The 44894-nt window shown below is 58.1% G+C and carries 43 protein-coding genes; 16 read left to right on the top strand and 27 right to left on the bottom strand.

What is annotated here, in order from left to right; all coding sequences use genetic code 11:
* Positions 1-52: 52 nt before the first annotated feature.
* Positions 53-1015, bottom strand: a complete 963-nt coding sequence (locus NTD86_RS22970) for an NAD(P)H-quinone oxidoreductase (protein ID WP_262205679.1) — start codon at positions 1013-1015, stop codon at positions 53-55.
* A gap of 138 nt (positions 1016-1153) precedes the next feature.
* On the opposite strand from NTD86_RS22970, the gene NTD86_RS22965 reads away from it, so the two are divergent.
* Positions 1154-3235 carry a carboxy terminal-processing peptidase gene (locus NTD86_RS22965; RefSeq protein WP_262205678.1) on the top strand — a complete coding sequence of 694 codons (2082 nt, stop codon included), beginning with the start codon at positions 1154-1156 and terminating at the stop codon, positions 3233-3235.
* A 179-nt stretch (positions 3236-3414) separates the two neighbouring features.
* On the opposite strand, the gene NTD86_RS22960 is transcribed toward NTD86_RS22965, so the two are convergent.
* The 3 genes from NTD86_RS22960 to NTD86_RS22950 form a co-directional block, all read right to left on the bottom strand.
* Complete coding sequence (locus NTD86_RS22960; protein WP_262205677.1) at positions 3415-3783, bottom strand: hypothetical protein; 369 nt, start codon at positions 3781-3783, stop codon at positions 3415-3417.
* Positions 3780-4127: a multiprotein-bridging factor 1 family protein gene (locus tag NTD86_RS22955; RefSeq protein ID WP_262205676.1), complete on the bottom strand. Its 348-nt coding sequence runs from the start codon at positions 4125-4127 to the stop codon at positions 3780-3782. Before NTD86_RS22955 ends, NTD86_RS22960 begins: the two co-directional genes overlap by 4 nt.
* A 414-nt stretch (positions 4128-4541) precedes the next feature.
* A complete protein-coding gene (locus NTD86_RS22950) occupies positions 4542-5261 on the bottom strand; it encodes an FKBP-type peptidyl-prolyl cis-trans isomerase (RefSeq protein WP_262205675.1) in 720 nt (239 codons plus the stop codon).
* Positions 5262-5517: 256 nt separating this feature from the next.
* Between NTD86_RS22950 and NTD86_RS22945 the strand changes: the two genes are divergently transcribed.
* Both NTD86_RS22945 and NTD86_RS22940 read left to right on the top strand, forming a co-directional pair.
* Complete coding sequence (locus NTD86_RS22945; RefSeq protein ID WP_262205674.1) at positions 5518-7332, top strand: di-heme-cytochrome C peroxidase; 1815 nt, start codon at positions 5518-5520, stop codon at positions 7330-7332.
* 19 nt (positions 7333-7351) lie between these two features.
* Positions 7352-8488 carry a catalase family protein gene (locus NTD86_RS22940; protein WP_262205673.1) on the top strand — a complete coding sequence of 379 codons (1137 nt, stop codon included), beginning with the start codon at positions 7352-7354 and terminating at the stop codon, positions 8486-8488.
* Between the two features lie 199 nt (positions 8489-8687).
* Here NTD86_RS22940 and NTD86_RS22935 read toward each other — a convergent pair whose 3' ends face one another.
* The 4 genes from NTD86_RS22935 to NTD86_RS22920 form a co-directional block, all read right to left on the bottom strand.
* Complete coding sequence (locus tag NTD86_RS22935; protein WP_262205672.1) at positions 8688-10076, bottom strand: DUF4329 domain-containing protein; 1389 nt, start codon at positions 10074-10076, stop codon at positions 8688-8690.
* Positions 10077-10254: 178 nt separating this feature from the next.
* Positions 10255-11229: an HTH-type transcriptional regulator CysB gene (gene cysB, locus NTD86_RS22930; RefSeq protein ID WP_048368621.1), complete on the bottom strand. Its 975-nt coding sequence runs from the start codon at positions 11227-11229 to the stop codon at positions 10255-10257.
* Positions 11230-11343: 114 nt separating this feature from the next.
* Positions 11344-11844 carry a universal stress protein gene (locus NTD86_RS22925; protein ID WP_262205671.1) on the bottom strand — a complete coding sequence of 167 codons (501 nt, stop codon included), beginning with the start codon at positions 11842-11844 and terminating at the stop codon, positions 11344-11346.
* A 120-nt stretch (positions 11845-11964) separates the two neighbouring features.
* On the bottom strand, positions 11965-12351 hold the full coding sequence (locus NTD86_RS22920) for a thioredoxin family protein (protein WP_262205670.1): 387 nt from the start codon (positions 12349-12351) through the stop codon (positions 11965-11967).
* On the opposite strand from NTD86_RS22920, the gene NTD86_RS22915 reads away from it, so the two are divergent.
* Together NTD86_RS22915 and NTD86_RS22910 are read left to right on the top strand one after the other, a co-directional pair.
* Entirely contained in the window at positions 12350-12796 is a 447-nt protein-coding gene (locus NTD86_RS22915) for a PilZ domain-containing protein (RefSeq protein ID WP_262205669.1), read from the top strand. The genes NTD86_RS22920 and NTD86_RS22915 overlap by 2 nt on opposite strands.
* A gap of 131 nt (positions 12797-12927) precedes the next feature.
* Positions 12928-14004, top strand: coding sequence for a 3-deoxy-7-phosphoheptulonate synthase (locus NTD86_RS22910; protein WP_262205668.1), 1077 nt, complete (start codon positions 12928-12930; stop codon positions 14002-14004).
* A gap of 56 nt (positions 14005-14060) precedes the next feature.
* Here the strand turns inward: NTD86_RS22910 and NTD86_RS22905 are convergent, their stop codons facing one another.
* Positions 14061-14342, bottom strand: a complete 282-nt coding sequence (locus NTD86_RS22905; protein ID WP_262205667.1) for a GNAT family N-acetyltransferase — start codon at positions 14340-14342, stop codon at positions 14061-14063.
* A 508-nt stretch (positions 14343-14850) separates the two neighbouring features.
* On the opposite strand from NTD86_RS22905, the gene oprI reads away from it, so the two are divergent.
* Positions 14851-15102 (top strand): outer membrane lipoprotei OprI, encoded by a 252-nt coding sequence (gene oprI / locus NTD86_RS22900; protein ID WP_003172710.1) that lies wholly within the window; start codon positions 14851-14853, stop codon positions 15100-15102.
* 132 nt (positions 15103-15234) lie between these two features.
* On the opposite strand, the gene NTD86_RS22895 is transcribed toward oprI, so the two are convergent.
* The 3 genes from NTD86_RS22895 to NTD86_RS22885 all read right to left on the bottom strand — a co-directional run bounded on the left by NTD86_RS22895 (position 15235) and on the right by NTD86_RS22885 (position 17327).
* Positions 15235-16263: a L,D-transpeptidase family protein gene (locus tag NTD86_RS22895; RefSeq protein WP_262205666.1), complete on the bottom strand. Its 1029-nt coding sequence runs from the start codon at positions 16261-16263 to the stop codon at positions 15235-15237.
* A gap of 106 nt (positions 16264-16369) precedes the next feature.
* Positions 16370-16663, bottom strand: coding sequence for a hypothetical protein (locus tag NTD86_RS22890; RefSeq protein ID WP_003446817.1), 294 nt, complete (start codon positions 16661-16663; stop codon positions 16370-16372).
* A gap of 58 nt (positions 16664-16721) precedes the next feature.
* A complete protein-coding gene (locus tag NTD86_RS22885; RefSeq protein ID WP_262205665.1) occupies positions 16722-17327 on the bottom strand; it encodes an arylesterase in 606 nt (201 codons plus the stop codon).
* A 10-nt stretch (positions 17328-17337) separates the two neighbouring features.
* Between NTD86_RS22885 and NTD86_RS22880 the strand changes: the two genes are divergently transcribed.
* The 4 genes from NTD86_RS22880 to NTD86_RS22865 all read left to right on the top strand — a co-directional run bounded on the left by NTD86_RS22880 (position 17338) and on the right by NTD86_RS22865 (position 22024).
* Positions 17338-18021 (top strand): ABC transporter ATP-binding protein, encoded by a 684-nt coding sequence (locus tag NTD86_RS22880; protein ID WP_262205664.1) that lies wholly within the window; start codon positions 17338-17340, stop codon positions 18019-18021.
* Complete coding sequence (locus NTD86_RS22875; protein WP_262205663.1) at positions 18021-20525, top strand: ABC transporter permease; 2505 nt, start codon at positions 18021-18023, stop codon at positions 20523-20525. Before NTD86_RS22880 ends, NTD86_RS22875 begins: the two co-directional genes overlap by 1 nt.
* A gap of 34 nt (positions 20526-20559) precedes the next feature.
* On the top strand, positions 20560-21057 hold the full coding sequence (gene greB / locus NTD86_RS22870; RefSeq protein ID WP_262205662.1) for a transcription elongation factor GreB: 498 nt from the start codon (positions 20560-20562) through the stop codon (positions 21055-21057).
* A gap of 109 nt (positions 21058-21166) precedes the next feature.
* Positions 21167-22024 carry a hypothetical protein gene (locus NTD86_RS22865; RefSeq protein WP_262205661.1) on the top strand — a complete coding sequence of 286 codons (858 nt, stop codon included), beginning with the start codon at positions 21167-21169 and terminating at the stop codon, positions 22022-22024.
* Positions 22025-22088: 64 nt separating this feature from the next.
* Here NTD86_RS22865 and NTD86_RS22860 read toward each other — a convergent pair whose 3' ends face one another.
* Positions 22089-22397 carry a class I SAM-dependent methyltransferase gene (locus tag NTD86_RS22860; RefSeq protein ID WP_262205660.1) on the bottom strand — a complete coding sequence of 103 codons (309 nt, stop codon included), beginning with the start codon at positions 22395-22397 and terminating at the stop codon, positions 22089-22091.
* 332 nt (positions 22398-22729) lie between these two features.
* Between NTD86_RS22860 and NTD86_RS22855 the strand changes: the two genes are divergently transcribed.
* Positions 22730-24412: an acid phosphatase gene (locus tag NTD86_RS22855; protein ID WP_262205659.1), complete on the top strand. Its 1683-nt coding sequence runs from the start codon at positions 22730-22732 to the stop codon at positions 24410-24412.
* A gap of 132 nt (positions 24413-24544) precedes the next feature.
* On the opposite strand, the gene NTD86_RS22850 is transcribed toward NTD86_RS22855, so the two are convergent.
* The gene (locus NTD86_RS22850; RefSeq protein ID WP_262205658.1) at positions 24545-24979 is read right to left on the bottom strand and encodes a DoxX family protein; all 435 of its coding nucleotides are present in this window, start codon (positions 24977-24979) and stop codon (positions 24545-24547) included.
* Positions 24980-25079: 100 nt separating this feature from the next.
* Complete coding sequence (locus tag NTD86_RS22845) at positions 25080-26498, bottom strand: transglycosylase SLT domain-containing protein (protein ID WP_262205657.1); 1419 nt, start codon at positions 26496-26498, stop codon at positions 25080-25082.
* A gap of 237 nt (positions 26499-26735) precedes the next feature.
* Here NTD86_RS22845 and NTD86_RS22840 point away from each other — a divergent pair, with 237 nt between their 5' ends.
* The 3 genes from NTD86_RS22840 (at position 26736) to NTD86_RS22830 (ending at position 29563) form a co-directional block, all read left to right on the top strand.
* Complete coding sequence (locus NTD86_RS22840) at positions 26736-27545, top strand: TatD family hydrolase (protein WP_262205656.1); 810 nt, start codon at positions 26736-26738, stop codon at positions 27543-27545.
* Positions 27546-27715: 170 nt separating this feature from the next.
* Positions 27716-29197: a methyl-accepting chemotaxis protein gene (locus NTD86_RS22835; RefSeq protein WP_262205655.1), complete on the top strand. Its 1482-nt coding sequence runs from the start codon at positions 27716-27718 to the stop codon at positions 29195-29197.
* Between the two features lie 99 nt (positions 29198-29296).
* The gene (locus NTD86_RS22830; protein WP_262205654.1) at positions 29297-29563 is read left to right on the top strand and encodes a terminase; all 267 of its coding nucleotides are present in this window, start codon (positions 29297-29299) and stop codon (positions 29561-29563) included.
* Here NTD86_RS22830 and NTD86_RS22825 read toward each other — a convergent pair whose 3' ends face one another.
* The 3 genes from NTD86_RS22825 to NTD86_RS22815 form a co-directional block, all read right to left on the bottom strand.
* Positions 29564-30361 (bottom strand): acyl-CoA thioesterase, encoded by a 798-nt coding sequence (locus NTD86_RS22825; RefSeq protein ID WP_262205653.1) that lies wholly within the window; start codon positions 30359-30361, stop codon positions 29564-29566. It abuts the gene before it with no gap.
* Positions 30362-30528: 167 nt separating this feature from the next.
* Entirely contained in the window at positions 30529-31278 is a 750-nt protein-coding gene (locus NTD86_RS22820; protein ID WP_262205652.1) for a CHAD domain-containing protein, read from the bottom strand.
* Between the two features lie 28 nt (positions 31279-31306).
* Positions 31307-31585 (bottom strand): hypothetical protein, encoded by a 279-nt coding sequence (locus NTD86_RS22815; protein ID WP_262205651.1) that lies wholly within the window; start codon positions 31583-31585, stop codon positions 31307-31309.
* 168 nt (positions 31586-31753) lie between these two features.
* On the opposite strand from NTD86_RS22815, the gene NTD86_RS22810 reads away from it, so the two are divergent.
* Positions 31754-32809, top strand: coding sequence for a patatin-like phospholipase family protein (locus NTD86_RS22810; protein ID WP_262205650.1), 1056 nt, complete (start codon positions 31754-31756; stop codon positions 32807-32809).
* Between the two features lie 4 nt (positions 32810-32813).
* Here the strand turns inward: NTD86_RS22810 and NTD86_RS22805 are convergent, their stop codons facing one another.
* The 9 genes from NTD86_RS22805 to NTD86_RS22765 all read right to left on the bottom strand — a co-directional run bounded on the left by NTD86_RS22805 (position 32814) and on the right by NTD86_RS22765 (position 43855).
* The gene (locus NTD86_RS22805; protein ID WP_262205649.1) at positions 32814-33500 is read right to left on the bottom strand and encodes a response regulator; all 687 of its coding nucleotides are present in this window, start codon (positions 33498-33500) and stop codon (positions 32814-32816) included.
* A 36-nt stretch (positions 33501-33536) separates the two neighbouring features.
* On the bottom strand, positions 33537-36203 hold the full coding sequence (locus NTD86_RS22800; RefSeq protein WP_262205648.1) for a sensor histidine kinase: 2667 nt from the start codon (positions 36201-36203) through the stop codon (positions 33537-33539).
* Positions 36204-36308: 105 nt separating this feature from the next.
* Positions 36309-36857, bottom strand: a complete 549-nt coding sequence (gene kdpC, locus NTD86_RS22795; RefSeq protein ID WP_262205647.1) for a potassium-transporting ATPase subunit KdpC — start codon at positions 36855-36857, stop codon at positions 36309-36311.
* A gap of 21 nt (positions 36858-36878) precedes the next feature.
* Positions 36879-38951 carry a potassium-transporting ATPase subunit KdpB gene (gene kdpB, locus NTD86_RS22790; protein WP_262205646.1) on the bottom strand — a complete coding sequence of 691 codons (2073 nt, stop codon included), beginning with the start codon at positions 38949-38951 and terminating at the stop codon, positions 36879-36881.
* Between the two features lie 10 nt (positions 38952-38961).
* Positions 38962-40656, bottom strand: coding sequence for a potassium-transporting ATPase subunit KdpA (gene kdpA / locus NTD86_RS22785; RefSeq protein WP_262205645.1), 1695 nt, complete (start codon positions 40654-40656; stop codon positions 38962-38964).
* Between the two features lie 8 nt (positions 40657-40664).
* On the bottom strand, positions 40665-40754 hold the full coding sequence (gene kdpF / locus NTD86_RS22780) for a K(+)-transporting ATPase subunit F (protein ID WP_048368646.1): 90 nt from the start codon (positions 40752-40754) through the stop codon (positions 40665-40667).
* A 267-nt stretch (positions 40755-41021) separates the two neighbouring features.
* Positions 41022-42026 (bottom strand): RHS repeat-associated core domain-containing protein, encoded by a 1005-nt coding sequence (locus NTD86_RS22775; RefSeq protein ID WP_262205644.1) that lies wholly within the window; start codon positions 42024-42026, stop codon positions 41022-41024.
* Between the two features lie 119 nt (positions 42027-42145).
* Positions 42146-43378, bottom strand: coding sequence for a hypothetical protein (locus tag NTD86_RS22770; protein ID WP_262205643.1), 1233 nt, complete (start codon positions 43376-43378; stop codon positions 42146-42148).
* 27 nt (positions 43379-43405) lie between these two features.
* Entirely contained in the window at positions 43406-43855 is a 450-nt protein-coding gene (locus tag NTD86_RS22765) for a YcgN family cysteine cluster protein (protein WP_262205641.1), read from the bottom strand.
* A gap of 156 nt (positions 43856-44011) precedes the next feature.
* On the opposite strand from NTD86_RS22765, the gene NTD86_RS22760 reads away from it, so the two are divergent.
* The gene (locus NTD86_RS22760) at positions 44012-44605 is read left to right on the top strand and encodes a nitroreductase family protein (RefSeq protein WP_262205639.1); all 594 of its coding nucleotides are present in this window, start codon (positions 44012-44014) and stop codon (positions 44603-44605) included.
* Positions 44606-44894: the final 289 nt, after the last annotated feature.

Genomic DNA, 44894 nt, shown 5'->3' with positions numbered 1-44894 from the left:
TAAAAGAACAAACCGCCCCCCCCCCCCCCGCGCTCCTACAGTTATGCGTCAACTACACCAGGCTCGCGTCGATCACCAGCACCAGCTTGCCCGACACCTGATTGCCGGCCAGTTCGGTAAACGCCGCTTGCGCCTCTGCAATCGGAAAGGTCTTGGCCAACTGCGGGCTGAGTCGGCCCTCGGTAAACAACGGCCATACCTGCTGGTACAAGTCACTCAGCAAATCGGCCTTGAACTGGTCGTTGCGGCTACGCAACGTCGAGCCCAGCAACTGAATGCGCTTACCCAGTACCAACGCCAGGTCCAGCTCAGCCTTGCGCCCGCCCATCAGGCCAATCAAGACCCAACGCCCATCCAGCGCGAGCAATTTGAGATTGGATTCCACATAGTTGGCACCCACCGGGTCCAGCACCACATCAAATGGCCCTAACGCCTTGAGGCTGTCCAGGCTTTGGGTACGTACAGCCCCGCCCTGAGCACCCAGCGCCTCGCAGTAGGCTAAACGCTCGGCCGAACCGACCGTCACCCAGCACGGGCTGCCAAACGCTTTGCACAGCTGAATAGCGGCTGAACCAACTCCACTTGCTCCGGCATGCAGCAAGACTTTTTCACCCGGTTTAAGGGCCGCCAACTGGAACAAGTTCAACCATGCCGTGCTGTACACCTCAGGCAAGGCCGCGGCTTCAATCAGCGACAAACCTTCAGGCACTGGCAAGGCATGACGCGCATCGACCACCACTTCTTCGGCCATGCCACCGCCCGCCAACAGCGCGCACACGCGGTCTCCCACCTGCCAGGACGAACCTGGCCCCACTTCGCTGACCACGCCGGAGCACTCCAGGCCCAGCATCTGGCTGGCGCCTGGCGGTGGCGGATACAAGCCCTGGCTTTGCAAAAGATCGGCGCGATTTAGGCCTGCAGCCGCCACGCGAATTCGGATTTGTCCTACATCACAGCGTGGGCTTGGTTCTTCTACCCACTTCACTTGTCCCTCAACGCCTTGCAATGCTTTCACAGTGCCTCCATAGTGAGTCTGGACTGAGCCCGGTGCTGCTGCATCGGGCTTCTTGCATTATGCGGCCGGTTCTTAGGGAACCGGCGACTTCAAAGACGGCCTAATATGCGTTATCAATTGCCCCCGCGTCGACTCAGCATGAAGCAAATATTCCCTAGCACCGCACTCGCTCTCTTCATCGGCTTAGGCGTAATGCCGTTTTCGGCCACTACGTTCGCCGCTAACAGTTGGGATAACCTTCAGCCCGATCGTGATGAGGTAATTGCCAGCCTTAACGTTGTTGAGCTGCTCAAACGCCATCATTACAGCAAGCCGCCACTGGATGACGCACGTTCAGCGATCATCTATGACAGCTACCTGAAGCTGCTCGACCCATCGCGCAGTTACTTTCTGGCCAGTGATATCGCCGAATTCGACAAATGGAAATTCCAGTTTGACGATTTCCTCAAGAGCGGCGATCTCAATCCCGGCTTCACCATCTACAAGCGCTACCTGGACCGCGTCAAGGAGCGTCTGGATTTCGCTCTTGCCCAACTGGACAAGGGCGTTGATTCGTTCGACTTCAACACCAAAGAGACCTTGCAGATCGATCGCAAGGACGCTCCGTGGCTCAAGACCGAAGCCGAACTCAATGACTTGTGGCGCAAACGCCTGAAAGACGAAGTCCTGCGCCTGAAAATCGCCGGCAAAGAGCCGTCGAAAATTCAGGAACTGCTGACCAAGCGCTACAAGAATCAATTGAGCCGCCTTGATCAGACCCGCAGCGAAGACATCTTCCAGGCGTATATCAATACCTTCGCCATGTCTTACGACCCGCACACCAACTATCTGTCGCCAGATAACGCGGAAAACTTCGACATCAACATGAGCCTGTCGCTGGAAGGCATCGGCGCCGTGTTGCAGAGCGATAACGATCAAGTGAAGATCGTGCGCCTGGTACCGGCAGGTCCCGCCGACAAGACCAAGCAGGTCGCCCCGGCTGACAAGATCATCGGTGTCGCCCAAGGCGACAAAGAGATGGTCGATGTGATCGGCTGGCGCCTGGACGAAGTGGTCAAGTTGATTCGTGGCCCTAAAGGCTCTGTCGTGCGCCTGGAAGTGATTCCGGCGAGCAACGCGCCTAATGACCAGACCAGTAAGATTGTGTCCATCACCCGTGAAGCGGTGAAGCTTGAAGAACAGGCGGCGAAAAAGTCGATCCTCAACCTCAAGCAGGATGGCAAGGACTACAAACTGGGCGTGATTGAGATCCCGGCGTTCTACCTGGACTTCAAGGCCTACCGTGCCGGCGATCCGAACTACAAGAGCACAACCCGCGACGTTAAAAAACTGCTGACCGAGTTGCAGAACGACAAAGTCGATGGCGTGATCATCGACCTGCGCAACAACGGTGGCGGTTCGTTGCAGGAAGCGACCGAACTGACCAGCCTGTTTATCGACAAGGGCCCGACGGTTCTGGTGCGAAACGCTGACGGTAAAGTCGACGTGCTTGAAGACGAAAACCCGGGGGCGTTCTACAAAGGCCCGATGGCGCTGCTGGTCAACCGCTTGTCGGCATCGGCGTCGGAGATTTTTGCCGGTGCCATGCAGGACTACCACCGCGCGCTGATTATCGGCGGCCAGACGTTCGGCAAAGGCACGGTGCAAACCATTCAGCCGCTCAACCACGGCGAACTGAAGCTGACCCTGGCCAAGTTCTACCGGGTTTCCGGCCAGAGCACCCAGCATCAGGGCGTACTGCCTGACGTGGCGTTCCCGTCGATTATCGACACCAAGGAAATCGGTGAAAGTGCACTGCCCGAGGCCATGCCATGGGACACCATCCGGCCTGCGATCAAGCCGGCGGCTGACCCGTTCAAGCCGTATCTGTCGGAGCTCAAGGCCGATCACGATGCGCGCGTGGCCAAAGATGCCGAGTTCATCTTCATTCGCGACAAGCTGGCGTTGGCCGACAAGCTGATGGCCGAGAAAACCGTGAGCCTGAACGAAGCAGAACGTCGTGCTCAACACGCTGACATCGACGCCCAGCAACTGGCCATGGAAAACGCCCGTCGCAAGGCCAAGGGTGAAGCACCGCTCAAGGAAATGAAGAAAGAAGACGAAGATGCACTGCCGGTCGAGCCTGAAAAGACCAAGCCAGAAGATGACGCCTACCTGAGTGAAACCGGGCGCATCCTGCTGGACTACCTCAAGCTCAATCCACAGGCTGGCAAGAAGTAACCTAAACCCAGCCAGGAGCTGCGCTGGCCGCGATCTTTTGATGCAGTAGAAGATCAAAAGATCGCAGCCTTCGTGCCTCGCCAGCGGCTACAGGTGTGCTGCGCGACAGCGCGGGGACTGGACAGTGGGTTTGGGCGTAAAAAAGGGCGGGTCGCATCATGCGGCCCGCCCTTTTGTCTTTATGCTTGCTCGTGTTCGTAGCTGTGTTCAAACACCCGAACCACTTCAGAAGCATGCCAGGAGGCGGCTGCAACGCCATCCGGCGGCCCGGAAAAACGGCCAAGGCGCTCCACGCACTCAAAAAAACCGGTTCGCGGCAAGCGGCTCGCACCCTGGCTGATCACCAGCGAACTGCGTAGCGGCTGCTCCGCCCGCACATCCATGGCCGCCAGGTGCTCCAGCGCCGACGTAAGGGTCAGCATGGCAGGGCTGGGCAGTTGCAAACGCTCCAGCAGCGCGCGATACGTGACTAGATGGCGCTGTCGACGCGCCTGATCCAGTTCAGCCAGTAACCCATCCCAATGTTGACGACTGATGCGCACGTTCATGAGGCTTCCCTCCAGCCCGCAACGCCCAGCTCCCAAGCCAAGCTACGGCGAATGGCCAGATCCGGCAGACGCTCACCGGCTTCGATCATCCCAAGGTATGAAGGGCTGATGCCTACCGTGCGCGCCAGCGCCTCCAGAGCCAACCCTTTGTCTTCGCGCAAGCCACGTAACTGATCGAGCCCTGGCAACGCGTGCGCGGGCTCGGATGGCTGTCGTTCAGCCTCAGTTGCCAAAGGTGCTACCGAATCATTGATGCCTGCAGCCTTGAGTAGCGCCTGGTAGCTCGCCCACGAAAGAACCGCGTATTCGGGCTCTCCATTGCGTTTGATGATTTGAAGATCCATTGCTAACCCCGTCAGACTTATATACATATCGAGTCGGAATTTTCCCTAGAAGCATAATCCTATCAGCCGCCAAGGTCTCTGGGGTTTTTGATCTGCATTTCAGTGTTCATCTTCAGCACGGGAGTGAAACCGGAATACGGGAAATGTTATCCACACAAATTGTGGATAACCTTGTGAACAGAGCTGATTTTCACCTCTGAAAGCCACGTGCCATAAGGCCTGCGCTTAGATCGGGCATTTTTTACACACATAAAAAAACCCATAAATTCATTGACTTGGTAGTCAGCAACTACTAGCCGGCAGAAATTATGGGATAAACAACCGTTGGTCGGGTCCGTGTTTAAAAAGCGCCTTCGGCCCCCGAAAACAACAACGCCCCGTCGAGACGGGGCGTTGCATCAACACAAAAGCTGCTTACTTGGCAGCGTCTGCTTCTGGCTTGGCCGGGTCTTTGATACCTAGCAGTTCCAGATCGAATACCAGCACCGAGTTGGCCGGAATCGCCGGGCTCGGGCTCTGTGCACCGTAAGCCAGCTCGCTTGGAATATACAGCTTGTACTTCTCGCCAACGTGCATCAGTTGCAGGCCTTCAACCCAACCCGGGATCACGCCGCTCACTGGCAGATCAATCGGGCTACCGCGCTCGATCGAGCTGTCGAATACCTTGCCGTCAATCAGCTTGCCTTCGTAGTGAACAGTCACCACGTCTGTTGGCTTAGGCTGAGGACCATCGGCTTTCTTGATGACTTCGTATTGCAGGCCAGAAGCGGTTGTCACAACACCAGGCTTCTTGGCGTTTTCTTCGAGGAATTTTTTACCGGCTGCAGAGGCTTCGTCACTCATTTTGGCCAGACGCTCTTCAGAGCGCTTTTGCAGGGCGGCGAAGGCTTCAATCAGCTCGTCATCCTTAAGCTTTTGCTCTTTCTTGCCAACGGCGTCTTCGATGCCCAAGGCTACGGCTTTGGAATCCAGATCATCCATGCCTTCTTGAGCCAGGCTTTTGCCCATGTTCAGGCCAATGCCGTAAGAGGCTTTTTGCGCCGGGGTTTTCAGCTCTACGCTGGTCTGCGAATCGCAACCCGCCAGTACCAGGCTTACCAGAGCCACAGCTGCCGCCAACCGATGCTGTTTCATGCTATTTCCTTGTTCATGCGCCAAATGGGCAATCGAATAAAGCCGCGAGCTTATCAGGCGGCCGCAACCAATGGCTACCGGCATGAGAGGGGCAATTCGCGGATAAGTTCATGTCTAAAACACAATTCATAATTACCGCAACTTTTGCTAACACATCAAGCAGGCTTGCAAACCTGCACCTCACTTTACCTAGCCACTTGATGCTGGCCCTTCGCTCAGGCATAAGACTGAAAAAATTCCTACAAGGAGCGTTACTTTGCGAGTGTTTTACCGTGTGGTGCTAGGGTTTGTCGCAGCCTTGGCACTAGGGCTCTGTGTTGTTGTTTACTTCATCGCCAACCCTAAACTGCCCTCTTACACCCCGGCGCAGCAGGTGCACTATCAAGACCAGTGGAGCGAGGCTGACCGGCAAACTTATTACTACACGCCCCAGGGCACGCAAGTTAAAGGGTTGCATTACGACTGGTTTACAGCTCTGGAGCTGCCTTTTTCAACACAGCGCTTCGCCGCGCCCGAGTACATGGCACGTTTTGGCTTTTTGGTGGACCCCAAGCAGCAACCCAGCGCTGCCAATCCGGGCAACTTGCCAGTAGGTTTCACCCGTCATCAAAACCCAGGCAATAACGTCGAGTACCTGGATATCACGTGTGCGGCGTGCCATACCGGCGAACTGCGTTACAAAGGCCAGGCTCTGCGCATTGACGGCGGCCCGGCGCAACACGTGCTGCCTTCCAGCGTGCCGACCCTGCGCGGCGGCAGCTTTGGCCAGGCGCTGGTCGCCAGCCTGGCAGCGACCTACTACAACCCGTGGAAGTTTGAACGTTTTGCCCGTACGGTCCTGGGCGACAACTATGAAACCGGGCACGAACAACTGCGCAAAGACTTCAAGACAACGCTGGACACGTTTTTGGCCGTGGCCTGGAACGACACCCATCGCGGCCTTTATCCCACGCAGGAAGGGCCTGGCCGCACCGACGCCTTTGGCCGTATTGCCAACGCCAGCTTCGGCGACGCGATCTCCCCCGACAACTATCGGGTGGCCAACGCGCCAGTGGACTACCCGCATCTGTGGGACATGTGGACGTTTGATTGGGTGCAATGGAACGGCTCGGCCCAGCAGCCCATGGCGCGTAACATCGGCGAGGCGCTGGGGGTAGGCGCTACCCTGAACTTCTTCGACAGCCACGGCCAGCCGCTGCAAGGCGATGACCGCTACCCGTCCAGTGTGCGGGTCAATGACTTGCACCTGATCGAAGAAACCCTGCAAAAACTCAAGCCTCCGGTATGGCCCGAAGATCTGTTTGGCAAGATTGACCGCCCGCTGGCCGCCAAGGGCCGTGCGCTGTTTGCCGAGAACTGTGCCGCCTGCCACGTGCCGCCTGTGGTTGAGCAAGATGGGCGCGGGGTCAAGCAGCTCAAAATGTTGCCAGTTGAGGTCATCGGCACCGATCCCAACACAGCCACGAACATCGCTGATAACCGCTACGACCTGAGCGCCCTGCAATGGGACCCAGTGGAGTTGGCCAGCATGAACGTCAACCTGCTCCCCAAGTCTGACGAGCCATTGGACTTGAAGCACATGTCTGTCGCCAAGGGGCTGGCGTATGTCACTGCCTTTGTCGAGAAGCGCGCCTATAAAGACGACCAAATCAGCACTGAGGAGCAAGTGCGGCTCAACGGTTTTGGCCTGCCGATTGGCGTGCTGGAGTTACGCGCTTACAAGGCACGCCCGCTGGACGGCATCTGGGCCACTGCGCCCTACTTGCACAACGGCTCTGTGCCGACGGTGTATCAACTGCTTTCACCGCAATCAGAACGCGATCAGACCTTCTATCGTGGCAATTTTGAGTATGACCCGCGCCACTTGGGCTACAGCACGCAGGCCTTTGACGGTGGCTTTGTGCTGGACACGCGCATCAGCGGCAACCACAACAGCGGTCACGAGTTCCGCGCCGGGCCTCTTGGCAATGGCGTGATTGGTCGCCTGCTGCAAACCGAAGAGCGCTGGGCCTTGATCGAGTACCTGAAAGTGCTTGGCGGCCCGCTCGAACAACAGTTGCCCAACCCATAACGATTAAAAGGATGTTTGCATGCTGATCACTTTATGGCTTCGACTCGGCACCTGGCTGGGCAAGCTACTGCTCGCCCTGATCGTGCTGGGGCTGTTGGGCTGGGCGCTGACAACCGGCTGGTATGCCTGGAAATATCGCGGCCCGGTATCCGCCCAGGAACAGATCCCGGCCGATGAAGCCGCGATGACGCAAGACACGATCCAGACGGCGATCAAAATCGTCGATCAGCATCGTGACAACACGCGCTACCTGCGTGATGCCCATGCCAAAGCGCATGGCTGTGTCAAAGCCGAAGTCAAGGTGCTGGATGACCTCGACCCGGCCTTGCGTCAGGGCGTATTCGCGACACCCGGCAAAACCTGGCAGGCGGTAATGCGCCTGTCCAACGGCAACGCTTACCCGCAATTTGACAGCATCCGCGACGCGCGCGGCATGGCGATCAAATTGCAGGACGTACCGGGGACGCAACTGATGGCCAGCCAGCAAGGGCGCGCCGAGCAAGACTTCGTGATGTTCAACCATCCCAACTTTTTCGTCAGCGATGTCGCGGAATATCGGCAAAACATCGCGGCCCAGGCCGACGGTAAAAAAGTGCTGGCGTTTTTCCCGTCCTGGGACCCGCGCACTTGGCAGGTACGGCATTTGTTTATCGCGCTGGCCACCTTGGCTCCCGCGCCCGCCAGCCCGACACAGACCACCTACTACTCGGTTTCGCCGTACAAGTTCGGTCTGGCCAATGCCAAGTTTCGAGTGGAACCCGATGCGCATAATTGCCCGGCATACACCTTGCCCAAACAAAATCAGGACCTGCCGAACTTCTTGCGCAGCGCCTTGACGCAGCAGCTCACCACCGACCGCACGCCCGCGTGCTTTGTGTTGCAGGTTCAACGCCAGAACGCCAATCACTACATGCCGATTGAGGACACCAGCATTGAGTGGAAAGAATCTGACGCACCGTTTGAGACCGTGGCGCGCATTACCGTAGCGCCACAAGACTTTGATACCCCGAGCCAGAATCTGGCGTGCGACAACCTGTCGTTCAGCCCTTGGCATGGGATCGAAGAGCATCGACCAATCGGCGGCATCAATCGCCTGCGTAAAGCCGTATATGACTCGGTCAGCCAATACCGTCACACTCGCAACGCCGAACAGTAACAACGCGTGACGTTGTCTCTCGCCGGCGCGCCCGCAGGCTGCGATCTTCTGGATTTATAAGATCGCAGCCCTGGCGGCTCTCCAGCCCCTACGAGCCATTCTTCACCCATAAAAAAGTGTTGAGGCCTATGCCCTGCAAAGGGGGAGGTATCCCGTAGTCATTTGCCCGCCAGATATCTGCCAGCAAACCTTGGGCAAATCATTCACTGCTTGGCAGTCCTGCATAGGCAAATCGCTTTTTCTTGCCCGGAGTATTGGCCACTGCTTGCCCACCGGACACGACGAAGGGCGCCCAATCCGGGCCGACGCGTCCAACCTGCGCCCAGACCTCATCGGCGATGATCACATCCAGCTTGCCTGCCTGAGCGACGCAGTGGACGTAGGCCACGGTGCTGCTGTCGTAAGGGAATAGGTTTGCTTCTATGTCAGCCAAGGTGTTGTGCACCCGATTCAGTCGCGCCAGTAACTGTGCTTCCGCCTCTGAGGCTTCAACCTGATAACGCAGCAACCCACCCTCGCGTGCGCAGAAAAACACCTCGCATCCCGGCGTCGCACGCACCAGCAACAAACTGGTTAGCAGTGCACGTGGCGAGAAAAAATCTCCAAACAACTCATTGGTACTTTCATGCAAAAGTACATCCGGTTCTTCACCCGACAAGTAGACTCCGACAATGCTGTATCCCTCAGGCAGTACTGGAACTCCGCTGGAGTCCTTGGGGAAGAGCACATCGCGGTCAAACTCAAAGTACGGCGTCTCCAATGGTCGGGTGCACACGTAATCTTGTGTGTCGGCATGTTTGAGGACATAACCCGCAAACTGCACATGCTTGCGCAACCGCAGGTGCCGCTGAACAGCCTTTACCGCGTCAAGCACATCGCTGAACACGCTTTCACACAATGGAGGCATGTCGACTGACGTACGACCGTTCTGCTGATCGATCTTCCAGTTGGCCCCCAAACGGGTTCGACGAGCCCAGCGCGCACCCGGCAACACGATGCTGAGTGTCCCCGCCAGGCAGATCAGGCCGATCAAGTGTGAGGGCATCAACGAGCCCACGTCATAGGCTCTTTCAAACGTTCCGGGGTATTGCGGCCGCGTGCGCGAGAGCAGAGGTAGCAGCGCCTGCTCAAGAGCCGACCCGCTGGCGATGTAACTCAACACGCATTTGTCCGGGCAGGACAAATAGAAACGCGGGTAGTTGTGTCTGTAGCGAATGGCCAGGTTCAGGTCTTGAATCGAAAAAAAATTGTCCTGCAACTGGCTTTCCTCGTGCACCTGCCAAGGCACTCGATAAAGAGAGGTATTGGAGTGATACATCGCTTCGATGGTGTATCCCTCAATCGGCAGAAACAGACCGTCGTCGGAGAGGGTCAGCACATTGGCAGGGTCGAAGGACAATGCGGACCCGGCCTTCGGCAAAGTGGCGTAATAGCGGTTTTGCCGAGCGAGGATGAAACCGCCATAGACAACGCCATTTTTGATGGTCGTGATTAACTCATGGGCATACACGGCCGCATCATCGGCACTGATGAAAGCCGGGCTTAAAGGTGGAATCAGAACTGAAGCAGTCTGGGAGCGGTTACTCATGAACGGATCCTTGTCAGGGTATGGCCGGGCGGCAGGCCCAGCGTGAAGTCACACCGTGAGTTTCAAGGTCTTCATGGCAATCTGTGCGTTAGTGGGATAGGTGCATTCATGGGCGGTATTGGCACGCACGCCACTACCGCCATGGATTCGACAGGCCACTTCGGGCCTGTCAGTTCACTCAGTGAACAGGCAATTCAACCCCTTCAAAGAGATCTTCAAGCTCTTGCTTGTTGTGGCAGGCAATCGCCTTGGCCATCACTTCGCGGGTCAGGTGCGGTGCAAACTTTTCAATGAAGTCGCACATGAAACCACGCAGGAAGGTCCCGCGACGGAAGCCGATCTTGGTGATACTGGACTCGAACAATTCGCTGGCATCCAGGACCACGAGGTCTTTGTCGAGGTTGGTGTCCACGGCCATCTTGGCCACGATACCGACGCCCAGGCCCAGACGCACATAGGTCTTGATAACGTCAGCGTCGGCCGCGGTAAAGACTACTTTCGGGGTCAGGCCACGATGGCTGAAGGCTTCGTCCAGTTTTGAACGGCCCGTAAAGCCAAAGACGTAAGTCACAATCGGGTATTCGGCCAGGGCTTCGAGGGTCAGCTTCGGCAGTTTGGTCAGCGGGTGACCTTGAGGGACCACCACGCAACGGTTCCAGCGATAGCACGGCATCATCACCAGGTCGCCGAACAGTTCCAGCGCTTCGGTGGCAATTGCAAAATCGACAGTGCCGTCAGCGGCCATTTCAGCAATTTGCATCGGTGAGCCCTGATGCATGTGCAGGGCGACATCCGGGTACTGCTTGATGAAGTTGCTGATCACCGGTGGCAAGGCATAACGTGCCTGCGTGTGAGTGGTGGCAATCGACAACGTGCCTTTCTTCTCGTTGGAGAATTCCTGGGCGATCTGCTTGATGCTCTCGACCTTACGCAAAATCTCACCGGCAGTGGTGATGATGCGCTCGCCCGCTGGGGTGACACGGGTCAAGTGTTTACCACTGCGCGCAAATACTTCCACGCCCAGCTCGTCTTCCAACAAGCGGATCTGTTTACTGATCCCCGGCTGCGAGGTGTAAAGACTCTGAGCTGTAGCTGAAACGTTGAGGTCGTGGTGCGCCACTTCCCAGATGTAGCGCAGTTGTTGAAGCTTCATATGCATCCCTCAGAGCAAATAGGCGCCATGAGTATCGGCGGCGATATATAACTATATGGAAGGTAAGAAGAATAAATCTAGAACTTTTTTATCGTTTTTAGCAGTTCGTCACCCTCACACATCGGTGCGACGCCGACGTTGCAACAAAGGCACCAGGTACACCGGCATCTGCGCCTGCTCTACGACGCGGGCTGCGTTGTGCCCCAAATGGGTATTTGCCCCGATAGACTGGCCGTGACTGCCAAGGATCAGCAGATCGACACCCAGCTTTCGCGACTGCTCCAGAATCACCTGGGCAGGTTCGCCCTGAATCACCTTGACCGAACGGATCAAGTCAAGTTCTTGGGCCCCTTCGGACAGTTCATCTCGAAGGCTGTCGAAAACACGCTGTTCAATATTGGACAGCATGGTGTCCATGCCCTGCTGTTGCAGTTCATTCAAGGCTTGTTCATCGAGATAACTTTGCAAAACCGACTCGGCAAATAGCCCCATGGGCTCCACGACGTGAAGCACATACAAATCAGCCTTGAAGCTTCGGGCCAGTTCCAAGGCGTGCTGCATCACAACCGGTGCATAAATACCGAGGTCTGTGGCGTACAGTATCGAGCGAATCATGCGACCTCCTTGACAGGGTGTTGTGGCCGAGATCAACTCATCTTAGCAGCGCCCGGACAACTACGATGGACCAGGCGATAACGTGCTCATACCGTACAGGCAGCGTGTATTTCTGGAAGCTTACGGCAACTCGTCGGGCTCGAGCAGCAGAGCCATCCTGATATGATGCGCCAGCTCCCCTTCGCTCAGGCGTGACTTCAATTCGCCATAAAATGCACCGTCACGCACGACAAACAACGCAGGAAGGTGGAAGATCCCATAGCGCTCGACCAGTCCGCCGTTGTCACCCGCATCAATCCAGCACAACTGGTCGATGGGCAACTGCATATCAGGCAACATCTTGCGCGCGGTGCGGCAACTCGAACATCCAGGGCTGGTGAACACCACCAGCGTGGTGCCGGGCTGCGTCAGCAGGTGCTGATCCGCATCAAAATCAGTCAGTTCCATTTCAATCACTATACTCAGCAAAACAACACTAAATTGCTGGCACTTGGAGTGTGCGTACATGGGTCGTTTTTTACCTCACCCAGACGATGTTCCTGTTCAGATCACCCTTCGCAAGCACCCTGCCCTTTCGCGCCAGAAGCTGCACTCTATCAGCCTTGGCGGTGTGGCATGCAACACTGACAGAGGCTGGAGACGCGGTGCAGCGGTCGACATGTACATGCCTACTCTGGGTGAAACCGCGCACTACCCCGGCTATATAGCCTGGTGTGAAAAGCATGCCGGCGGGTATCGCGTTGGCGTAGCCTTTACCGACGACCAGACGCTATTTGGTGCGCGCATGGGGGAACAGGTATGCCAAATTGAACATTATTGCCGACAGCGGCATCAACAAAGCCTCACCTTCGAAAACAAGGATGCGCTGGCACTCGAATGGGTCAACCTGCACGCCGTGGAATTTTCACAAGAGACCCTGGATAAGGCCCTGGCACAACCTGCGCTGGATTAAACAGCTGTCAGCCCATTGTCGAATTACCGGTTAACGCGTTAAGGTTCCGCTCCCCGATGCGCTCAATCAAGCTGTGCTCCGCCGCACGGGGATCGCTGGCGGCCGGCACCCGTGACCTGACGAGTAACACGATGGCTGATTTACCGATCGACGACCTTAACGTTGCCTCCAACGAAACCCTGATCACCCCTGCACAGCTCAAGCGCGAGATTCCTCTCAGCGATACAGCGTTGCAGACCGTGAACAAAGGGCGCGAGGTCATTCGCAATATTCTGGATGGCAAGGACCATCGCCTGTTCGTTGTCATCGGGCCCTGCTCGATCCACGACCTCAAGGCTGCTCACGAGTACGCTGAGCGTCTGAAGGTGCTGGCGGCTGAAGTCAGCGACACCCTGTATCTGGTCATGCGCGTTTATTTTGAAAAACCACGGACCACCGTGGGCTGGAAAGGCCTGATCAACGACCCTTACCTGGACGACTCGTTCAAGATCGAAGATGGCCTGCACATCGGCCGTAAACTGCTGCTGGACCTGGCCGAAATGGGCCTGCCAACAGCCACCGAAGCCCTTGATCCGATTTCCCCACAGTACCTGCAAGACCTCATCAGTTGGTCGGCCATTGGTGCTCGTACCACCGAATCGCAGACTCACCGCGAAATGGCCTCTGGCCTGTCTTCAGCCGTGGGCTTCAAAAACGGTACCGATGGCGGCCTGACCGTTGCGATCAACGCCTTGCAGTCCGTGTCCAATCCGCACCGTTTCCTGGGCATCAACCAGGAAGGCGGCGTGTCCATCGTGACCACCAAGGGTAACGCCTATGGCCACGTGGTATTGCGCGGCGGCAACGGCAAACCTAACTATGACTCGGTCAGCGTGGCCCTCTGTGAGCAAGCCCTGGCCAAGGCAAAAATCACCCCGAACATCATGGTCGACTGCAGCCATGCCAACTCCAACAAAGACCCGGCGCTGCAACCGCTGGTGATGGAGAACGTGGCCAACCAGATCCTTGAGGGCAACCAGTCGATTATCGGCCTGATGGTTGAAAGCCATCTGAACTGGGGATGCCAGGCGATCCCGAAAAATCTCGAAGACTTGAAGTACGGTGTTTCGATCACTGATGCCTGCATTGATTGGGCCAGCACTGAAAGTACCTTGCGCAGCATGCATGCCAAGCTCAAGGACGTACTGCCCAAACGCGCGCGCGGCTGATTGTTCAGCGCACACAAAAACGCCGGGCTAGCCCGGCGTTTTTTATGAGTGCAGCTTCAGGTCTTGGCCTGGGCGCGCTTGTGACGCTCCATGTAGCGCTCAACGTAGGAGCACGAGGGAATCACCTCGTAGCCCATTTTCTCGGCATAATCGAGCGCCCGCTCGGTCAATGCGGCCGCAATGCCTCGCCCGCGCAGGGCGTTGGGCACGAATGTGCGGTAAATATCCAGAGTCTGCTTACCCAAATCCATGTAGGTCAGGTAGGCACGGTGACCGTCGACAGTGGTCTCAAACTGGTGACCTGCCTGGTCATGGTGGATGGACAGCGCCTCGCTCATCATTACTCCTCGCGGGTCTTGGACTGTGACCTCTACCTTACTCATGTTTGTGTGCCGAGGGAACCCGAGGATTCCCCAGAAGGGTGCCGCACAACGGCATACGGGGGTACCCTCAGAAACAGACACATCGACACCAGCAGGCGCGCCGACAGGCAAAATTTAGAATAGTCGCTCTCGCAATTGATGCTCAGTGTGTGCTCGCACGCAGAGACAGACGGATCACACCCAACACGTTTTCACGAGGTTGCATTTAAGACGCAGACGCCCTCTTGAAGTCACTTTGGACTGTCTTTATATTTGCTCGCCGCTTGCTCAAGTCCACCAAAGACGGGCCATTTTTCGGACACAATCTGTTAAATCTAGCCCAATGGCATTTCTTGCCAATTATTTTTTTTGGTTCTTGCGCTAGGTCAGTTTACTTACTACAAGTAATGGGTAGTATGTACGCCGGCTGTTTCCTCATGTCGAAGGAGCAGCTTTAATTAGAAAGTCCTTGAAGGGGAACACGATGAACAACGTTCTGAAATTCTCTGCTCTGGCATTGGCCGCAGTTCTGGCTACCGGTTGCAGCAGCGTATCTAAAGAAACTGAAGCCCGTCTGACTGCAACTGAAGACGCAGCAGCTCGTTCCCAGGCTCGTGCTGACGAAGCCTACCGTAAAGCTGACGAAGCTCTGGCTGCTGCTCAAAAAGCACAACAGACTGCTGATGAAGCTAACGAACGTGCTCTGCGCATGCTTGAAAAAGCTAGCCGCAAGTAATAGTCCTTCGGGATTATTATCGAAGCCGACCCATTTCATGGGTCGGCTTTTTTTATGCCCGATCGCCAACTAAGCGGGCAATAAAAAACCGCCAGGGCGTTAACCGTGGCGGCTGTTTTAATGCCTGAACGCTTACTGAACGTAGTCCAGTGACTGCCCCTGTTGAACGGCGGTATTGGCCACGCCGATTTCTTCAGGTATGCCGGTCTCGGCACCGACCACAGGGAATGCCTTGTCCTTGTCGATCTGGATGAGGTTTTCCAGGTCTTTATGGTTCAACAAGAAGTTGATGAACCCTGCGTACTTGTTCTGCAGGTCTTCTTGGGTCAAGTGCGACTTATCGCCTTTAGCTATCAAAGAGCCATCTTTGACATTCAATGGTTCGTGCACTTCAAGGAAGACCTTGCCGCCACTCACGCCAATCTTGTACGGCTCGTTGATGATGCGAACAGGCGTGCCCACCGGCACCATGTTGGCCATCTCAAGTACGTTCTTGTTCAGCATGCGGAAACAGCCATGGCTGGTGCCGGTGCCGATACCAAACTTCGCGTTCGAACCATGAATCAGGTAACCCGGCATGCCGAGCGTGAACTTGAACGGCCCCAGCGGGTTATCAGGGCCGGCTGGCACCACGTTAGGCAGCGGGTCACCATTGGCGGCATGCTCGGCCTTGATCGAGGCTGGCGGCGTCCAGGTCGGGTTTGGCGTTTTGGCGGTGACTTTGGTCAGCCCCAAAGGCGAGCCCCAGCCTTCACGACCGATCCCCAGCGGAAAGGTGTAGACCTTGTTCTGATCCTTTGGGAAATAATACAAACGATACTCGGCAAGGTTGATCACGATGCCTTCACGCTTGCCCGGGGGCAGGATGAACTGGGTAGGCAATACGATGTCGGTGTCGACGATCGAGCCATCCAGGTTCTTCTTGACCGGCAACCAGGCATCGACGCCCGGGTTGGCGGCAATCATTTCCGAATAGCCGAGTTCGTACTGGTTACCAAGATCCGAGAAGGAGTCTTCGTACTTGCCCTTGATCACCTGCACCTGCCCGACAACGTCTTCACCTGGCGGCGGCAGCGGAAATTCAAGCGCATGAACGGGACCCGCAACACACAGTGCGGCAACTGACAGATAACGGGTGACAGCAGGTAAGCGCGAGAACATCCGGAAGATCCTTCGCAATCAACATGGGACAAAAAAGAGAGTGTACACGCCACCCCGAGAAGCCGGGAGGCGTCGTATTGAGTCTTAAGGTTTCAGACAGGTTGAATCATAATTCAAAGCGTAACTCAGGCCAGATCGGCTCAGTGCCACGGCGCTGAGACTCGATGATCGCCCGACACAGCGGGCACAGCCGATGATCCTGAAACACCTTGCGCGTGACATCCGACCAACGCGGCTGCGCCGGCAGCAAAGAACCGCACAGCGTGCGATCAATCGTGCCGCCCAGCTCCAACTGGCGCGTCACCAAATGCACCCGTACCTCCTGGCAGGCGAACAGATCGAGCTGTTCATCGGGCTCGATCAGTTGATAAGCATATAAAGACCAGGCAGGACGCGACATCAGGGGCTCCAAATCGGGGGGGCGCCACATTAGCCGAAACCATGCCGCTAGAAAAGCATCAAAGCAGCGGTTTTAGGGTTGGCCACACATTATCCAGTAAACGCCCCTGCGCATTGGCCTTGGGATGCAGTCCGTCGGCCTGGATAAACTCGGGATGCCCACCCACGCCCTCCATGAAAAACGGCACCAGCGCGACCTTTTTCTCACTGCCCAGATCGCTGTAGACCTTGGCAAAGGCCTGGGTATAGCGCGGGCCATAATTGGGCGGTAACAACATGCCCAACAGCAGTACTTTGGCACCTGCTTTTTGTGAGTCATCGACCATCGCGGCAAGATTTTGTTTCAATTGAGCAGGCGGCTGTCCACGCAGCCCGTCGTTGGCGCCCAGCTCAATGATCACCACTTGTGGCTTATGCTCCGCAAGCAGCGCAGGCAGGCGCGCAAGCCCACCTGCACTGGTGTCACCACTGATCGAGGCATTGACCACCTGGTCGTCATAGCCCTGCTCCTTCAACCGCTGTTGCAGCAGAGAAGCCCATCCCAGACGGGTATCCAGCCCCAAAGCCGCGCTGATACTATCGCCAACGATCAAGATTGTTCCCGCAGCTGCATTCTGCGCTATACACATCAGAGCAAGAGCAGCACTTAAAAACCACGTACGCATTGGATTCTCCATGGGCGAAAGTATTCTCACCGCGCAGAACCTTAGCAAAGTGGTTCTCAGCGCGGAAGGCGAGTTAACCATCCTGCACCCCCTGAGCCTGGAACTGCGCAAAGGTGACAGCCTGGCCATCATCGGCGCATCAGGCTCGGGCAAATCCACCCTCCTGGGCCTGCTCGCGGGCCTGGACCTGCCCAGTCAGGGCGAAGTCATATTGGCCGGCCATGCGCTGAGCACGCTGGATGAAGATCAGCGCGCCCGGGTGCGGGCCGAACACGTGGGCTTCGTGTTCCAGTCATTCCAGTTGCTAGACAGCCTCAACGCCCTGGAAAACGTCATGTTGCCGCTGGAGCTCGATGGCCGCAAAGACGCCCGCGAACAGGCGCGGCATCTGCTGGAGCGCGTTGGCCTGGGCCAGCGCCTGAGCCATTCCCCCCGCCAATTGTCAGGCGGCGAGCAGCAGCGCGTTGCCATCGCGCGGGCATTCGCAGCCAACCCTGACGTGCTGTTTGCCGACGAACCTACCGGCAACCTCGACAGCCACACGGGGGAGCGCATCACTGAGCTGCTTTTTGAGCTCAACAAAGAACAGGGCACCACACTGGTACTGGTGACCCATGACGAACGTCTGGCCCATCGCTGCCGACGCTTGATCCGTCTTGACGCTGGCCACCTGGTCGGCCCTCTGGAGCCTTGATGGCACGTCTGCCGCTGCTACGTCTTCTCAGTCTCGCCCTGCGCCAACTCCTGCGAGATGCGCGCGCCGGTGAATTGCGCGTGCTGTTTTTTGCCGTACTGGTGGCGGTGGCCGCCAGCACCGCCATCGGCTACTTCGGCGCCCGCCTCAACGGCGCCATGGTGCTGCGCGCCACCGAGTTCCTGGGGGCCGATCTGGTGCTCGAAGGCAGCTCACCGGCACGCGAGGAACAGATCAGAGTCGGCAACGAACTGGGACTCAAACACGCACAGATCGTCGAGTTCTCCAGCGTGATCGCCACTGACAACGGCATCCAGCTGTCCAGCATCAAGGCTGCCGATGAAGCCTACCCCTTGCGCGGCCAACTCAAAAGCGCCGCGCAACCCTATGGCGAAGAACAACCCGGCGGCGGGCCTGAGCCCGGGCAAGCCTGGGTTGAACCGCGACTGTTGACAGCGTTGGATCTGAAGATCGGTGATGACATCGATGTCGGCTCCAAAACCGTCAAGATCACCCGTGTTCTGACCTACGAGCCCGACCGAGCCGGTAACTTTTACAGCCTGACCCCACGCGTACTGATCAATCTGGACGACTTGCAGGCGACCGGAATCGTACAACCCGGCAGCCGGGTGAGCTTTCGCGAACTGTGGCGCGGCGATGCACCGGCGCTTGAATCCTATCGCGATGTGATCCAGCCAGGCCTCGAAGCCAACCAGCGCTTGCTGGACGGCCGTGATGGCAACCAGCAGATCGGCGGCGCGCTCGGCAAGGCCGAACGCTATCTGAACATGGCCAGCCTGGTGGCGGTCTTGCTCGCCGGGGTAGCGGTTGCACTGTCTGCTACCCGCTTTGCCAATCGCCGCTTTGATGCTAGCGCTTTGCTGCGCTGCCTGGGTTTGTCACGCCGCGAGACACTGTGGCTGTTCAGCCTGCAATTGGCGATGCTCGGCGTGCTGGCCAGTGTCACGGGCGCCCTGCTCGGTTGGCTGGCACAACTGGGATTATTCGCTCTGCTGCACGACTTGCTCCCTACTGACGTACCGCCCGGTGGCGTCATACCGGCACTTGCCGGCATGGGCACCGGACTGGTCGCGCTGGCCGGTTTCGCCCTGCCGCCGCTGGCAGCATTGGGCCGGGTACCACCCTTGCGCGTTCTGCGCCGCGACATTCTGCCGATCCCGGCCAGCACCTGGACGGTATACGGCGCCGCCTTGCTCGCGCTAGGCCTGATCATGTGGCGTATGAGCCTTGACCTGGTGCTGACCTTTGCCCTGCTCGGGGGCGGCGTGATTGCCGCTCTGATACTTGGCAGCCTGTTGCTACTGGGCCTTAAGGGCCTGCGTCGCGGGCTGGCAGGAGCCTCCCTGCCTTGGCGCCTGGGCTTGGGGCAATTGCTGCGCCAACCTCTGGCCGCGGCAGGTCAGGCACTGGCCTTCGGTTTGATCCTGCTGTCGATGGCGCTGATCGCACTGTTGCGCGGCGAACTGCTCGACACCTGGCAAAGCCAATTGCCCAAGGACGCACCCAATTACTTTGCGCTGAACATATTGCCCGCCGACAAAGACGCCTTTGGCGCCCGCCTGCACGAACTCCAGGCCGAATCCGCGCCGATCTACCCGGTGGTGCCAGGACGCCTGATCAGCATCAATGGCGAACCGGTACAGGAAATCGTCACCAAGGACTCCAGCGGCGACAAAGCCGTACAGCGCGACCTGAGCCTGACCTGGGCTGCCAACCTGCCCGAAGGCAACGAAGTGACCGAAGGCCAATGGTGGTCGGGGCAACCTGCTGATGGCGTGCCTGGGGTTTCAGTCGAAGCCAAAGTGGCCGAGAGCCTGAAGCTCAAGCTGGGCGATCATCTGGTCTTTACGGTTGCCGGGGTCAATCGCGAGGCTCAGGTCACCAGTTTGCGCAGCATCAACTGGGACAATTTCCAGCCCAACTTCTTCATGATCTTCCAACCGGGCACCTTGAAGGACTTGCCGACCACCTACCTGACCAGTTTTTACCTGGCTTCGGGGCATGATCAGCAAATCATCGAGTTGTCGCGCAGCTTCCCGGCAGTAACCATCCTGCCGATTGACGCATTGCTCGAACAACTGCGCAGCATTCTGGCCCAAGTCACCATAGCCATTGAGTACGTGCTGTTGTTCGTGCTCGCGGCGGGCATGACCGTGCTGTTTTCCGGCCTGCAATCCACCCTCGACGAACGCATTCGCCAAGGCGCCTTGTTGCGGGCATTGGGGGCAGAGCGGCAACTGTTGATCAAGGCCCGACGCATCGAGTTCGGCCTGCTGGGTGCCACCAGCGGCCTGCTGGCGGCCCTGGGCGCAGAACTGGTGAGCCTAGTGCTGTACCGCTTTGCCTTTGACCTGCCCTGGCATCCGCACCCATGGTTGTTGCTGCTACCCATCGTGGGCGCCGTGATGGTCGGGGGTGCGGGGGTAATGGGTACCCGCCGCGCACTCAATGCCAGCCCACTGACAGTGCTGCGCGAGGGCTGATAGACTCGCGCCCTTCTCTGCCAACGGATTGAACATGAGCCGCTATCGCCCTCCCCGCCCTGCTGGCACCGCGCTGATCACCCCCGAAGGTGAAGCGCGGATGCGCGCCGAACTGCATGATCTGTGGCATGTGCGCAGACCACAGGTCACGCAATCGGTCAGCGAGGCGGCGGCCCAGGGTGATCGTTCGGAAAATGCCGAGTACACCTACGGTAAAAAGATGCTGCGCGAGATCGACAGCCGCGTACGTTTTCTCACCAAGCGCCTGGAAAGCCTGAAAGTGGTGGGCGATAAGCCCAGCGATCCAAACAAAGTGTATTTCGGCGCCTGGGTCACGATTGAAGATGAAGACGGCAAACAGTCGCGCTACCGCATCGTCGGGCCTGATGAACTGGACCTCAAGCAAGGCCTGATCAGCATCGACTCACCACTGGCGCGCGCACTGATCGGCAAGGCGCTGGATGCTGAAGTGCAAGTGCAAACGCCCACCGGGGAACAGTGGGTGCTGATAGTGGCTATTGAATACCCTTGATGTTCCACGCCACTGGAAGTGTCTCTTTTCATGTAGAACACGTGCACAAACACTCTTTTAAATTAAGCTCAGGTTAATAACCCAACGGTCATTCAAGGAGTGAAAGACCATGAGTTTTATAGAACATAGTTATTGGATGGGCCAAACAAAACAACTGAAGAACCTGCTGATCGGCCAACTCATCTTGCCCGGAAGTCATGATTCAGGAAGTGACAAAGAAGCCCCCAACTTTCAACTCCCTCAAGAAATCACACAGGATGTCTCCCCAAGGAAACAGGTGCTACATGGCATCCGCGTATTGGACTTGAGAGTGGCGTTTTACAGTAAGTACGCCCCGGGGCAACCTGAACGTTTTCAACTGTTTCATCGCACATCATCAGGTCGTACCGTGGCCAATGACATTCTGGCGATGCTGCTGGATTTTTTTAAAGACCCGCAGGCACAACAAGAAATCATTGTGCTCGACTTTCATGAGTTCAGAGACTTCACAGCCCAAGCCCACGAGGAATTAGAGGCACTGATTGCCAATACCCTGCAATCGCGAATGATTCCCCATCGACTTGCAACACTCACCGTGGGTGAAATCTGGGGTCAGTACCCTGGGCAAAATGTGGTGATCGCTTATAACCATGGCACGAATAATCCAACTTTCTGGCGCGGCGTCGATCACTACTGGAGCGGAGACAACGACAACACCACTCAAAAACTAAAAGTCTTTATGGATAGCACCATCGGCAAATATAAACCTCGTTATAAGTTGGTCTCCATTCAGTGCGCCAAGTATGTCTGGCCATTTTTCGTCCCGGACGACTTTAGCGACAAGATCGATCTCTGGTTCGAATCCATAAACAAGGACAGTTACATCCAGAACTTTTTCATTATCAATACAGACTGGTCAACACGCAGCCAGGTGGTCAGAAACTGCAAACATGCCAATCAAATAAGAGCGCAACAATTAGACCTTTAACCTGCTCACCGGGCAACCGCCAGCAGCCGCGCCGAATCACTTGACCTGATTCGGCGCACACGGATCAACGAAAGGTAATCAAGCCCTGACGCGACACGCGGATCAAGTTGCGTATGACCTGCTCGGCGCTATCGACTGCAGGCGATTGAATCACCGCCAAGTCAAAGCTATCTGCGGCAAAACGCGTCAGCTCGTCTCCTTCATCGACAAACTGGATCAAAAACGCCGACGCCTGGCCTTTGCGGCGCGGCCAGCCGTCCAGATAACGCAATAGCGTCGGCTGATGTTTACCGCCCAGAAGGATTTTTGGATTGCGAGAAGTCTGATTGGCCGTGATCGGCGCTAGACGAACTACAGGACGTGGGTGACTCATACATCGGTTCTCCGCCTCAAGGTTCTGCGTGGCAGGTGAGAGGCAACACCGAACCAGCGCTTTAGCGGTATTTCGAGTGTCTTTTGACACCCCGGCGCCCCGCAAGTAGCTGTTTAAATCGGCGCAATAAACATCCTAGATAAAGCCGGTTAGAACTGTCAAGAATCATATGCCACGAAAAGCCCGCACCAGACGCCCCCACGAATTCGAGCACGCATAGATGAAGAATGCGGCTGCTCCTGATTGAATTCGATCAATTGAAACCCCTCCGTCATAATCCCTTGTTACGCTGCCGCCGAAAATGTTTTGTAACAGTTAACAGGATCCCCTTAATGAGCGACGAAAAAGACAAGGACACCCAACTCCCTGCCGATGCCAGCCGCCGTCGCTTCCTCGCCGGTGCAGCCGCGCTGGGTGTAGGTGCGGCGACCTTGAACGTGTATGCAAACAATCAGCACGGCAGCGAGACTCACGCCCATGAACAGACGCTGAGCCCGACCGAGCTGGACAAGAAGCTCCACGAAAAGGTGAAAACCATCGTGGTGATCTACGCCGAAAACCGCAGCTTCAACAACTTGTTCGCCAACTTCCCTGGCGTTGAAAAACCTCTTTCTGCCCTCAAGCCTGCCGACTATCAACAGCGCGACCGCGATGGCAGCCTGCTCAAGACCCTGCCACCGGCCTGGGGCGGAGTGCTGCAAGTGGGCCCGCAAACCGTTGACGGCGTTACGTACACGCAGGGTGTGCAGTTCCAGGAAAACCTGCCCAACGCACCGTTCGCCCTGAAAGGTCCGAATCAGGAAGACCTGCCGCTGAACCTGGTCACCCGCGACCTCTGGCATGTGTTTTATCAGAACCAGATGCAGATCAACGGTGGCAAGAACGATCAGTTTGTCGCGTGGGGAGACTCAGGCGGCTTGCCGATGGGTCATTACGCTCAGTCTCAATATTCCTTGCGCCTGTGGGATGTGGCCCGCGAATTTGTACTGTGTGACAACTTCTTTCAGGGCTGCTTTGGCGGTTCGTTCCTCAACCACCAGTACCTGATCAGCGCAGCCGTGCCGGTCTACCCGGACGCGGCCAACTCGGTGGCCAAGGCCCAGATCGCCACCCTGCAGGGCGACGATCCGGCAGGCACACGTCTCAAGCCACTGGATCACTCGCCAGAAAGTGCCATGACTGGCGCCCCGCAGTTTGGCCCAAGCGCTATTACCCCCGACGGGTATGCCGTCAACACCATGGCCCCACCCTACTGGCCAACCTGGATTCGTGACCCGGAGCGCCCGGACTACTCCAAGCCCGACATGCCCAGCGTGCTGGTGCCGCAAAGCCATGAGCACATCGGCGACAAGCTGAGCAAAAAGAATGTCAACTGGGCCTGGTACGCCGGCGCTTGGCAGGCCACCCTCGATCAATACAAAGACTCGGATGGCATCCCCAAGATCCCGAACTTCCAGTACCACCACCAGCCGTTCAACTACTTTACCCAGCAAGGCCCGGAAAACCCTGCCGAGCGCAGCAAGCGTCTGCGTGACGGCGGCCTGGGCGACGAAAGCAGCACCAACCGGTTCCTGGCCGATGCCGAAGCTGGCAAGCTGCCTGCCGTGTCGTTCTACAAGCCTCAGGGCAACCTGAACCTGCACGCCGGTTATGCCGATGTGGCGTCTGGCGATCGTCATCTGGACCGCGTACTCAAAGTGCTGCGCAACAGCCCCCAGTGGGAAAACATGGTGGTTGTACTGACTGTGGACGAAAACGGCGGCTGGTGGGACCACGTCGCGCCGCCCAAAGGCGACCGCTGGGGCCCGGGCACCCGTATCCCGGCACTGGTGGTGTCACCGTTTGCCCGAAAAGGTACGGTCGACCACACGGTGTATGACACGGCCTCGATCCTGCGCCTGATCACCCGTGTGCATCAGTTGGAAACCCTCGACGGCCTCAAACACCGAGACGAGGCAATGAAAGCCCGCGGGCAAGCCCCCATGGGCGATCTGACCAACGCGCTGATGTTCTAAGTCAGCGCTTTAGTCTCTGTTCTCGTTTATTGCAGCCGCGACGAAACGGGAACAGAACCTGATACGCCCAAAAAATCCGCAGGCCTGCTGTAAGGCCTGCGGATTTTTTATGGGCCAGCGAAACGCAGGGGGTTAATCAGCAATGGCCCGATCAAGCGAGAGCCTGCCCGCCCCTTCAATCAACACCGCTAGGGTGCCGCCGAGCAAGGCCAAGGCAAACTCATAACCGTTGTTGGCCATAAACAGCCCGTTATGAATGTGCACCGAGAAGATCGCCACCAGCAGGGTAAACGACAACCCCAGGGCCGCAGGACGCGCCAGCAAACCGATAATCAAGGCCAGGCCGCCAAAGAACTCTGTACCGCCAGACAGCAACGCCATCAAGGTACCCGGGGCCAGACCGATGCTTTCCATCCATTGCGCGGTGCCCGCAAGGCCACCCCCACCGAACCAGCCAAAGAGCTTTTGCGAACCGTGGGCCGCAAACACGATGCCGATAAAAATCCGCAGTACAGTCAAGCCAAAGCCGGCGCGGGTTCCGAGAACAGTCTGGATCAGTTTGCTCATGGTGCGTTCCTTCAAATCAGGTGGGGAATGGACGCCATACTAATCAGTTTTTATCATGTTAAAAGTCGAATAAACCCAGCATTAGAATCGAATTATTCGATTATTTCCGTGAGACTACCCGGCGTGCTGTCGGCTCTAATGAGTCTCGCTCACGGTCGAAGGCCAGATAGTATTTGTTCACACTATTAACATAGCTGACGGCATTCATACCTACCTGCTCCATGGCAATACGTTCCACCTGAAAGAACCACTGGTTGGGATTCAAACCACGACGCTTGGCTTCCGCCCGCATGGCCTGCACCCGCTCAGGCCCCATGTTGTAAGCCGCCAGCACAAAAGCCATGCGCTCACGCTCGTTGAGTTTGGGGCTGGAGAAAAACTTGCGACGGATCATCGACAGGTACTTGGCACCAGCCTGGACGTTGTTATCGACATTCCTGATGTCATTGACGCCAACCCGTTGCGCAGCCGAGGGAGTAATTTGCAGCAGGCCTGTGGCTCCACCCGAGCCTCGGGCACCAGGGTCCAGGGCAGATTCCTTGAACGCCAGCGCGGCAAGGTTCAGCCAATCCATACCCTGTTGCCGTGCATGCTTCTGCAGGACGGGCCGCAGTTTTTCCAGCTTCTGCCGGTCTGCCTTGGCCAATGGGTAATGCACACGGTACAAGCCTCGATACACTCGCTGGAAGGCCACGTCCTGATTGGACGGCGCCTTGTAACTGGCCAAAAACTTATCAATGCTGGCGTGCAACATCGCCGCATCACGGCGCACAAACCAGCGCATCGCGGCCGGTTCGCTGATCAGCACCTGATGATCAAAACGCAACTTGGGCATCAGCGTGGCCCAACGCTCGGCAATCGGTTTTTCCACGATTGTCAGATGGAAGATCCCGGCCTGGACCATTTCCAGTACGTCTTCCACCGCCAGGCTCGGATCAACCCATTCCACCTTGACCGGGGGCAATTTGCGCAGCGCGAGCTTCTGGTTGATCAGGTTGATCGACTCACCGGCAGCACTGCCGGTGGTCAAGGCCACCGTGCGCCCGGATAACTGCTCGAAGCGGGTGAAACGGCGCTCGCCCTTGACGCCCACTAACAGCAACGGCACCCGGTCGACCACCGGATCACTCGGGCTGACGGCATGGCTGGGCTTGACGTCCAGCAACTCACCCGGCGCCATCAAATCGCCTTCTCCGCGCATCAACGCGCCGAGCAGCTGGTCCTTGGCCTTGGGAATGATCTTGAGCGTGATTTCATGCCCATCACGGGCGCTGGCATTGAGGTATTGCTCGAACGCACGCAGGCGGTGGTATTCCTCGCCAATGTCCTGGCCCTGCACTTCACCTGAGCTGTTGCGACTTTGATTCACCAGCACGCGCAGCACCTGGCTGCTGCGAATCTGCGCCAGATCGCGGACCTGGCTCGGCTGCCCAACCTGCAAAGGCCCAGCCAGCCGCGCCATGGCCGGGAGTGGCAACAGCAACAGGCACAGCGCGATCAATAACGTAGGTCTCGTCATCCGTTCTCCGGAAAGAATACAGTCCCGCGCCGCGTCGGATTACCCGACAATCGGTCACCCCATTGGGGAGATTTCAGCGCTGGAAACAGAGCGCAATACAGCCAATGCACCCTTAAATGAAAAAGGCATTGCGTTGTTGCGGCATTCAAAGACAACCATAACTGTCTGTAGTTCTTGGTTTTTCTTATAAATCTACAGCTCTGATATGCTTCGCGGCCTGTGGCCTGAGGTAGAACCATGCAACTCATCGATATCGGCGTCAACCTGACTAACCCCTCTTTCGACGGTAAGCATCAAGCCGTGCTGGACCGCGCCTACGCGGCTGGCGTCGCGCAATTGGTCCTCACCGGCACCAGCGTTGAAGGCAGTGAACAGGCCTTGCAACTGTGCTGCGAACGGGATGAAGAAGGCCAACGGCTGTTCGCCACGGCCGGTATCCACCCGCACTCGGCCAGCGACTGGAATGGCGACAGCGCCCAGCGTTTGCGGGCCTTGCTCAAAGAGCCCAACGTGCGCGCTGTGGGCGAATGCGGGCTGGACTTCAACCGTGACTTCTCGCCGCGCGTGCAACAAGAGAAAGTGCTCGAAGAGCACCTGGCGATGGCTGTCGAGTTGCAGTTGCCGGTCTTCCTGCACGAGCGCGACGCCAATCAGCGCCTGCTGGAAATCCTGCGTCAGTACCGCGACCACCTGCCAGCGGCAGTGGTGCACTGTTTTACCGGCGAGCAACGGGCCTTGTTCAGCTACCTCGACCTGGACCTGCACATCGGCATTACGGGCTGGATTTGTGACGAGCGCCGCGGCACCCACCTGCATCCACTGGTGCGAGACATCCCACGGGGACGCTTGATGCTGGAAAGCGATGCCCCTTACTTGCTTCCGCGCACCTTGCGCCCCAAGCCAAAGAATGGCCGAAACGAACCGGCCTACCTGCCTGAAGTGCTGCGCGAAGTGGCCCTGCACCGTGCCGAGTCTGAACACGACCTGGCTGAACACACCACGGCCTGCGCCCGGGCGTTCTTCGGGTTGCCGGTGCTAGACGCATAACCCTCAAACGGTAGGAGCGCGCTTGCCTCGCGATCTTTTTGATCTTGATCAAAAACCAGTTCCGGGTAGCGCGCGATAGCTTGACTCATATCAACGTTGTCTTCATAAAGTAGCGGCACAATGATGGCACCTTGCCAATATTGTTTTCGCCACATCAGAGAAGACCTTCCATGGGTGCCTGGCTTAGTAACATCTCGCTTAAATACAAATTCTGGGCTGTGAATGCGGTGGCGTTTGTCACCACGTTGTTGCTGGTGCTGTATGCCGTCCAGCTTGAACAGCAGGCCCGCAGCCAAGCCGCGCACGCCAATGCCAAAGCCCAGGCGCACCTGCTCAGCGTGTGGCCGGCCAATCAGGCGCTGCCCGAAACCCAAGATTTGTTGCCACTGGCGCCCAACCGCGTGCCGTCAATCAACGGGCAACCGCTGCCGCAATTGAGCGATGCCACCGGCTGGGTCTCGCTCAATCACATGCCCCTGTTTGGGCACAACCCGTTGTCCGGGGCTGAGGTCGTGACCCGCGCCAATGAGCAAAAGGTGGCTGTGCTGGCCTACGCGCCCAGCCTGGCGCAAGTGTTCGTAGAGCGTTTGCCCAACTATGCCGCGGCGGTTTTGGTACTCATGCTGGCCATGCTCTGCGCATCTCAGCTGTTGATCCGCTTTTTGCTCAGCCAACTCAACACTCTCAAAGACGTGATGCTGCATGTCGAGAAAACCGGCGATCTGTCAGCTCGCGTGCCGTTGGCGTGCGCCGACGAAGTCGGGCAGATGGCCAGCGCTTTCAATGCCATGCAGGCGGGCTACCAACGAGTGGTCAACACCGTAGCCGACACCGCCGCGCAACTGGACGCCGGTGCCGCACGCCTGGCCAGCAGCATGAACGAGGTGCAGCACGGCATGTTCGGCCAGCAAAGCGAGACCGATCAGGCTGCCACCGCGATCAATGAAATGACCGCCACGGTCCACCACATCGCCCAACACGCGGGGGCCACCCGTGATCTGTCGCAAACAGCCGACGATCTGGCGGGCAGTGGACAGCAAGTGGTCAGTCGGGTGCAAACCTCCATCGCCAACCTGTCGGACGGGGTGCAGAAAACTGCCGAAATGATTCAGCAACTGGCGCAAGACAGCCAGCAGATCAATGGTGTTGTCAGTGTGATTCACAGCATCGCCGAACAAACCAACCTGCTGGCCCTGAATGCGGCCATTGAAGCCGCCCGTGCTGGCGAAATGGGCCGTGGTTTTGCCGTGGTCGCCGACGAAGTGCGGCACTTGGCCAAGCGCGTGCAAACGTCCACCGACGAAATCACCAGCATGGTCTCAGCCTTGCAGGCCGGTACCCGCGACGCCGTGGACTTTATGCAAGAAAGCTCATACAAGGCCGATGATTGCGTACAGCAGGCCCAGGAAGCAGGCGCGGCCCTGGCCGAGATCACCCATGCGGTGGCACAAATGCGGGAGAGCAACACGCAGATAGCCGTCGCCGCCGAACAACAAAGCCAGGTGGCCGAAGAAATGAACCGGGCCGTGGTCAGCATTCGCGATGTGACTGAAAACACCGTGCAACAAACAGTCGACTCGGCCACCACCAGCAATCAGTTGGCGACACTGGCAGGCGAACTGAATCGGGCCATTGGTCAGTTGAAACTATGAAGCCAATAGCCAGACTTGATTCGCCGAGCGCCTGACTCGTCCCTATTCTTGGCTCATCCGGTTCAGAAAGACTGAACCCTTGAACCAAGGAGAGTAATCATGGGCAAACGTCATCCTGATTTTCCTGCCTGGCAATGGCGCTCAACCCCCAAGGCCCCGCACAGCATTCACCATCAGGCGCTGAGCCTGCTGGCCGTACCGATGATGGCGCTGGCGTTTCTGCTACTGACAACAGGCGTGTTCAGCAACAACGCCTCAAGCGCGGTGATTGGCCTGGTTGCCCTGTTTGCCGGCCTGGCCATCCAGCACCGTGGCCGTCAAATCGACGCCAAGGTGCTGAATGCCTCAGTCAGCAAGGCGTTTTGATTAGCCAAAAATGGCTACGGTCTGGCGACTGATTGCGATCAACTCACCGTTGGGCGCCCACAGATTGGCCGCCACATGACCGTAGCCATCACGTGCATGCTCAATCACAGCCAGGTATTTGCACCAATCGAGGGTGTTGGCCTTGGGCAGCGGCTGCACAAACTCCACCGTCCAGGTCAGTGTGCTACCCGCCGTCGGCTTGTTGAGCAGCGGCAACAAGGCCGGAGGCCAGGTGTCGATCAACGCCAGCAGGTGAGTTTCTGTGAGCGGTTGCTCTTCAATCTCGCCGTCAAAACGGACCCACCCGCCCATCTCTCGCGTGCCACGCCCGGTAAACGGGATGGCGCCCACGGCAAAGCCCATGGACAAATGCCGCATGAATTCTGGCGTCACGCCTTTGATATAGGGCAGTAGCTGGCAGTCTTGTGGCGCTTTCATGTCCGGGGCGGGCAAGCTGTCGACCTTCACCGCAGACTCGCGTGCGCCACCAAAGCTGCCTTGCACCAGCGTCACGACCTGACCGTTTTGTACCGCCCGGCCCAGCACTTGGCTCACCGCTTTGCCTTCGCGCAACACCTCGACTTCAAAACTTACCGGTACACCCGGCTCGGCCGGGCCGACAAACGTCACCGCCAATGAGCGCAATGCCCGTTCGCTGGCCACTTGAGCGCGCATGGCTTCGTACTGCAACGCCACCATCAGCCCACCAAAACTGGCCCGCCCTTGACCCCAATCTTCAGTGATCGTCACGTCCAGAGGATTTTTACGTACGGCGTCGACCAATTCAGAAAACTGCATAAACACCTCAACACTCAACAATAGGCCGAGATACTAATGGCCCACCCGCCTCGGCACAGCGCCTATATGCGCCAAAACAAGCAGTGAAACGCACAAATACGCAGCCCCGAGGCACAGCGCGGCACTGTGTGGTCGGGGCGGCAGTTCCTGCGAGGTGTGCAAAGCCTTCAGCGCAACTTGGCCAGCACCCGGTCGGCACGCTTCTCGCCTCGGACCAGGGTCTTGCGCCATTGCTCTACGCACGGCTGCAAGTCGGGATGTTGTTCGGCCTGAGCCAACCATTGCCAGGCGTCATGCCATTCACCCAGAGCTTTTTGCGCCTCCTTGAGACGCTTCATCACCGCCTTGGGGACGCGGTCCAGCTGCGGGTAGGCTTCGGCGCCATAGCGCACACGCTTGATCAACAACCTGACCTTGTGCCGGTCGTGCGCCGGATCCTTCAACGCTTTGCGCAGTGCCTGCCATTGCTTGGCCAGAATGTCCTCGACACGCGGGCGTAACCCGCGCAGCAGGCCTTCGCGCTCGCTGGCGCGCAAGAAGCGAGGAAAAGCCTCCAGAATCATCAGCAATTGCGACAGCTCAGTGCTGGCCGCGACCTGCGGGTAACTGCCCGCCAACTGGCTCAGCCGACGCTTGGCCAGTGTCGGGTGCCCGTGTTGCTCCAGGTGCGCTGCCAACACTTCAAGGTCACGCAGCGGGGTGGTCAAAACACCGACCTGGGAGGCCGACATTTCGAGCTGGACCACGCCCGGCAAACCGCGCAGCGGACGCAGCAGGCTGCGCAGACGACGAACTATCGTGCGCAGGTCATGCAATGCCTCAGGATCGGTTTCGGCCTGCAAGCGGGCCTGACAGGCCAGCAACCTGACCTCCAGGCGCAAGCAATTGGCCACAATCCGGTTAACTAAATCAGACATCCTTTCTCTCCCCCGTCACAGTGGCGCCTTAACGCCCGGCGCGGGACTCTTGAATATAGAAACGCGCTTTCTCGGCCTTGGCCGTGCAGCCTTCAAACGCCTCGAACTGTTGCTGAGTTTTCGCTGCCGTCAGCAAGGACAATGCCTTGGAGTAACTGACCGTGCCGGCAAAACCTTCTGCCTTGGCCAGATCCAGTTCGTGCCAGGCCGCATCCAGTTGCGTACCGCACGTATCACGATAGACCTTCTTGCCTGCGCAACCGACCAGAGCTACAGCCATTAATGGCACACAGATCCAAGCTTTCATGGGGCAAATCCTCACTTTGATGTTCAATGCATGCTAAGACGGGCAACTGATCTAAAAGTGCCCCGCGCGACTGATCATTGAGCAAGACTAGCTGGCAGAATCGGTTTGGGTTGTCGCGACACGATACAAAAAGGCATTGTGAACACTTGTCTTGCATGGGACCGGCTCATGAAAAAACGTATTGCACTGGTGCTGGGCTCCGGAGGCGCACGGGGTTACGCCCATATCGGAGTCATTGAAGAACTCGAAAGCCGTGGCTACGAGATTGCCTGCATCGCCGGTTGCTCGATGGGCGCGGTGATCGGCGGGATTTACGCCGCTGGCAAGCTCGATCAGTATCGCGACTGGATTCAAAGCCTGGACTACCTGGATGTACTGCGCCTGGTGGATGTGAGCTTTCGGCTCGGGGCCATACGCGGCGAAAAAGTCTTCGGGCAAATTCGCAACATTGTCGGCGAGATCAACATTGAAGAGCTGCGCATCCCCTACACCGCCGTCGCCACCGACCTGACCCATCAGCAGGAAATCTGGTTTCAAGAAGGCTGCCTACACCAGGCCATGCGCGCCTCTGCCGCCATTCCCAGCCTGTTCACCCCAGTGATGCAAGGCCAGCGCATGCTGGTCGACGGAGGCCTGTTAAACCCGCTGCCCATCGTTCCGGTGGTGTCCAGCCATTGCGACCTGATCATTGCCGTCAACCTGAACTCCAACACGCAAACCCAATATCAGCTCCCGGTGATACAGCGTCCGGCGGCGTTCAAAGGGCGCTTTAACAGCCTGATGAGTTCGCTGGGCTCGCACATTCCCTTTCGCACGCGGCAGGCCGAGCGCCTGCTCGACCTCGAGCAGGAGCTGCTCAACCCGGCAGGCGAGCCAGCACCGGACGACCCGCTAGAACCCTGGCTCGAATCGGCGGCCCCGACTCCCCGCCCGGCTGTCTCCGCCCACCAGGATGCAGCCCCCAAGTCGGCAACAGGCTCGGTGATCATCGACAACGTCGGCCCGGCTTCCCTGCTGGATTTGATCAACCAGAGTTTCGAGGTGATGCAGACCTCTTTGGCGCAATACAAAATCGCCGGTTACCCACCGGACATTCTGATCAACGTGCCGAAGCGGGTGTGCCGTTTCTTCGAGTTTTACAAGGCCGCCGAACTGATCGCACTGGGCCGGGAGATTGCCAAAGACACCCTGGACCGCTATGAAGCGGACCAACGTTCGCAGTAACGACTCAGTTTATTAACCGATACCCCACGCCCGCCTCTGTCGCAATAAAGCGCGGGGCTGTGGGGTCATCGGCCAGTTTTTGCCGCAAATGCCCGACCACAATGCGCAGGTAGTGGCTGTTTTCGACATGGGTCGGGCCCCAGATATCCTTGAGCAATTGCTGCTGAGTAATCACCCGCCCCGGATGCCGCGCCAGTTGTGCCAGCACTGCGAACTCCTTGCGAGTCAGGGCCACTTGCACGCCGTCCAGCACCACCCGGCGAAACGCCAGGTCGATGGTTAGAGGGCCCAACTGCACCGCCGCGTGCTGGGCTTCCCCGCCGGGCGCCTGTCGCAGCAAGGCACGGATGCGCGCCAAAAATTCTTGAATACCAAAGGGCTTGGTTACGTAGTCATTGGCACCGCCATCCAGCGCCTGGACCTTTTGCGCCTCGCTGGCGCGTACCGACAGCACCAGCACCGGTGCACCCGACCACTCGCGAAACTCGCGCAACACCTGTTGGCCGTCCATGTCCGGCAAGCCCAGGTCGAGCACCATCACGTCCGGTTTGTTCAAGGCGGCCAGGCTCAGCCCGTCAGCGCCGGTGGCCGCCTCAAGGACGGTGTAGCCCTGTGAAACCAGACTGATGCGCAAAAACTTGCGAATCTGAGGCTCGTCATCAATGACCAAAATCGTCGCAGGCTGGCTCATGGCAGTTCATCGCAGCAAAAGTATGGCCAAAGAGTATCAGTCTTCACGCTCCGCCTCTTCCTGATCCATTGCCGGTTGATCGCGCAATGGCAGATACAAGGTGATGCAGGTGCCCTGCCCTTCGATGCCTTCACCCACAGTGATGCGCCCGCCATGGGCGCCGACCATACCCAGGCAGATCGCCAGGCCGAGCCCGGTGCCCTGTCCGCCGCGATCGCCACGGGCGGCGGTGTAGAACATGTCGAAGATCTTGGCGCGTTCTTCTTCGGGTATCCCAGGCCCTTGATCGCTCACCGCAAACCACAACTCACCTTCATGCGCCCCGGCGCTCAGGCGCAGTTGCCCATGGACCGGTGAAAAACGTGCGGCGTTTTCCAGCACATTGACCAACGCCTGCTCGATCAGCGCTGCGTGCACATGCAACAACGGCAACTGCGGCGGCACATCGACTTGCACCTGCAACGGCGCCAGCACAGCACGCAGCCGATTGAGGGCGCTGCCCACGATATCGGCGGGTGACACCCAGTCACGGGCCAGTTTCAAGGCACCGTGGCCCAGGCGGGTCATGTCCAGCAGGTTCTGGATGTAGCGATCCAGACGCTCGGCTTCATCGCGGGTGCCTTCAAGCAGTTCACGCCGATCCTCCAACGGGATCGCTTCCCCAAGCGCCAGCAACGTGTCGATGCTGCCGCGCATGGTGGTCAACGGGGTGCGCAAGTCATGGGACACCGACGCCAGCAAGGCGCTGCGCAGTTGTTCGGTCTCACCGTGCAGCCGCGCGGCCTCAAGGTCTTGTGCCAACCTGGCACGGGCCAGCGCCTGTGCCAGCGGCTGACTCAACGCCATCAACAGGCGCCGACGTTGACCACTGAGGGTTTGCCCGTCTCTGGGGCTTACGCCGAGCAAAGCCAATGGCCCTTCTTCGGCGGTGATCGGCCACCACCACCAATTGCCCATGGGCAACGTGCCTGTGCCTTTACCTGCCGGTTGAAGGTGCGCCCAGGCCCAGTCGGCGGCGGCGCGCTCTGCCTCGTTGAAATGCACAGGGTCGCCGGTTTCGATGGTCCAGTCACCGTTGTCATCGCGTTTGAGCAGGCACATGTTGAGTTCTTTCCAGCCGCTCAAATGCTGGGCCGCGGCATTGATGACCGCCTGACGGTCAGTGGCAGCGGTGAGCTTGCGCGACAAGTCGAGCAACTGCGTGGTTTCTTCCTGGGTGTCGCGCAAGGCTTGCAGTTGCCGACGTTGGCGCGCGGCCAGGTTGCCGGTGAGGGCCGCCATCAGCAGAAAAAACAACAGCGTGAGCACGTCTTCTTCGCGCTGGATGCTGAACGAGAAATTCGGCGGAATGAACAGAAAGTCATAGGCCAGAAATGACATCGCCGCACAGGCCAACGCCGGCCCGAGGCTGCTGCGCACCGCCACCAGCAACACCGCCGCCAGAAACACCAGCGAGATGTTGGGCAACGCCAGTACGCTGGAAACGCCCCAGGCCAAGGCGCTGGCCAGCACCGTGGCCACCAGCGCCAGGCCATAGTCAAACCACACCAGCGTGTGCTTGCCATGGGTCACCACCGGCGCGGGCGATTGCTCGTGATCGAGCACGTTGATTTCCAGGCCATGGGCATCGCGCAGTAAGCGCGCAGCCAGCCCGCCACCCAACACGCGGCGACGCCAGGTCAGGCGCGACTGGCCCACCAGCAATAGGCTGGCCCGGCGTTCGCTGGCGTGTTGAATCAAGGTCTTGGCCACCTCGCCAGCGCGCAGCAACACCACCTCGCCCCCCAGCCGCTCAGCCAATTGCTGGGCGCTTTGCAGACGCAGGCGTGATTGTTCATCGCGCACCGTGCCGTTATCCACATGCACCAGGCTCCAGGGCAGATGCCGCCGCTCGGCGACCCGGCTGGCGTGGCGTACCAGGCGTTCGGCATGCACATCGCCATCGACCCCCACCAGCAGCCGCCCGCGCAGCGCCGGAGCCGATTGCCCTTGCTGGCGGTAGCCTTTGTCCAGTTCGTCATCGACATACACGGCGGCGGTCTGCATCGCCAATTCGCGCAGGGCGTTGAGGTTGGTCTGTGAAAAAAACGCATCAATCGCCGCCCGCGCCTGTTCGGGCACATAGACCTTGCCTTCGCGTAGCCGCTCCAGCAGTTCGCGCGGCGGCAGGTCAATCAGCAGCAGGTCATACGCTTCCTGGACGATCCAGTCGGGCACGGTTTCGCGCACCTGCACTCCGGTGATGCCGCGTATCTGATCGTTAAGGCTTTCAAGGTGCTGGACGTTGACCGTGGTGTACACGTCAATGCCCGCCGCCAGCAATTCCTGCACGTCTTGCCAGCGTTTGGCGTGACGACTGCCGGGGGCATTGGTGTGGGCCAGTTCATCGACCAGTGCAAGCTTGGGCTTGGCGGCGAGCAGGCCGTCGAGGTCCATCTCTTCAAGCTGCACCCCGCGATACTCCGAGCGCAGCATGGCCAGTTGCGGCAAACCGTTGAGTAACACCTCGGTCTCAGCGCGACCATGGGTTTCAACCACCCCGGCCAGCAGTGTGACCCCTTGGCGCAATTGAGTGTGAGCGGCTTGCAGCATCGCGTATGTCTTGCCAACCCCGGGCGCTGCGCCCAAAAACACTTTGAGCCGCCCACGGCCAGCGCGTGGCAAGTCAGCTAACAGCGCATCGGCGCGACCGGAATGGCTCATGGATTTGTCCTGGTGAATACCTACAGACCTTATAGGAGCGAGCTGGCTTCTCGATCTTTTAAAGATCAAAAGATCGCGAGGCAAGCTCGCTCCTACGCGGGAGATTTATTGCAACTGCGCCAGCGCTTGGTTCAACAACAGAACGTTAACCACCGGCGGCCCTACCAACGGTTGTTCGATATGTTTTTCAACCAACTGTTCAACCGTTTGTACCGGCAAGTGCCGCGCCGCTGCAACCCGTACCAGTTGATAGCGTATGGCTTCGGGTGGCAAGTGCGGGTCCAGGCCGCTGCCCGAGGTGGTCAGCATGGCCATCGGCACCGGGCCTTGATCCGGCACGGCAAGCTGTGCGGCACTGTCCTTGACCCGCGTGGCCAGGGCCGGGTTGCTCGGCGCCAGGTTACTGGCCGAACTGGACACCGTGGCAAACGCGCCCGCCGAGGGCCGCGGGTGGAACCAGTCGTCGCCAGTAAAGTCCTGAGCGATCAAAGCCGAGCCTTTCACCTGCCCTGCGCTGTCGCGCACCAGGCTGCCGTTGGCTTGCTGAGGGAACACCGCCTGGGCGATCCCGGTGACGGCCAGTGGGTACGCCACGCCGGTAATGAGGGTCATCAACACCATCAGGCTCAGGGCCGGACGCAATACATTAGCCATGATCAAATCCTCTGAAATCGCTTAAACCAGGTGCAGCGCAGTGAGCAGCATGTCGATCAGCTTGATGCCAATAAACGGCACCACCAGCCCACCCACGCCATAGATCAGCAAGTTGCGACGCAGCAGATGCGCAGCGCTCGCCGCCTGTACCCGCACCCCGCGCAGAGCCAGCGGGATCAGCACCACAATGATCAGGGCGTTAAACACGATAGCCGAGAGAATCGCGCTCTGCGGGCTGGCCAGGTGCATGATGTTGAGCACGCCCAATTGCGGGTAGATCGAGGCAAACAGTGCGGGCAGGATGGCAAAGTACTTGGCCACGTCGTTGGCGATCGAAAAGGTGGTCAGCGCACCCCGGGTCACCAACAGTTCTTTACCGATTTGCACCACGTCCAGCAGCTTGGTCGGATCGCTGTCGAGGTCAACCATGTTGGCCGCTTCACGCGCCGCCTGGGTGCCGTCGTTCATCGCCATGCCTACGTCGGCCTGCGCCAGCGCCGGGGCGTCGTTGGCGCCGTCACCGCACATCGCAACCAGGCGGCCATCGTTTTGTTCGTGACGAATGCGCGCCAGTTTTTTCTCGGGCGTGGCCTCGGCCAGTACGTCATCCACCCCGGCTTCGGCGGCAATGGCGGCGGCGGTCAACGGGTTGTCACCGGTGACCATCACGGTACGAATGCCCAGCTTGCGCAGTTCGGCAAAACGCTCACGAATACCCGGCTTGACCACGTCCTTGAGGTGGATCGCGCCAAGCAACCGACCCTGGGCACAAACCAGCAACGGGGTGCCGCCACTTTGTGCAATTTTGTCGATTTCACGGGACAACGCAGGCAGCACCTCGTGACGTTTCATACCGACAAACGCCAGTACAGAATCCACCGCACCCTTGCGGTACACCCGGCCGTTGTAGTCGATACCCGACAAGCGTGTTTCAGCGGTAAACGGCACGGCGGTGATTTGCGACGCCTCAGGCTCAGTGAACGCGTGCAAGCCGCGAATGAATTCGACGATGGACTTGCCTTCAGCCGTGTCGTCTGCCAACGATGCACGCAGCGCGCCTTCAGCCAGTTCTTTGGCGGTCACGCCGGGTGATGCATACAGGGCCGCGCAACGACGGTTACCAAAGGTGATGGTGCCAGTCTTGTCGAGCATCAACACGTGCACGTCACCCGCTGCTTCGACCGCACGGCCCGATTTGGCGATCACGTTAAGACGCACCAGACGATCCATGCCGGCAATACCAATGGCGGACAGCAAACCGCCAATGGTGGTCGGGATCAGCGTGACTAACAGCGCCACAAGAAACACCAGCGGCAGGCTGCCCCCGGCAAAGTAGGCAAACGGTTGCAGGGTCACGACCACGATCAAAAAGATCAACGTCAGGCCGATCAGCAGAATATCCAGAGCAATTTCGTTCGGGGTTTTCTGCCGTTTAGCGCCTTCAACCAGAGCAATCATGCGGTCCAGGGTCGACTCGCCGGGGTTAGTGCTGATGCGCACCAGCAGCCAGTCCGACACCAGTCGGGTATTACCGGTGACTGCCGAGCGATCACCGCCCGACTCACGAATCACCGGGGCCGATTCGCCGGTGATCGCCGCTTCGTTGACCGCGGCAATGCCTTCGATCACTTCGCCGTCACTGGGGATCATCTCTCCGGCTTCGACACGCACCACGTCGCCTTTGCGCAGACGGGTTGCCGGCACGATTTCAAAGCTGCCAGCCGTGGTCCGGCGGCGAGCGCTCAAGCCTTCGCTACCGGCCTTGAGGCTGTCGGCGCGGGCTTTACCGCGACCTTCGGCCAGGGCTTCAGCAAAGTTGGCGAACAACACCGTGAACCACAGCCAGAGGGCGATTTGCACTGCCACGCCGGTCGGCACCAACGCTTCGGGCATGAAGCACAATATCGAGGTGAAAATGGCGGTCAGTTCCACCACCAGCATCACCGGCGAGCGTTTGAGCTGGCGCGGGTCGAGCTTGACGAAGGCTTGCAGCAACGCCGGGCGCCACAGGTCGGCAAACGCGGTTTTGGGGGACTCGGGCGCCTTGTTGTCAGGTGTCGGGGTCAGTTTTGATACAGGAGCAGGCATAGTCATGATCGTCTCCTCACAAGCCCATAGTCAGTTGTTCGGCGATTGGGCCCAATGCCAGCGTCGGCAAGAAGGTCAGGCCGCCTACCAGCAGGATGGTCACGGTCAGCAGTGCTACGAACAACGGGCCGTGGGTCGGGAAAGTGTTCTGGCCAACCGGTGCGGTTTTCTTCATCGCCAGGCTGCCCGCCAGGGCCAGCACCGGAAGGATGTAACCGAAGCGTCCGAGCAACATGCCCAGGCTTAGCATCAGGTTGTAAAACGGCGTGTTGCCACTGAGCCCGCCAAACGCCGAGCCGTTGTTGGCACTGGCCGAGGTAAAGGCGTACAAAATCTGGCTGAACCCATGCGGGCCGGGGTTGCTCAAGGCTGCCACGGCGCTAGGCAATACGGCAGCAATGGCGCCCAGCACCAGTACGCCGACTGGCATCACCAGCAGGGTCACTACCAACAGTTGCACTTCTTTGGCTTGTAGCTTTTTGCCCAGGTATTCAGGTGTACGGCCAATCATCAGGCCCGCCAGGAACACCGCAATCAGCACGTTGAGCAACATCCCGTAAAGCCCGGCGCCGACACCGCCGAAGATCACTTCGCCGACCATCATGTTGACCAGCGCCACCATCCCGCTCATGGGGTTGAGGCTGTCATGCATGGCGTTCACCGAGCCGTTGGACGCCGCCGTGGTTGCTTCAGTCCAGAGCACGGTGCCAGTGGTGCCGAAACGCACTTCCTTGCCTTCTTGAGGCGCGGTGTGCTCAACCAGCGGGCTATTGAGCGTCGGATTGGGCTGATATTCGGTGTACAGCGCCGTGCCGCCACCGATCAGGAACAACGCCAGCATACAGGCCATGATGGCCCGGCTTTGACGCAGATCCTTGACGTAGTGGCCGAAAGTAAACACCAGCGCCACCGGGATCAGAATGATCGACACCAGCTCGAACAGGTTGGTCCAGGCGGTCGGGTTCTCGAACGGGTGCGCCGAGTTGGCACCGAAGAAACCACCGCCATTGGTACCCAATTGCTTGATCGCAATCTGGCTGGCAGCCGGGCCCAGCGGGATCACCTGATCGACACCTTGCATCGTCACAGCGTTGACATAGTGCGCAAAGGTTTGCGGCACCCCCTGCCACACCAGGAACACCGCCAGCACCAGGCACAACGGCAACAAGCCATACAGCGTGGCGCGGGTCATGTCCGCCCAGAAGTTACCCAGGGTTTTAGTTGAACGCCGGCTGATACCGCGACACAACGCAACCAGTACCGCAAGGCCGGTGGCCGCACTGACAAAGTTCTGCACGGTCAGGCCGACCATTTGGCTGAGGTAGCTGAGCGAAGCTTCGCCGCTGTAACTCTGCCAGTTGGTGTTGGTGACAAAACTCACCGCCGTGTTGAACGCCAGCGTCCACTCTTGCCCCGGCAAGTGTTGCGGGTTGAGCGGCAGATACTGCTGGAACAGCAAGATCGCGAACAGAATCACAAAGCCTGCGAGGTTGAAAGCCAGCAGCGCCAGTGTGTATTTGACCCAGCTTTGTTCACTGGCAGGGTCGACCCCGGCAATGCGATAGCAGACGTTTTCGACCGGGCCCAATACGGGTGTCATCCAGGTCCGCTGACCTTCCATCACCTTGTAATAAAAGCGCCCCAGCCACGGTGCTGGCAGTAACACCAGAACAAAGAAGGCCAGAATCAGCGCATAGTCATAACTGTGCATATCCGCTCCTAGTTCTGATCTGCGCGCAACAGCGCAACCAACAGATAAACGAACAGCCCCACTGCCAGCAGCAGGGACACCCCATCCAGAACGCCCATGACAACTCTCCCAAAGCGGCACGTGCCGCGTGTAGGAAGAGTGTGTTCAATGTGTGCGTAAAGGATCGAGATCGAGAGGAGTACGGGGGCGTAAAGAAGGTGTAAAGAATGAAGGATCGCAAGCAATTATCTCTACGTAGGATACCTTGGCGTAATGAACATCCCTTTTCAAAACGCCCAGTAATTTTTAGCCAGAAGGATACATCGCCTGCTTTTAAACCACCTTATATAGCCCTTAACTACTTGCAACATGCACACTTCAAATACTCATACCCGAATGCTATCCGCTGCCTTTCGAAGCGAACGGCCTGTTATGTGTAGTTGATGATCAAAGCCCCCCGCGATTAAAGCTCCACCTAAATTCATGACAGTGCCCACAACACGTTGAGCCCCCGTCGTTTCTGAGAACCAACGCCCGGCTGAACGTGAATGTGCACCGGCGTTAGAGAGATTCCCATCAACTACTGAGTGCGCATCGCCCAGATAAGCTTGGGCGTGAGGCACACTCAGACTTTGATCTGCGTGTGAAATAAGGTTCTCATTGGTTTCGTATAGCCGCTTGACATAGGGTTGATTTTTGGGGACTTTGTCGAGCCCATTACTCAGGAGATTCCTGCTATATGCAATTGACTCAGGGGCAGATTTACTGCTTGTCAATGACTTTTTGACAAGGTTGAGAGCTTGTTTCCATGGGCCGATATTGTCACTAGACACACTTGAGGCCGTCACTCCAATAACACTCAACAGTTTTGCAGGAAAACGAATATGCCCCGTTGGATCCCGCCAATTGACCGGGTCACCCGAACAATACGCGTAGGCATTAATACCGCCCTCCGAAAAGGGGCTCAGCGAATCCGGGCTGTTAAACCGCATCAATACTGGGTTATAAGCTCGATGACCATTACCCAACAAATAATGGCCGATCAAGGCTTCAGGCAATTCGCCGTTAAACCCCACCAGCGCCCCCCCACTGTCGAGAGACCGTGAATAACCATAAGGGCTATAGACAGCGTTATTAACCGGATGCAGTGGCTTGACAAGGCTTATGGTAGAACCGGACAAGTCGGTTGCCAGTAAGCCGGTCCCTGTAGAGTCAAGCTGTGCAAGCGCTTGATGATTATTACGCAACAGCGAAGTGGACACGTTGCCCTGAATGGCCGTTACCAACTGATCTCTCTGATAGAAACGCAACCCAACAGGCTCACCCGAACGCGCGCAAACTGTGCAGCGATCAAGGGGATCGTAGTTAAAGCTGATGATTGAAACCGTCATGATTTGACACTCCAGTGATTGAAGCTGAAGCGTAAAACATGTTATGGCATGGGGACACCTGACAGTATGACTAGGTTGTATGCTCAAACATGTAAATCAATATCAATTCGATGCGCACATTAGCGCAGCAATGGGCTGTCCAGCACACTGGAATTCCCACCTAGCACACTTTCGCTGAGCTGAATGAACGACGCCGTATTGACCTTGTCCATGCGCATCAGCGCCCGGCTCACGTCATCCAGCGAGCGCTTGTTGTGTGTTTGCAGGCGTATTTCGCGATCCAGTGCCTGCAACACAGTCACCGCACGGGCCTGCATCGCCTGGTTAGCGGTCGCTGCGCGCAAATGTGTGACGCCTTTACCAACCGCATTGAGCCGATGCTGCAGGGTCTGGTACCGCTCATCGCTCATGCCCCCCGCACGGCGCAGCAGTTCAATGGCGTAGTACTCACTGAGACCGTCTACGATCCACTCATGGCCTGGCTCAGCATTAATGCCGGCAAACACCTGCACCACTTCCCGCAACAATGGGCTGTTGCCACTTTCGCTGACCAGTGGCAAGCCGCTGTAGAGATAAATCGAGTTGTGATCTGCCGTGCTGCCTTTCCACATCGGGCTGGCCGCCCCCACGATCAACATTTTAGGAGGGTTACGCGGGAACACGGCTTGCACTTGTGGCCACACAAACGTCAGCAAGGTGATGACATCCATGCGGTGCATACCCTGCCCTTTTGGCGCCGACACAGTCACCTCGGTTTCACCCAGGGTGGTGCGTCGGGTGCCTAGCGTGCCAGCGAGCATCCAGCCCGTAGGCCGGTCAAATACGCGTGATGCATCGTCGATACGAAAGCGGTTTTTACCGATACGCGGCCATGCGGTTTCAATACTTTTCCAGCCCTTGGGCAACTCAAACTCCAGCCGCGAAACCAGCTCGGTGCCGTCTTGTTGATCAAGGCTCGCAGGCGGGACCAACTGCTCACCGCGAAACAAGGCCCACGTCGGGGTCATAAGGGTGTCGTAGCTGCCATTTTTGAGTGAGTGATTCAACCGCACGCGGTAAGTGAGGCTGGCCTTTCCCGGCCCCGGATGCCACAGACCACGGCTGTGCTCGGGGTCCGGGGTCAATTGCCACTGTCCGTCCGCCTTGAAATCGCTGTAACTGTCGGGCACCCCCAGGTCGAAGTCCAGGCTGCGCACCGCCGAACCTTCGGCCAGAGTCACGCGCACCTGCGCCTCATCGCTCTGCGGCAACAGTTGCACGTGGTAATCCAGATCGACTTTTTTAGCGGCCCACAGCGGCCCGCTGGCTATCACTAGCAGTAGGCACAAAGCCCCTTTTAAATGCCGCGGCATAAACACTCCTTTGCACCGCTCCGGCACTTAACCGGCGCGAAAAATCAGATGATCTTCCCAGTCGTCTTCTGGCACGCTGCCCTCGGCCAGCATGCGCCCGGATTGCGAGATGCGCTCATGGTGCACAGCGTCCGGGTCACCGCAGACCAAATGGTGCCAGAGCGGCAGATCCTTGCGCTCGCTGACCAGTCGGTAACCGCAAGTGGCGGGCAACCACTTGAATGCTTCAGCCTTGCCCGGCGACAACTGAATACAATCCGGCACGCTGTCACGGCGGTTGGCATAGTCAGTGCATTGGCAGGTCTTAAGGTCGAGCAATTTGCAGGCGATACGGGTGTAGTAGACGCTGTTGTCTTCATCATCCTCAAGTTTTTGCAGGCAGCACAGGCCACAGCCGTCGCACAACGACTCCCACTCCTCTTGATCGAGTTGATCGAGGGTTTTGCGGATCCAGAAGGGTTTAACGATTGCGGCCATGGCTCAAACATCAACATCAGGGAGTGGAAAAGGCCGCCAGTCTAGTGCCCAAGCTGCCGCGGGCCAAGCGCTTGTGACTGACGGCGTAACAAGACTTGTCAGCTTGCAGACATGACAGTAGTTTTGCTGCTGGTCAAAAACACTCAGGACATTCGAATGCCAACCTCCAATCGCGTTGCTGAACACCCGATTCACGAGCAATTCACCCAGCGCTGGTCGCCGCGCGCCTTCACCGACGCGACCATCGACAAGCCCACCCTGCTGAGCTTTTTCGAAGCGGCCCGCTGGGCGCCGTCGGCTTACAACGCTCAGCCTTGGCGCTTCCTGTTCGCCCTGCGCGGTACACCGGATTTTGATCGCTACCTCAGCCTGCTGATTGAATTCAACCAGGGTTGGGCCAAGCACGCAGCGGCACTGGTGGTGATTGTGTCGAAAACCACCTTCGCCGCACCGGGCAGTACAGAAGAAAAACCCGCACCCACCCACGCTTTTGACACGGGCGCTGCTTGGGGCCAGTTGGCCTTGCAAGCGCACCTGAGCGGGTGGCATACCCACGGCATGAGCGGCCTGGATTTCGAGCGCGCCCGCACCGAACTGAAAATCCCAGAGGGTTATGCGGTTCAGGCCATGGTTGCCATTGGCAAACTGGGCGATAAGGCGAGCCTGGTGGACTACCTGCAAGCCAAGGAAGTACCAAGCCAGCGCGAGCCTTTGAGCAAGCTGGTGGCTGAGGGGGATTTCAGCCTGTAAAGGGGGCAATAGGCTGCGATCTGGCGCGAAGCGCTTTTATTGGGTCGGTGTACCTATCCATTGGAGGCGCAACGCCGATCTACGGGTTTCGCTCCGGCCTCCTGAAGGGGCGGACAGATCAAAAACCAAAGCAACAGCCAGATCAAAAGATCGCAGCCTACGGCAGCTCGGCTAGCAGGTTGTCCGGCAGTTGATCTGGCTGTTGCCGTTGCTGTTGCTGTTGATCTGGTTTGTGATCTTGATGTTGAAGGCCCCATTAAACCCTGCTGGCCGAGCGCAGGTTTTGTGT

The sequence above is a fragment of the Pseudomonas sp. 7P_10.2_Bac1 genome, from assembly GCF_025465935.1.
Lineage (GTDB): Bacteria > Pseudomonadota > Gammaproteobacteria > Pseudomonadales > Pseudomonadaceae > Aquipseudomonas.
This window is presented reverse-complemented; position numbering and strand designations above follow the sequence as displayed.

Coding starts and splice junctions, on each gene's coding strand:
- NTD86_RS22935 (WP_262205672.1), bottom strand. CDS start 10,076: ATGAGTAACCGCTCCCAGACTGCTTCAGTTCTGATTCCACCTTTAAGC.
- NTD86_RS22860 (WP_262205660.1), bottom strand. CDS start 22,397: ATGAGTCACCCACGTCCTGTAGTTCGTCTAGCGCCGATCACGGCCAAT.
- NTD86_RS22845 (WP_262205657.1), bottom strand. CDS start 26,498: ATGACGAGACCTACGTTATTGATCGCGCTGTGCCTGTTGCTGTTGCCA.
- NTD86_RS22940 (WP_262205673.1), top strand. CDS start 7,352: ATGCTGATCACTTTATGGCTTCGACTCGGCACCTGGCTGGGCAAGCTA.
- cysB (WP_048368621.1), bottom strand. CDS start 11,229: ATGAAGCTTCAACAACTGCGCTACATCTGGGAAGTGGCGCACCACGAC.
- NTD86_RS22890 (WP_003446817.1), bottom strand. CDS start 16,663: ATGTCGCGTCCTGCCTGGTCTTTATATGCTTATCAACTGATCGAGCCC.
- NTD86_RS22805 (WP_262205649.1), bottom strand. CDS start 33,500: ATGAGCCAGCCTGCGACGATTTTGGTCATTGATGACGAGCCTCAGATT.
- NTD86_RS22820 (WP_262205652.1), bottom strand. CDS start 31,278: ATGTCTGATTTAGTTAACCGGATTGTGGCCAATTGCTTGCGCCTGGAG.
- kdpB (WP_262205646.1), bottom strand. CDS start 38,951: ATGACTATGCCTGCTCCTGTATCAAAACTGACCCCGACACCTGACAAC.
- NTD86_RS22910 (WP_262205668.1), top strand. CDS start 12,928: ATGGCTGATTTACCGATCGACGACCTTAACGTTGCCTCCAACGAAACC.
- NTD86_RS22830 (WP_262205654.1), top strand. CDS start 29,297: ATGGGCAAACGTCATCCTGATTTTCCTGCCTGGCAATGGCGCTCAACC.
- kdpF (WP_048368646.1), bottom strand. CDS start 40,754: ATGGGCGTTCTGGATGGGGTGTCCCTGCTGCTGGCAGTGGGGCTGTTC.
- NTD86_RS22760 (WP_262205639.1), top strand. CDS start 44,012: ATGCCAACCTCCAATCGCGTTGCTGAACACCCGATTCACGAGCAATTC.
- NTD86_RS22825 (WP_262205653.1), bottom strand. CDS start 30,361: ATGCAGTTTTCTGAATTGGTCGACGCCGTACGTAAAAATCCTCTGGAC.
- NTD86_RS22840 (WP_262205656.1), top strand. CDS start 26,736: ATGCAACTCATCGATATCGGCGTCAACCTGACTAACCCCTCTTTCGAC.
- greB (WP_262205662.1), top strand. CDS start 20,560: ATGAGCCGCTATCGCCCTCCCCGCCCTGCTGGCACCGCGCTGATCACC.
- NTD86_RS22850 (WP_262205658.1), bottom strand. CDS start 24,979: ATGAGCAAACTGATCCAGACTGTTCTCGGAACCCGCGCCGGCTTTGGC.
- NTD86_RS22885 (WP_262205665.1), bottom strand. CDS start 17,327: ATGCGTACGTGGTTTTTAAGTGCTGCTCTTGCTCTGATGTGTATAGCG.
- oprI (WP_003172710.1), top strand. CDS start 14,851: ATGAACAACGTTCTGAAATTCTCTGCTCTGGCATTGGCCGCAGTTCTG.
- kdpC (WP_262205647.1), bottom strand. CDS start 36,857: ATGGCTAATGTATTGCGTCCGGCCCTGAGCCTGATGGTGTTGATGACC.
- NTD86_RS22865 (WP_262205661.1), top strand. CDS start 21,167: ATGAGTTTTATAGAACATAGTTATTGGATGGGCCAAACAAAACAACTG.
- NTD86_RS22815 (WP_262205651.1), bottom strand. CDS start 31,585: ATGAAAGCTTGGATCTGTGTGCCATTAATGGCTGTAGCTCTGGTCGGT.
- NTD86_RS22835 (WP_262205655.1), top strand. CDS start 27,716: ATGGGTGCCTGGCTTAGTAACATCTCGCTTAAATACAAATTCTGGGCT.
- NTD86_RS22960 (WP_262205677.1), bottom strand. CDS start 3,783: ATGAACGTGCGCATCAGTCGTCAACATTGGGATGGGTTACTGGCTGAA.
- NTD86_RS22775 (WP_262205644.1), bottom strand. CDS start 42,026: ATGACGGTTTCAATCATCAGCTTTAACTACGATCCCCTTGATCGCTGC.
- NTD86_RS22950 (WP_262205675.1), bottom strand. CDS start 5,261: ATGAAACAGCATCGGTTGGCGGCAGCTGTGGCTCTGGTAAGCCTGGTA.
- kdpA (WP_262205645.1), bottom strand. CDS start 40,656: ATGCACAGTTATGACTATGCGCTGATTCTGGCCTTCTTTGTTCTGGTG.
- NTD86_RS22770 (WP_262205643.1), bottom strand. CDS start 43,378: ATGCCGCGGCATTTAAAAGGGGCTTTGTGCCTACTGCTAGTGATAGCC.
- NTD86_RS22925 (WP_262205671.1), bottom strand. CDS start 11,844: ATGATTCGCTCGATACTGTACGCCACAGACCTCGGTATTTATGCACCG.
- NTD86_RS22855 (WP_262205659.1), top strand. CDS start 22,730: ATGAGCGACGAAAAAGACAAGGACACCCAACTCCCTGCCGATGCCAGC.
- NTD86_RS22895 (WP_262205666.1), bottom strand. CDS start 16,263: ATGTTCTCGCGCTTACCTGCTGTCACCCGTTATCTGTCAGTTGCCGCA.
- NTD86_RS22915 (WP_262205669.1), top strand. CDS start 12,350: ATGGGTCGTTTTTTACCTCACCCAGACGATGTTCCTGTTCAGATCACC.
- NTD86_RS22965 (WP_262205678.1), top strand. CDS start 1,154: ATGAAGCAAATATTCCCTAGCACCGCACTCGCTCTCTTCATCGGCTTA.
- NTD86_RS22920 (WP_262205670.1), bottom strand. CDS start 12,351: ATGTACGCACACTCCAAGTGCCAGCAATTTAGTGTTGTTTTGCTGAGT.
- NTD86_RS22765 (WP_262205641.1), bottom strand. CDS start 43,855: ATGGCCGCAATCGTTAAACCCTTCTGGATCCGCAAAACCCTCGATCAA.
- NTD86_RS22880 (WP_262205664.1), top strand. CDS start 17,338: ATGGGCGAAAGTATTCTCACCGCGCAGAACCTTAGCAAAGTGGTTCTC.
- NTD86_RS22875 (WP_262205663.1), top strand. CDS start 18,021: ATGGCACGTCTGCCGCTGCTACGTCTTCTCAGTCTCGCCCTGCGCCAA.
- NTD86_RS22800 (WP_262205648.1), bottom strand. CDS start 36,203: ATGAGCCATTCCGGTCGCGCCGATGCGCTGTTAGCTGACTTGCCACGC.
- NTD86_RS22955 (WP_262205676.1), bottom strand. CDS start 4,127: ATGGATCTTCAAATCATCAAACGCAATGGAGAGCCCGAATACGCGGTT.
- NTD86_RS22905 (WP_262205667.1), bottom strand. CDS start 14,342: ATGAGCGAGGCGCTGTCCATCCACCATGACCAGGCAGGTCACCAGTTT.
- NTD86_RS22810 (WP_262205650.1), top strand. CDS start 31,754: ATGAAAAAACGTATTGCACTGGTGCTGGGCTCCGGAGGCGCACGGGGT.